This window comes from Bacteroides sp. OM05-10AA (assembly GCF_003439055.1).
Lineage (GTDB): Bacteria > Bacteroidota > Bacteroidia > Bacteroidales > Bacteroidaceae > Bacteroides > Bacteroides intestinigallinarum.
Genome location: NZ_QSUR01000011.1, coordinates 110,059 through 167,729, shown reverse-complemented (window position 1 = coordinate 167,729; position 57,671 = coordinate 110,059). Strand labels below are relative to the sequence as shown.

The 57,671-nt window shown below is 42.0% G+C and carries 51 protein-coding genes, 1 pseudogene and 1 riboswitch (1 of these 53 running past the window's edge); of the genes and pseudogenes, 25 read left to right on the top strand and 27 right to left on the bottom strand.

Translation table 11 applies throughout. From position 1 onward, the window contains the following. The 5 genes from thrA to DXB58_RS11125 all read left to right on the top strand — a co-directional run. Nucleotides 1–233: the 3' portion of a bifunctional aspartate kinase/homoserine dehydrogenase I gene (thrA, locus tag DXB58_RS11145; RefSeq protein ID WP_122136755.1), read on the top strand. The gene continues 2,203 nt to the left of window position 1, outside the view; only the last 233 of its 2,436 coding nucleotides appear in the window; its start codon lies off the left edge, out of view; the stop codon is at nt 231–233. Between the two features lie 99 nt (nt 234–332). Next, the gene (locus DXB58_RS11140) at nt 333–1,541 is read left to right on the top strand and encodes a cofactor-independent phosphoglycerate mutase (protein WP_122136754.1); all 1,209 of its coding nucleotides are present in this window, start codon (nt 333–335) and stop codon (nt 1,539–1,541) included. Nucleotides 1,542–1,554: 13 nt separating this feature from the next. Then, a complete protein-coding gene (gene thrC / locus DXB58_RS11135) occupies nt 1,555–2,856 on the top strand; it encodes a threonine synthase (protein WP_122136753.1) in 1,302 nt (433 codons plus the stop codon). Nucleotides 2,857–3,772: 916 nt separating this feature from the next. Continuing rightward, nucleotides 3,773–4,990, top strand: a complete 1,218-nt coding sequence (locus DXB58_RS11130) for an OmpA family protein (RefSeq protein WP_233527278.1) — start codon at nt 3,773–3,775, stop codon at nt 4,988–4,990. A 14-nt stretch (nt 4,991–5,004) separates the two neighbouring features. Then, the gene (locus tag DXB58_RS11125; protein WP_122136752.1) at nt 5,005–6,177 is read left to right on the top strand and encodes a hypothetical protein; all 1,173 of its coding nucleotides are present in this window, start codon (nt 5,005–5,007) and stop codon (nt 6,175–6,177) included. Between the two features lie 99 nt (nt 6,178–6,276). On the opposite strand, the gene DXB58_RS11120 is transcribed toward DXB58_RS11125, so the two are convergent. From DXB58_RS11120 to DXB58_RS11110, 3 genes are read right to left on the bottom strand one after another with little or no spacing between them, the layout of a single operon-like run. Further along, nucleotides 6,277–6,903, bottom strand: a complete 627-nt coding sequence (locus tag DXB58_RS11120) for a thiamine diphosphokinase (RefSeq protein ID WP_122136751.1) — start codon at nt 6,901–6,903, stop codon at nt 6,277–6,279. Continuing rightward, the gene (gene pnuC, locus DXB58_RS11115) at nt 6,900–7,511 is read right to left on the bottom strand and encodes a nicotinamide riboside transporter PnuC (RefSeq protein ID WP_122136750.1); all 612 of its coding nucleotides are present in this window, start codon (nt 7,509–7,511) and stop codon (nt 6,900–6,902) included. Before pnuC ends, DXB58_RS11120 begins: the two co-directional genes overlap by 4 nt. A gap of 12 nt (nt 7,512–7,523) precedes the next feature. Continuing rightward, a complete protein-coding gene (locus tag DXB58_RS11110; protein WP_122136749.1) occupies nt 7,524–9,773 on the bottom strand; it encodes a TonB-dependent receptor in 2,250 nt (749 codons plus the stop codon). Nucleotide 9,774: 1 nt separating this feature from the next. Further along, nucleotides 9,775–9,871: riboswitch (TPP riboswitch) on the bottom strand. A gap of 129 nt (nt 9,872–10,000) precedes the next feature. Between DXB58_RS11110 and DXB58_RS11105 the strand changes: the two genes are divergently transcribed. After that, nucleotides 10,001–10,909: a mechanosensitive ion channel family protein gene (locus DXB58_RS11105; RefSeq protein WP_122136748.1), complete on the top strand. Its 909-nt coding sequence runs from the start codon at nt 10,001–10,003 to the stop codon at nt 10,907–10,909. 102 nt (nt 10,910–11,011) lie between these two features. Here the strand turns inward: DXB58_RS11105 and DXB58_RS11100 are convergent, their stop codons facing one another. Both DXB58_RS11100 and DXB58_RS11095 read right to left on the bottom strand, forming a co-directional pair. After that, nucleotides 11,012–11,251, bottom strand: a complete 240-nt coding sequence (locus tag DXB58_RS11100) for a hypothetical protein (RefSeq protein ID WP_004306417.1) — start codon at nt 11,249–11,251, stop codon at nt 11,012–11,014. A gap of 68 nt (nt 11,252–11,319) precedes the next feature. Beyond that, complete coding sequence (locus tag DXB58_RS11095) at nt 11,320–12,606, bottom strand: O-acetylhomoserine aminocarboxypropyltransferase/cysteine synthase family protein (protein WP_004299135.1); 1,287 nt, start codon at nt 12,604–12,606, stop codon at nt 11,320–11,322. Between the two features lie 178 nt (nt 12,607–12,784). Here DXB58_RS11095 and DXB58_RS11090 point away from each other — a divergent pair, with 178 nt between their 5' ends. The 7 genes and pseudogenes from DXB58_RS11090 to DXB58_RS28435 all read left to right on the top strand — a co-directional run bounded on the left by DXB58_RS11090 (nt 12,785) and on the right by DXB58_RS28435 (nt 18,337). Further along, nucleotides 12,785–13,255, top strand: a complete 471-nt coding sequence (locus DXB58_RS11090) for an Lrp/AsnC family transcriptional regulator (protein WP_004299136.1) — start codon at nt 12,785–12,787, stop codon at nt 13,253–13,255. Between the two features lie 71 nt (nt 13,256–13,326). Continuing rightward, a complete protein-coding gene (locus DXB58_RS11085) occupies nt 13,327–13,953 on the top strand; it encodes a CatB-related O-acetyltransferase (RefSeq protein ID WP_004306418.1) in 627 nt (208 codons plus the stop codon). Nucleotides 13,954–13,966: 13 nt separating this feature from the next. Continuing rightward, a complete protein-coding gene (locus DXB58_RS11080; RefSeq protein WP_122136747.1) occupies nt 13,967–14,497 on the top strand; it encodes a GNAT family N-acetyltransferase in 531 nt (176 codons plus the stop codon). A gap of 80 nt (nt 14,498–14,577) precedes the next feature. Next, entirely contained in the window at nt 14,578–15,312 is a 735-nt protein-coding gene (locus tag DXB58_RS11075; protein ID WP_122136746.1) for an alpha/beta hydrolase, read from the top strand. Nucleotides 15,313–15,405: 93 nt separating this feature from the next. Next, nucleotides 15,406–16,779 (top strand): MATE family efflux transporter, encoded by a 1,374-nt coding sequence (locus tag DXB58_RS11070; protein ID WP_122136745.1) that lies wholly within the window; start codon nt 15,406–15,408, stop codon nt 16,777–16,779. A gap of 138 nt (nt 16,780–16,917) precedes the next feature. Beyond that, nucleotides 16,918–17,874 carry a GNAT family N-acetyltransferase gene (locus DXB58_RS11065; RefSeq protein ID WP_122136744.1) on the top strand — a complete coding sequence of 319 codons (957 nt, stop codon included), beginning with the start codon at nt 16,918–16,920 and terminating at the stop codon, nt 17,872–17,874. A 2-nt stretch (nt 17,875–17,876) separates the two neighbouring features. Then, a pseudogene (locus DXB58_RS28435) lies at nt 17,877–18,337 on the top strand (DUF3795 domain-containing protein). A 20-nt stretch (nt 18,338–18,357) separates the two neighbouring features. On the opposite strand, the gene DXB58_RS11055 reads toward DXB58_RS28435, so the two are convergent. Beyond that, nucleotides 18,358–18,576 (bottom strand): hypothetical protein, encoded by a 219-nt coding sequence (locus DXB58_RS11055; protein WP_008999031.1) that lies wholly within the window; start codon nt 18,574–18,576, stop codon nt 18,358–18,360. A 249-nt stretch (nt 18,577–18,825) separates the two neighbouring features. Here DXB58_RS11055 and DXB58_RS11045 point away from each other — a divergent pair, with 249 nt between their 5' ends. Continuing rightward, nucleotides 18,826–20,022: a PLP-dependent aminotransferase family protein gene (locus tag DXB58_RS11045; RefSeq protein WP_122136743.1), complete on the top strand. Its 1,197-nt coding sequence runs from the start codon at nt 18,826–18,828 to the stop codon at nt 20,020–20,022. Here the strand turns inward: DXB58_RS11045 and DXB58_RS11040 are convergent. The 4 genes from DXB58_RS11040 to DXB58_RS11025 all read right to left on the bottom strand — a co-directional run bounded on the left by DXB58_RS11040 (nt 20,014) and on the right by DXB58_RS11025 (nt 23,762). Beyond that, on the bottom strand, nt 20,014–21,426 hold the full coding sequence (locus DXB58_RS11040) for a PLP-dependent aminotransferase family protein (RefSeq protein ID WP_122136742.1): 1,413 nt from the start codon (nt 21,424–21,426) through the stop codon (nt 20,014–20,016). The genes DXB58_RS11045 and DXB58_RS11040 overlap by 9 nt on opposite strands. A gap of 290 nt (nt 21,427–21,716) precedes the next feature. Continuing rightward, a complete protein-coding gene (locus DXB58_RS11035; RefSeq protein WP_122136741.1) occupies nt 21,717–22,187 on the bottom strand; it encodes a GyrI-like domain-containing protein in 471 nt (156 codons plus the stop codon). Nucleotides 22,188–22,218: 31 nt separating this feature from the next. Continuing rightward, the gene (locus DXB58_RS11030; RefSeq protein WP_122136740.1) at nt 22,219–23,349 is read right to left on the bottom strand and encodes a GyrI-like domain-containing protein; all 1,131 of its coding nucleotides are present in this window, start codon (nt 23,347–23,349) and stop codon (nt 22,219–22,221) included. Next, a complete protein-coding gene (locus DXB58_RS11025) occupies nt 23,346–23,762 on the bottom strand; it encodes a DUF3788 domain-containing protein (RefSeq protein WP_122136739.1) in 417 nt (138 codons plus the stop codon). The genes DXB58_RS11030 and DXB58_RS11025 overlap by 4 nt, the downstream gene beginning before the upstream one ends. 196 nt (nt 23,763–23,958) lie before the next feature. Here DXB58_RS11025 and DXB58_RS11020 point away from each other — a divergent pair, with 196 nt between their 5' ends. Next, a complete protein-coding gene (locus DXB58_RS11020) occupies nt 23,959–24,579 on the top strand; it encodes a hypothetical protein (protein WP_122136738.1) in 621 nt (206 codons plus the stop codon). Nucleotides 24,580–24,610: 31 nt separating this feature from the next. On the opposite strand, the gene DXB58_RS11015 is transcribed toward DXB58_RS11020, so the two are convergent. Together DXB58_RS11015 and DXB58_RS11010 are read right to left on the bottom strand one after the other, a co-directional pair. Beyond that, nucleotides 24,611–25,318, bottom strand: coding sequence for a LytTR family DNA-binding domain-containing protein (locus tag DXB58_RS11015; RefSeq protein WP_122136737.1), 708 nt, complete (start codon nt 25,316–25,318; stop codon nt 24,611–24,613). After that, complete coding sequence (locus DXB58_RS11010; RefSeq protein WP_122136736.1) at nt 25,315–26,322, bottom strand: sensor histidine kinase; 1,008 nt, start codon at nt 26,320–26,322, stop codon at nt 25,315–25,317. The genes DXB58_RS11015 and DXB58_RS11010 overlap by 4 nt, the downstream gene beginning before the upstream one ends. Before the next feature lie 230 nt (nt 26,323–26,552). On the opposite strand from DXB58_RS11010, the gene DXB58_RS11005 reads away from it, so the two are divergent. Genes DXB58_RS11005 through DXB58_RS10995 form a run of 3 tightly spaced genes read left to right on the top strand, consistent with a single transcriptional unit; the run spans nt 26,553 to nt 32,183 of the window. After that, nucleotides 26,553–27,656 (top strand): efflux RND transporter periplasmic adaptor subunit, encoded by a 1,104-nt coding sequence (locus DXB58_RS11005; protein WP_008999022.1) that lies wholly within the window; start codon nt 26,553–26,555, stop codon nt 27,654–27,656. Nucleotides 27,657–27,665: 9 nt separating this feature from the next. Further along, nucleotides 27,666–30,809 (top strand): efflux RND transporter permease subunit, encoded by a 3,144-nt coding sequence (locus DXB58_RS11000; RefSeq protein ID WP_122136735.1) that lies wholly within the window; start codon nt 27,666–27,668, stop codon nt 30,807–30,809. Between the two features lie 12 nt (nt 30,810–30,821). Beyond that, nucleotides 30,822–32,183, top strand: a complete 1,362-nt coding sequence (locus DXB58_RS10995; protein ID WP_117936251.1) for an efflux transporter outer membrane subunit — start codon at nt 30,822–30,824, stop codon at nt 32,181–32,183. Between the two features lie 43 nt (nt 32,184–32,226). Here DXB58_RS10995 and DXB58_RS10990 read toward each other — a convergent pair whose 3' ends face one another. From DXB58_RS10990 to DXB58_RS10975, 4 genes are all read right to left on the bottom strand, one after another. Then, nucleotides 32,227–33,072: a hypothetical protein gene (locus DXB58_RS10990; RefSeq protein ID WP_122136734.1), complete on the bottom strand. Its 846-nt coding sequence runs from the start codon at nt 33,070–33,072 to the stop codon at nt 32,227–32,229. Nucleotides 33,073–33,161: 89 nt separating this feature from the next. Beyond that, nucleotides 33,162–33,656, bottom strand: a complete 495-nt coding sequence (locus DXB58_RS10985) for a hypothetical protein (protein ID WP_008999018.1) — start codon at nt 33,654–33,656, stop codon at nt 33,162–33,164. 156 nt (nt 33,657–33,812) lie between these two features. Beyond that, complete coding sequence (locus DXB58_RS10980; protein WP_117936247.1) at nt 33,813–34,658, bottom strand: DUF1080 domain-containing protein; 846 nt, start codon at nt 34,656–34,658, stop codon at nt 33,813–33,815. Between the two features lie 35 nt (nt 34,659–34,693). Beyond that, the gene (locus DXB58_RS10975; protein ID WP_122136733.1) at nt 34,694–37,108 is read right to left on the bottom strand and encodes a TonB-dependent receptor domain-containing protein; all 2,415 of its coding nucleotides are present in this window, start codon (nt 37,106–37,108) and stop codon (nt 34,694–34,696) included. 151 nt (nt 37,109–37,259) lie between these two features. On the opposite strand from DXB58_RS10975, the gene DXB58_RS10970 reads away from it, so the two are divergent. Beyond that, a complete protein-coding gene (locus tag DXB58_RS10970; RefSeq protein WP_122136732.1) occupies nt 37,260–41,303 on the top strand; it encodes a hybrid sensor histidine kinase/response regulator transcription factor in 4,044 nt (1,347 codons plus the stop codon). Between the two features lie 21 nt (nt 41,304–41,324). Here DXB58_RS10970 and DXB58_RS10965 read toward each other — a convergent pair whose 3' ends face one another. Both DXB58_RS10965 and DXB58_RS10960 read right to left on the bottom strand, forming a co-directional pair. After that, complete coding sequence (locus DXB58_RS10965; RefSeq protein WP_122136731.1) at nt 41,325–43,454, bottom strand: cation:proton antiporter; 2,130 nt, start codon at nt 43,452–43,454, stop codon at nt 41,325–41,327. A gap of 84 nt (nt 43,455–43,538) precedes the next feature. Next, nucleotides 43,539–44,747, bottom strand: coding sequence for an MFS transporter (locus tag DXB58_RS10960; protein ID WP_008999014.1), 1,209 nt, complete (start codon nt 44,745–44,747; stop codon nt 43,539–43,541). 432 nt (nt 44,748–45,179) lie between these two features. Here DXB58_RS10960 and DXB58_RS10955 point away from each other — a divergent pair, with 432 nt between their 5' ends. Genes DXB58_RS10955 through DXB58_RS10945 form a run of 3 tightly spaced genes read left to right on the top strand, consistent with a single transcriptional unit; the run spans nt 45,180 to nt 50,631 of the window. Then, on the top strand, nt 45,180–46,289 hold the full coding sequence (locus DXB58_RS10955) for an efflux RND transporter periplasmic adaptor subunit (RefSeq protein WP_199487944.1): 1,110 nt from the start codon (nt 45,180–45,182) through the stop codon (nt 46,287–46,289). Between the two features lie 6 nt (nt 46,290–46,295). Next, entirely contained in the window at nt 46,296–49,403 is a 3,108-nt protein-coding gene (locus tag DXB58_RS10950; RefSeq protein WP_122136729.1) for an efflux RND transporter permease subunit, read from the top strand. Next, nucleotides 49,381–50,631: a TolC family protein gene (locus DXB58_RS10945; protein ID WP_122136728.1), complete on the top strand. Its 1,251-nt coding sequence runs from the start codon at nt 49,381–49,383 to the stop codon at nt 50,629–50,631. The genes DXB58_RS10950 and DXB58_RS10945 overlap by 23 nt, the downstream gene beginning before the upstream one ends. Nucleotides 50,632–50,693: 62 nt before the next feature. Here the strand turns inward: DXB58_RS10945 and DXB58_RS10940 are convergent, their stop codons facing one another. Together DXB58_RS10940 and DXB58_RS10935 are read right to left on the bottom strand one after the other, a co-directional pair. Beyond that, nucleotides 50,694–51,131 (bottom strand): GNAT family N-acetyltransferase, encoded by a 438-nt coding sequence (locus DXB58_RS10940; protein WP_122136727.1) that lies wholly within the window; start codon nt 51,129–51,131, stop codon nt 50,694–50,696. 46 nt (nt 51,132–51,177) lie between these two features. Beyond that, nucleotides 51,178–51,543: an MmcQ/YjbR family DNA-binding protein gene (locus DXB58_RS10935; RefSeq protein WP_122136726.1), complete on the bottom strand. Its 366-nt coding sequence runs from the start codon at nt 51,541–51,543 to the stop codon at nt 51,178–51,180. Nucleotides 51,544–51,870: 327 nt separating this feature from the next. Between DXB58_RS10935 and DXB58_RS10930 the strand changes: the two genes are divergently transcribed. After that, nucleotides 51,871–53,166: a site-specific integrase gene (locus tag DXB58_RS10930; RefSeq protein ID WP_117913039.1), complete on the top strand. Its 1,296-nt coding sequence runs from the start codon at nt 51,871–51,873 to the stop codon at nt 53,164–53,166. Nucleotides 53,167–53,258: 92 nt separating this feature from the next. Here DXB58_RS10930 and DXB58_RS10925 read toward each other — a convergent pair whose 3' ends face one another. From DXB58_RS10925 to DXB58_RS10915, 3 genes are read right to left on the bottom strand one after another with little or no spacing between them, the layout of a single operon-like run. Next, nucleotides 53,259–53,576, bottom strand: coding sequence for a helix-turn-helix domain-containing protein (locus tag DXB58_RS10925; RefSeq protein WP_117899962.1), 318 nt, complete (start codon nt 53,574–53,576; stop codon nt 53,259–53,261). Nucleotide 53,577: 1 nt separating this feature from the next. Continuing rightward, nucleotides 53,578–53,871 carry a helix-turn-helix domain-containing protein gene (locus DXB58_RS10920; protein ID WP_008629224.1) on the bottom strand — a complete coding sequence of 98 codons (294 nt, stop codon included), beginning with the start codon at nt 53,869–53,871 and terminating at the stop codon, nt 53,578–53,580. A 21-nt stretch (nt 53,872–53,892) separates the two neighbouring features. Then, a complete protein-coding gene (locus DXB58_RS10915; protein ID WP_057097689.1) occupies nt 53,893–54,102 on the bottom strand; it encodes a hypothetical protein in 210 nt (69 codons plus the stop codon). 11 nt (nt 54,103–54,113) lie between these two features. Between DXB58_RS10915 and DXB58_RS27930 the strand changes: the two genes are divergently transcribed. After that, complete coding sequence (locus DXB58_RS27930) at nt 54,114–54,470, top strand: hypothetical protein (protein ID WP_181983649.1); 357 nt, start codon at nt 54,114–54,116, stop codon at nt 54,468–54,470. Between the two features lie 228 nt (nt 54,471–54,698). Here DXB58_RS27930 and DXB58_RS10905 read toward each other — a convergent pair whose 3' ends face one another. Continuing rightward, the gene (locus DXB58_RS10905; protein WP_117543795.1) at nt 54,699–55,052 is read right to left on the bottom strand and encodes a helix-turn-helix domain-containing protein; all 354 of its coding nucleotides are present in this window, start codon (nt 55,050–55,052) and stop codon (nt 54,699–54,701) included. 124 nt (nt 55,053–55,176) lie between these two features. Between DXB58_RS10905 and DXB58_RS10900 the strand changes: the two genes are divergently transcribed. After that, complete coding sequence (locus DXB58_RS10900; RefSeq protein WP_117543797.1) at nt 55,177–55,971, top strand: EFR1 family ferrodoxin; 795 nt, start codon at nt 55,177–55,179, stop codon at nt 55,969–55,971. Here DXB58_RS10900 and DXB58_RS27925 read toward each other — a convergent pair. The 3 genes from DXB58_RS27925 to DXB58_RS10885 are packed head-to-tail and all read right to left on the bottom strand — an operon-like array spanning nt 55,929 to nt 57,445. After that, nucleotides 55,929–56,147, bottom strand: coding sequence for a hypothetical protein (locus DXB58_RS27925; protein ID WP_173023019.1), 219 nt, complete (start codon nt 56,145–56,147; stop codon nt 55,929–55,931). The two genes, DXB58_RS10900 and DXB58_RS27925, sit on opposite strands and share 43 nt — an antisense overlap. Before the next feature lie 17 nt (nt 56,148–56,164). Then, a complete protein-coding gene (locus tag DXB58_RS10890; protein WP_117971491.1) occupies nt 56,165–56,755 on the bottom strand; it encodes a DUF4948 family protein in 591 nt (196 codons plus the stop codon). A gap of 18 nt (nt 56,756–56,773) precedes the next feature. Then, nucleotides 56,774–57,445 carry a hypothetical protein gene (locus tag DXB58_RS10885; protein ID WP_117899965.1) on the bottom strand — a complete coding sequence of 224 codons (672 nt, stop codon included), beginning with the start codon at nt 57,443–57,445 and terminating at the stop codon, nt 56,774–56,776. Nucleotides 57,446–57,671 lie beyond the last annotated feature (226 nt).

Here is a 57,671-nt window from a genome sequence, read left to right as displayed (position 1 = left end):
AAAACAAACACTGGCGTTTCGTCGCCAAACTGGAGAATGGAAAAGCCTCCGTCGGCCTGCAGGAAGTAGGAGCTAACCATCCGTTCTACGGACTGGAGGGCAGCAACAATATTATCCTGCTCACTACGGAACGCTATAAAGAATATCCGATGATGATTCAAGGATACGGTGCCGGTGCCGGCGTAACGGCTGCCGGAGTATTTGCCGACATCATGAGTATCGCAAACGTTTAATAAATTAAAAATTGAGAATTAAAAATTGAGAAATACCATTCGGAAACGGATCTAAGGCTTTCTTTCATTTTTTAATTCTCAATTCTCAATTTTCAATTTATGAAGCATATTATCATATTGGGAGACGGAATGGCCGATTGGCCAGTGAAGTCATTAGGGGACAAGACGCTCCTGCAATATGCAAAGACGCCTTATATGGATAAGCTGGCTCGCATGGGACGTAACGGTCGCCTGATTACTGTGGCGGAAGGTTTTCATCCGGGTAGTGAAGTTGCCAATATGTCCGTGTTGGGATATAATTTGCCAAAGGTATATGAAGGTCGCGGACCGCTGGAAGCTGCCAGTATTGGTGTGGATCTGAAACCGGGCGAGATGGCGATGCGCTGTAATTTGATTTGTGTGGAAGGAGAAATTCTGAAGAATCACTCCTCCGGACATATATCTACGGAAGAAGCAGATGTATTGATTCAATATTTGCAAGAAAAACTGGGCAATGACCGCGTACGCTTTCATACAGGAGTTCAGTACCGCCATCTATTGGTTATCAAGGGAGGTAATAAAGAACTGGATTGTACACCTCCGCATGATGTACCTTTGAAACCTTTCCGTCCATTGATGGTGAAACCATTGGTTCCGGAAGCGCAAGAAACGGCAGATCTGATTAACGACCTGATTCTGAAATCGCAGGAATTGCTGAAAGAACATCCGTTGAATCTGAAGCGTATGGCAGAAGGTAAAGATCCTGCGAACAGTATTTGGCCCTGGAGCCCCGGTTACCGTCCGCAGATGCCTACTTTCTCCGAGACTTTCCCACAGGTAAAGAAAGGAGCAGTCATCTCGGCTGTCGATCTGATAAACGGAATCGGTTACTATGCTGATTTACGTCGCATCGCAGTAGAGGGAGCAACCGGACTTTATAATACGAACTACGAAAACAAAGTGGCCGCTGCCTTGGAAGCATTGAAGACGGATGATTTTGTTTATCTGCATATCGAAGCCAGTGATGAGGCCGGACATGAGGGAGACATCGACTTGAAACTTCTCACTATCGAGAATCTTGATAAACGTGCCGTAGGTCCTATTTATGAAGCAGTGAAAGATTGGGACGAACCGGTAGCCATTGCTGTATTGCCCGATCATCCTACTCCCTGTGAGCTTCGTACTCATACATCTGATCCCATTCCGTTTCTTATCTGGTATCCGGGTATCGAGCCGGACGAAGTGCAGACGTATGATGAAATAGCTGCTTGCAACGGTAGTTACGGACTTCTGAAAGAAGACGAGTTTATAAAAGAATTCATGAAATAAGTCACCACAGATTATGAAATATTATAGTACGAATAAACAAGCACCTGTTGCCTCACTGCAAGAAGCGGTGGTAAAAGGGCTTGCTGCCGACAAAGGGCTGTTTATGCCTATGTCTATCAAACCTCTTCCACAGGACTTTTACGATACGATTGATAGTTTATCCTTTCAGGAAATTGCTTATCGCGTAGCCGATGCTTTCTTCGGTGAGGATATTCCTGCCGATACGCTGAAACAGATTGTATATGATACATTAAGTTTCGATGTACCTTTGGTTAAGGTGGCGGATAACATCTATTCACTTGAACTTTTCCACGGGCCGACGTTAGCATTTAAAGATGTAGGCGGTCGTTTCATGGCGCGTCTTTTGGGATACTTCATTAAGAAAGAAGGACAAAAGAATGTCAATGTATTGGTAGCTACTTCCGGTGATACGGGAAGTGCTGTTGCCAACGGCTTTCTGGGTGTGGAAGGTATTCATGTGTATGTGCTTTATCCGAAAGGAAAAGTGAGCGAAATACAGGAGAAACAATTCACTACGCTCGGACAGAATATTACTGCGCTTGAAGTGGACGGAACATTTGATGATTGTCAGGCATTGGTGAAATCTGCTTTCATGGATAAAGAATTGAATGAACACCTTTCGTTGACTTCTGCCAACTCCATCAATGTAGCCCGTTTCCTGCCGCAGGCATTCTATTATTTCTATGCTTATGCACAATTGAAACGTGCCGGAAAAGCTGATAATGCTGTAATCTGTGTACCTAGTGGAAACTTCGGAAATATCACTGCCGGATTGTTTGGTAAGAAGATGGGTTTACCCGTGAAGCGTTTCATTGCTGCCAATAACCGCAACGATATTTTCTATCAATATCTGCAGACAGGTAAATATAATCCCCGTCCGTCTATCGCAACGATTGCTAATGCTATGGACGTAGGCGATCCGAGTAACTTTGCCCGCGTACTCGATTTATATAGCGGTTCACATGCTGATATCTCTGCCGAGATTTCAGGAACAACTTATACCGATGAGCAAATCCGCGAAACGGTGAAGGAAACCTGGAAAGAACATCATTATCTCCTTGATCCTCATGGTGCTTGTGGATATCGTGCGTTGGTAGAAGGCTTGAAAGAGGGAGAAACAGGTGTATTCCTTGAAACGGCTCATCCTGCCAAGTTCCTCGAAACAGTGGAAAGCATTATTGGAGAAGCGGTAGAAATCCCTGCCAAATTGCAGGAATTTATGAAAGGCGAGAAAAAGAGCCTTCAAATGACGAAAGACTTTGCTGATTTCAAGAGCTATCTCCTTTCATTGTAGTATCCACTTTTTATCACTTCAGAAGAGGTCTTGGATTGAATTTTCGGTTTTATCTATTGTTCTAAGCGTAGTGAGAAGTCTCTTTTCACAGTGTATAGCTACATTATACAAGGGAGAGGAGAATCCTCATTTCGTTTAAAATGATAGATACCTCATTTTATTCTCATTTGGCTTCTTTCTATACAGTTTTGAACTAAACATATGGATGCATCCAAAGCTATTTCTCTGTCATGTTACTAATTGGACTTTCTTCCTTGACTAATTAGATCTTCTCTATTGCCTACTATTACTTCGTATGACTACAGTTATTCGCAAAGGATACTATAGTCATACGAAATAAAATAGCCTAATGAAGTATATCTTAATATGCAAGCGGTGAAAAAAGAAATGCATATAGGAAATCATTGACTATGTATATACGATTTGATTCATTTCAGTACAGTTATGAATAAAGGTATTTTCGATTCAATTGTATAAGCATCACCCTATTCAGAGTGAGAGTATATTGATGTGTTAAATAGGATCGAGTTTTGAACTTTTATTTTCATATTATGTATTTCTTATAAATGTTGTTCTTGATAGGTGAGAAAACGGGAATTATTGGAAATGAGATATGGAGAATTGCTAAAAAGTGTGTATCTTTGCAAGCATTGTTGAAGGGAAGTGTCCCTGAACATTTTTTATAGTGATATTGTAAGAAGCGTTGTGCTTCATTCTTGTTAACGAAAACCTGAGAAATTTTCAAAATAACACAAGAATGGCATGAGCGGTTCTCGCGCTATAGGCGTGGGGCTGCTGTCCATTTTGTGTTATTGGGTTTTCTCAGGACCTTCGTTAACGGAATGGCACGCAGTTCCACGCTTCCGTTTTGTAAATTCTGCCTTAAGGGACTGCGGACAGAACAAACACATTTTTTATGAAAGCAAGGAGTTTATTATTTTTTTCCCTGTGCTGTTTTTGTTTTTTAGTGATGGCTCAATCGGGTGATAAATCTGAAAGAGTAAGATTGGGAGTAAAAGGAGGAATGCATTTTTCTAATATGCATTATTCTAATCTTGACCTGTACAGTCCGGACTGGGGATCTAATGGAGTTGGTGGGATATTTGCAGAGTTTGATTTGGGTAGGAGCCGAAAATTTTCTGTCCGTCCAGAAATTCTATTCCTATCGCGTGGAACCAAAATAGAAGATAGCAATATCTACTATAAACTGAAAACGAAATACACTGATTTCCGGTTGCCTCTTATCTTTAATTTTGCCAATCCATCCAAAGTGAGCCCTTATGTTTATGTAGCGCCTATATTGGGGATTGGCAGAGGAGGCGAAGTTAATTATACCGAATTCCATGATGGTGAGGCTTATGAATGGGAACCTCTGGATATAAACGACGCGAACTTCTCTAAAGTAAATTTTAGCGTGGCTGCAGGGTTGGGAATACGGATTCCTATTAAAGTTGCAGCAGGGAAAAAGATTCATTTGGCTTTGGAAGCGAATTATCAGTATGGCATCACTGACACTTACGGAAGTAAAGAAAAAGATGGGGAAGCTATCGCAGTCAATCGGGCAATATATGATATTACCGGTACACGGAAACATCAGGACATAGAAATTACGGCAGCCGTGTCCGTTCCTTTGAGTATATTTAAAAAGATGCCTAAAAAGGAAAGGCCCGTTCCCGTTGTTGAGAAACCGATTGTGGTAGAAGAAGAGGAAGTGCCTGTAATCATTGAGGAGAAAAAGCCGTGTTATACGTTGGAAGAGATTCTCGATTTAGTGGTAGCCCAGAAACCTATCGCCGGAAAGACAATCTGCGCAGTAGATGTTATCAATTTTGAATTTGGCAAGAGTGCAATAAACAAAAATTCATATGCTTACCTTGATAAGATAGCCATGTTGATGCAAAGAACAAATCTTAGTGTTGAAATTAAAGGACATACGGATAATGTGGGTAAAGAAGATTTCAATATGGAACTTTCCAGGAAAAGAGCGAAAGCTGTATACGATTATTTAATAAAGAAAGGGGTTGGTTCTTCCAAACTTTCCTATACTTATTATGGGATGACTAAACCGATAGCTTCTAATGACACGGAAGAAGGGAGATTGATAAACCGCAGAGTTGAATTTGAAATCAAATAAATGGAGGACAGAATATGAAAGTAACATATGTAATCGCACGAATGAAAATGTTTTTAGCAATAATGCTTTGTCTGTTTGCAATATCAAGTTGTATTTCTGATGGAGATGAGACAGTTGTTTTGGAAACCGGAAATGTGCAAGCGCGTAAAATGCTTTTTGGGGAATGGAAGTTGTCATCTAAAACAGTGGTCGATGAGGATGGGATAGAACAGTCCAAAGAGGATATTTCGGAAGAACCGAATCTTGAATTTACGGAGGATGGAAACTGCAAGTTGACATATCCTAATGGAAACAGTGTGAATCAGAAATGGGACTTATCTGGAGATTTTTATTCCATCTTTATATCCGATATCCGTTATGAAATCTACACGCTGGGAAAGAATATCCTTGTTTTGGTGATAAACTATGAAGACTATTATTTGAAGTTTGTCTATTACAAACTTTCCTCTCCGGAGCAAAATGATGGAGAGGAAGGTGAAATAGGTGGAACCGATGATAATAATCCTTATAAGCCCTATTCCGCTAGATTTAAAGTGACGAAAATAGTCGTTGACGATAAAGATACATATACCTTCGAATATGATGGCAGAGGACGTATCATGAGGTATAAGACTCCAAGCAAGACTTACACATTCACCTATGATGATACGACAGTTTATTTGCGACTTAATGGAAAGATTGTCAATACTGGATTTATTGGAACGAATGGGTATCTGACAAAGATGTGGAACGGGACGGATGCAAATGATGGATTGAGTACGTTCACTTATAATTCCAATAAGAAACTTTCTAAATTAGTATATCAGCGTGGATCGACGAATCAGAGTTGGACGCCAACATATGTAAGTGGTCATATAACCTCCTTATATGGTGATAATTCTCATACATTTAGTTATTTTAGCGATGATGATAATATCAGTTCAGTAGACTTGGATGGTTTTATATCCGGCATGTATCAATGGGAATGGTTCATGCATGATTCGGAAGTTATTTGGGGATTGTTTGACTTTTATGCTACAAGGGCTTTTGAGTTCTTGTCTACTGAAACAACTGCTCAATGGAATAACAAATATACTTATTATTGGGGTGAACGGGAGAATGAACCTAATTTAACAATAACCCAAGTGAGAAAGGGACTTAATTCTAATTTTACTAAGACTTATAAAATTTACTGGGAAGTAAAATAGCTGGTCTTATTTGTATTTTTGAACAAGAGGGTGAAGTATTGAATTTCGCTCTCTTGTTTTTCCATCCTGTCAAGTTATCTTTTAAACGTTTTATATGGCTTACATGGAAGTCAGGAATACTAAATACTCTCCCGTACAATGGATAGTAAACTTATTAGCTGTTGCTTCATTAAGCGTTCCTTGCCACCAATTAGTAAAATCACTAAGAGGATAAACTAATCCTTCTCCTTGCAATCCATTCGCTCCGAAATTGAAAATAGAAACTTGCTGTCCCGGATGAGAGACGAAAGTTTGCGTGTCTTTGGCGGGAATAAACATACCATAATCGGTAATGGTACGTACCTCGATACCGTCTTTCATGTAGTCGATCAGCAGACTGATGTTTCCTAACGTATGATCTTCCCGTTTGCCGGTGGCTCCGACGATGGCAATTCTCCGGAATCCTTTCTTTTGCAGGAAATGAACGGCTTTGGTTTGGTCGTTCGTTTCTTGGTCCGCTATCTGGTGTACAATAAGGGAGAATAGTTCTTTATATTCCGGTGAAAGAGAATCCCCGTCACCAATAATTGCATCAGGAGTATGCCCACGCAGGATATATTCATTGGCTGCCCCGTCACAACAAACTACAAATTCTGCATTTTCCAGCATTTGCAGGGGAAGAGGATGGCTGGGATATTCGCCATTGGCAAGTATCACGGCTTCGGGAGTATAGTGTTCGTATTTCATTGTATGCTCATTAATTTTTTCCACTTAAAGTAGCCAAAGATAGCTATAATGGAGTAAAGTCCGTACAAAGCGGAAGTAAAATAAAGGTCTTTGTAGATATAAAGTCCGCAGCAGACAATATCCACAAGAATCCAAGCAAACCATTGTTCGATGTATTTGCGTGCCAGCATCCACATGCCGACAATACTTAATGCGGTAGTAAAACTGTCCAGCCAGGGAACATTGCTATCCGTATATGCTATCAGTATCCATGCAATGCCGAGGAAAGAAACGACGAATACCAGAAAAAGAGGCAAGTAACATTTTCCCGGAGTATGTACGATAGGAAGACCTTTAGGGGGGGCACCGATTGAAGCATCTGCTGTCGTCAATTGGCCTTTCTTTTTTCTGTGTCCCCATATCCAGAAGAACCAGCCGTAGATGGCAGCTATCAAGTAGTAGATATTGATGCCAAAGTCAGCATACAATCCGGCTTTGTAATATACGAAGATGTAGATGGCAGGCATCACAATACCCGCTATCCAAAGGTAGATACTTGCCCGGTACTCTAACCAAAGGTAGACCAGCCCGACAATCGTACCGAATATTTCCAGAAAATTCAATTCCATAACTCTGTGTGATTAAAAGCGGAAAGAAACATGTCCCATAACGTTTGTTCCTGCTTGTGCAGCATATCCGGCATAGTTTCCCCGATTTTCCAGTGTATCGGTGTAGTCACTTGATGCCCAGCCGTTGTTTTCATATTTTTCATTAAACAAATTGTATACAGTAAATCCTACGGTGACTTCTTTCAGTACTTTCTTGGGACGGAAGCTGTACGCCAGATTGAGGTTGCTGACAAAATACTTATCAAGAGTCAGTTCTTCAACTTCTGCGTTTGTCATATACTGTTTGCTTACGAACTGTGATTGCAGGGCAGCTTCGAATCCCTTAGATTTGAATGAGAAACGATTGTTGAGTAAGAAGTCCGGTGAGAAAGCAATGTGAGTGTCTTTATGCTTTATCTGAATAGTTGGGAGAGAAGTAGAGCTACCGTCGTTATTATAGTGGTAGCCCGGCAGGCTCTCTACGAAATCCTGAATACGGTTTTTGCTCCATGTAGCGTTGATATCCCATTGAAACCATTTGCACGGTTTGATTCCCAGCATGATTTCGATTCCCATGCGATAACTGTCCGGCACGTTTTCGGTCAGTGCTTCACCTATATCGTTTAAGGCTCCGGTCAGAACCAGTTGGTCGGTATAGTCCATGTAGTAGAAGTTTGCACCTGCTGTCAGCCATTGGTTGGCAAAGGTATATCCTGCTTCATAGTCGAGCAGCTTTTCTGCTTTGGGGTACGAGTCCGGATCACCATTCGTATAATTGTTTCTTGTCGGCTCTTTTTGAGCAACCGAGAAAGAGGCATAGACACGATGGTTGGAAGTGATGTTCCAGTTTAATCCTACTTTCGGGTTAAAGAAATCGAACTTTTTATCTACTGCCAGTGGACGCAGGGCATTCTTGCTCCAGTCATATTTATCATTGTTTCCGTCGATGGTATAGTTGATGTGGCGATACTGGAGATCGGCATAAGCACTTAGTCCTTTAGTAAGATCGTAGTTCGCTTTCAGATAAATATTTCCATCGGTCTTCTTGGATTTATTGCGGTAATATTCATGGTCGGGAGATAGAGAACCTACATAGTTTTTCACCCAGGGAACTCTTCCGAAGTTATTGCCCCGGTATTGATTTAATCCGCCGCCCAGGGATGCACTTAACCTGTTGGCTGTGTAATTGAGAGAAAAAACACCGCCGCCGAATTTATTATCCATCTTCTTTTGACGGACTAAATCGCTTTTAGCTACTTCGGTTCCATCTATTGTAAATGGCTTTAATCCATATTCTATCAGGTATCTGCCGTCTTTGTACTCTTCGTAATAACCGTCACCTTTGGTATAATGTAAGGCAACGTTTAGGTTCCAAGCCGTTGAGAAAGTATGATTGAAGAGAAGTTGATAATTCTTTTGCAGGTAATTATCTGTTTGGTCGTCATAATAATGTTTTTTGCCGTTGGCATCGGTGTACATTTCCCCGCAAGGATTGTAACGTCTGCCGAATTCTTCCATTTGCTCTTTTGTTGCATATCCCCAAGCATGATATGTCTTTTCTTTTCCGGCAAATGCAATCAGTTTCACAGAGGTGTTTTCTGCAAAATAACCTCCTTGCAGGTAGTAAGAGTTCAAGTCCACCGAAGCACGGTCTATGTATCCGTCCGTACCGATATTGGAAAGGCGGGCGTCAAACGTCCAGTGGTTATTGAGTAAGCCGGTTCCCACTTTCACTGTTTCCTTGTGTGTATTGAACGAACCGTATGAACCATTGAATTCGGCGTATGGTTTCATAGATGCACCTTCGGTTTGCATATTGACACTGGCTCCGAAAGCACCTGCTCCGTTCGTCGATGTACCTGCTCCGCGTTGCACCTGCATATCTTTTACGGAAGAAGAAAAGTCGGGCATATTCACCCAGAACAGGTTATGGCTTTCGGCATCGTTCATCGGTATGCCATTTACTGTGATGTTGATTCGTGTGCCATCGGTTCCACGTACGCGAAGTGTCGTATAACCGATACCGGCTCCTGCATCCGATGTGGTCAATGTGGAAGGAGTCATACTTAGCAGATAGGGGATATCCTGTCCGAAGTTTACCTTTTTGAGTTCTGCTTTACCTATATTGGTGAATGCCACGGGAGTTTTGGCTGTGGCACGTGTGGATACTACCTGCACCTCTTGCAGGTTTACTACTCTCATACTGTCCTTTGCACTCGTCTGTGCATGAACAGTGATGCCTGCGCCCAATAAGGCGACGGCCATCCATACAATTCTTTTCATTTTTGCTTACTAATTAGTTCTCTACGCCGGCATTACCCGGATCAGATTCTATGGGTATGTTCTCAGCCCGTCATGTTAAGGCACCCCTACCAGTGAATCGGTTACAAAAATACAGCTTTTGCAGGAGGAAAGCAAAAAAAACTTTTAGATTCGCTAAAAACAATATAACTTTGTAGATTGTTGAAATAGCAAAACAGCAATTTATTCACTTAATATATATTTTAATTATGCTACTATTATTGCAAGCAACACAAGCTGCGGATTCTGTGCAAGTGGCCGCAGATAAATTAATGGAAGAAGCGATTGCCAATGCTGACGGATTGGATAAACTTTCGCTGATTACTCAACAACTGATAGACTTCGGTATTCGTGCCGGAGAACGTATACTGATTGCGGTCATCGTCTTTATTGTCGGACGTTTCCTTATCTCGTTGCTCAACAAGTTTATAAGACGTCTGTTGGATAAACGAAAGGTGGATGTTAGTATCAAAACTTTCGTTAGAAGTCTGGTAAATATTCTGTTGACAATCCTTTTAATTATTTCTGTTGTCGGCGCCTTGGGAGTTGAAACAACTTCGTTTGCGGCTTTATTGGCTTCTGCCGGTGTGGCTGTCGGTATGGCTTTGTCCGGCAATTTGCAGAACTTTGCCGGGGGATTGGTTATTCTTTTGTTCAAACCTTATAAGGTTGGTGACTGGATAGAAACACAGCAAGGTTCAGCCGGTACAGTAAAAGAGATCCAGATATTTCATACCATCCTTACTACTTCGGACAACAAATTGATTTATATTCCAAATGGTTCATTGAGCAGTGGAGTAGTGACCAACTACAGTCATCAGGAAACCCGCCGTGTAGAATGGATTATTGGTATAGATTATGGAGAAGATTTCAATAAGGTTCAGCAAATTGTTCGTGATATTCTGGCTGCCGATAAACGTATCTTGAATGAACCTGCTCCGTTTATAGCTCTTCATGCGCTGGATGCCAGCAGTGTGAATGTGGTGGTACGTGTATGGGTAAATAGCGGAGATTATTGGGGTGTTTATTTCGATACCAATAAAGCAATTTACGAAACCTTCAATGAAAAAGGTATCAACTTTCCTTTCCCACAGCTTACTGTGCATCAGGGAAATTGATTGTTATATTCTGATAATTCAAAAAATAAGGGAGTTGTACTTAACGTGCAACTCCCTTATTTTTGGGAAAACTTGTCTGGTGTGATTGAATAAATCTCTTTTTTATTTTATACCGAAATCTTCGGCTAGTTCATATCTATCTTCTTTGATTCCCAGTACATGATTAATTTTTCTCCTTTTCTCGAGATCTTTAAAGTAGTTTTCCACAACCTGATAGAGATCGAAGTTAGTGGTTGATCCTGCGGCTAAATCGAGTGATTCCACCATCTTTTCTACGGCTTGATGGATTTTCTCTGCGTCTATCAGATGCAGTTCGTTGCTGTGTATTAAATATTTTTCCATGACTGCAATGTTTTTAATGTTATATAGGTATAACATCTTGCAGTCATGGAAAGTTCAATGATTGAATGTTAGATTTTGGCAAGCGCCTGATCCAAATCCGCAATCAGGTCATCAATATGTTCCGTTCCAATTGATAAACGTACGGTGCCCGGATAAATCTCCTGTTCGGCGAGTTCCTGTGCATTGAGCTGTGAATGGGTAGTGCTTGCCGGGTGGATCACCAATGATTTCACATCGGCAACATTGGCAAGCAGGGAGAAAATCTCCAGACTGTCGATGAAGCGGTGTGCTTCTTCTTGTCCGCCTTTTACCTCGAAAGTAAAAATGGAACCGGCACCATTCGGGAAGTAACGTTGATACAGTGCATGGTCAGGATGATTGGATAATGATGGATGGTTCACTTTCTTCACTTTCGGGTGATTGTTTAAGAAATTCACTACCTTCAATGCATTTTCTACATGGCGTTCTACGCGCAAGGAAAGAGTTTCCAAACCTTGCAACAGGATAAAAGCGTTGAATGGACTGATGGTGGCACCTGTGTCGCGCAGCAGAATAGCCCGGATACGGATGGCATAGGCAGCCGGACCGGCTGCATCAACGAAGCGTACGCCATGATAGCATGGATCAGGTTCGGTTAGTTGTGGAAATTTGCCGGAAGCTACCCAGTCGAATTTTCCCGAATCTACAATAACTCCTCCTAATGAAGAACCGTGTCCGCCAATGAATTTTGTTGCAGAATGTACTACGATATCTGCTCCGTGTTCGATGGGGCGGATTAAATACGGAGTACCGAACGTGTTATCAATAATCAAAGGAATTTTGTGGCGGTGAGCTATTTCAGCTACTGCCTCTATATCAATGATATTTGAGTTCGGATTTCCCAGCGTCTCGATAAATACGGCTTTCGTATTTTCCTGAATGGCTTTTTCAAAGTTCGATAAATCACTTGGATCAACGAATGTTGTTGTGATGCCATAGCTGGGTAAGGTATGAGCCAGTAAGTTATAACTTCCTCCATAAATAGTTTTGGCTGCTACAATATGGTCGCCTGCGCGAGTGATGTTCTCGAAAGCATAAGTGATAGCAGCGGCACCCGAAGCAACTGCCAGCCCTGCTACTCCTCCTTCAAGAGCGGCTACGCGTTGTTCAAAAACTCCTTGAGTGGAGTTGGTCAGGCGGCCGTAGATGTTTCCCGGGTCCTGCAGGCCGAAACGTGCGGCTGCGTGAGCGGAATTGTGAAATACATAAGAGGTAGTCTGATAAATAGGTACTGCACGGGCATCTGTTGCCGGATCTGCTTGTTCTTGTCCTACATGAACTTGTAAAGTCTCGAAATGTAAATTCTTTGTTGCCATAATCGTATGTTTTTTAAGTTTTATATTTTTTCTTTATTTTCTTGCAAAGTTATGGGATGTAGATATATCGAACAATATATGGCTTAAATATAGAAAATAATGCTATTTTTGTGCCGTTATATGGAATAATGTATCTGCGTTATTCCTAAAAATCACCTTTTAGAAGAATATTTTTCTTATGGATACTTTTGATAAACTGGATAGAGTCGATTTGCAAATACTCCGTACTTTGCAAGAAAACGCCCGATTGACAACTAAAGAGCTGGCTGCACGGGTGAGCCTTTCTTCAACTCCTGTTTTTGAACGTCTTAAACGGTTGGAGAGTGGAGGATATATAAAGAAGTATATTGCCGTGTTGGATGCGGAAAAGCTGAATCAGGGATTTGTCGTATTCTGCAGTGTGAAGCTTAGACGTCTGAACAGGGATATAGCAGCCGAGTTTACACGGATCATACAGGATATTCCTGAAGTAACCGAATGTTATAACATATCAGGAAGTTATGATTACCTGTTGAAGATTCATGCTCCCAATATGAAATACTATCAGGAGTTTATTCTGAATGTGTTGGGGACGATTGATAGCTTGGGATCACTGGAAAGCACGTTTGTGATGGCCGAAGTGAAGCATCAATATGGGATACATATTTAGTTCGTTGTGTGATAGTCTGAAATTTATCTTGTATATTTGCTATGTAATATAAATCCTCTTCTGCTGACACAATGAATTCAAAAACATATCCTCGCACCAATGATTTCCAGACTGTTTATCTGAATACAGTGATTAAGAATCCTGCCATTATGGTAGGTGATTATACAATATATAATGACTTTGTAAATGATCCTGTTCTTTTTGAGAAGAACAATGTATTATATCATTATCCGATTAATAAAGACCGATTGATAATTGGCAAATTCTGTTCCATTGCTTGTGGAGCCAAATTTCTTTTCAACAGCGCAAACCACACATTGGGCTCTTTATCCAATTATACGTTTCCTATCTTTTTTGAGGAATGGAATTTAGATAAAGGAGATGTAACCTCTGCCTGGGATAATAAAGGGGATATAGTAATAGGTAATGATGTCTGGATTGGATATGAAGCTGTTATCATGGCGGGAGTTCATATCGGAGATGGAGCGGTCATTGCGTCGCGGGCAGTGGTTACTAAAGATGTTCCTCCCTATACGATAGTAGGTGGGACACCAGCCAAAGAAATCCGGAAGCGTTTTGATGAGAATACGATTGTCCAATTGCAGAAATTGCAATGGTGGGATTGGAGTATTGAGAAGATATCCGAATGTATACCTTATATTACAGGTGGAAAGATTGAAGAACTGATAAAAAGATAAACAGTGTGTATATATGAAATTTATAATAGAGCCCGGAACTTCTGCTGATATAGATGAACTGGAAAAGCTGTATGATGAACTGAATGATTATCTGGCTGTTACGACTAATTATCCCGGGTGGATAAAAGATGTTTATCCTGTTCGGGAAGATGCGGTTGCCGGTGTAAATGATGAAACGCTTTACGTAGCAAGATATGATGGAAGAATTGTCGGTTCAGTCATTTTAAATCATCAACCGGAAAAGGCTTATGAGAATGTCAAATGGAAAATAGAACTGGACTATAGTAATATCTTTGTGATACATACTTTTGTTGTACATCCTTCTTTTTTGAAAATAGGAGTAGGGCATGCATTAATGGATTATTCATTGGAATTGGCTCAAAGTTCGGGGATAAAGTCTGTGCGGTTAGATGTTTACGAGAAAAATCTTCCGGCTATTTCATTGTACGAAAAGTGTGGGTTCGAATACATTGATACCGTAGATTTAGGATTGGGTCATTACGGTTTAGAGTGGTTCAAACTTTATGAGAAAATCATTTTATAATCCCTTCCTTACATTATGCATTCATTGTTATAATTCAGTTGCTCTTAGATTTATAGAATAATAAATATCACATCATAGACATGAAGAAACTAATTATTGTATTTGTTCTTTTATTATCAGCACTCTCTTGTTTCTCACAAATAGAGTTTTTGACTTGTCTTTTTGATGCTTCAAGAAACAGAGTGATACCGCTAGCCGTCTATCAGCCGCACAAAGTGAATTCGAAAACAAAAGTCATTATATTTAGCCACGGCTACGATGGAAATAAAAATAATAAGTCCAATCAGACTTATGCCTATCTAACACGATTCCTTTCCCAGAAAGGCTTTTACGTGATAAGCATACAACATGAATTGGCAGATGATCCTCTTTTGGCCATGGAAGGTAATTTCATGGAAACACGCATGCCAAATTGGGAAAGGGGAGTGGCAAATATTCTTTTTACTATTCAGGAATTTAAGAAATTGAAGCCACAATTAAATTGGAATGACCTTATATTGATAGGACATTCCAATGGTGGAGATATGACCATGTTATTTGCTACCCGATATCCGCAGTTGATAAGTAAAGCTATATCTATGGATCATCGCAGAATGATAATGCCCAGAACACAGAAACCTCGACTCTATACGTTAAGAGGATGCGATTATGATGCAGACTCTGGAGTGTTACCTACTGAAAAGGAGCAGGAACAATTCCGGATGAAGGTTGTAAAATTAGATGGAGTAACACATAGCAATATGGGAGAGAATGGAACGGAAGAACAACACAACCTTATCAATCAGTATATCTATGGATTTCTTACACGGAGATAACTGATGTATTATATTTATTTTATCCAATGGTTTTAAATCGGAAGCCTGTTTTTCTTATAACTTTGCAACTGATTTTAGAAAAAGAAGTTTGGGATGATAAATAAATATGAAGAACGACTGGGGACAGAGCGCATGTTACCGCTTGTTTTTAAGATGGCACTTCCGGCTGTGGCAGCGCAATTTGTTAATTTGCTTTATAGCATGGTCGACCGTATTTATATTGGTCATATCCCTGGGATTGGTACGGATGCATTGGCGGGTGTAGGAGTAACGACTTCTCTTGTTATACTGATTTCTTCTTTTTCAGCGATAGTAGGAGGTGGTGGTGCGCCGTTAGCGGCTATCGCACTCGGACAGGGGGATCGTTCACGTGCCGGAAAAATTCTGGGTAATGGTTTTATCCTGCTGATACTATTCACCTTGTTTACTTCTCTCATCGCATATACCTTTATGGAGCCGATTCTACTTTTTACAGGAGCTTCAGAAAATACATTGGAGTATGCAGTCGACTATCTTTCTATCTATTTATTAGGAACTATCTTCGTAGAAATATCCACAGGATTAAATTCTTTTATCAATGCACAAGGGCGTCCTGCTATCGCTATGTACTCGGTATTAATAGGAGCGCTGTTGAATATCGTCCTCGACCCGATTTTCATTTTTTGGCTCGATATGGGAGTAAAAGGTGCAGCTCTGGCTACAGTGCTTTCACAGGCATGTAGTGCAGTGTGGGTTTTAACTTTCCTTTTCTCCCGACACGCCTCTCTCCCTTTGGAAAAACGTTATATGGCGTTGAACCGGAAAATAATACTTTCTATATTTGCTTTGGGCGTATCACCGTTTATTATGGCAAGTACCGAAAGCCTGGTTGGCTTTGTTCTGAACAGCAGCCTGAAAGATTTTGGAGATATTTATGTCAGCGCATTGACCATCTTGCAAAGTGCGATGCAATTCGCAAGTGTCCCATTAACCGGATTTGCGCAAGGGTTTGTTCCTATTGTGAGTTATAATTATGGGCACGGCGATAAACAACGTGTCAAAGACTGTTTCCGTGTCGCATTGATAACCATGTTCTCATTCAACTTACTGCTGATGCTATTTATGATTCTTTTCCCCTCAACAGTAGCTTCCGCCTTTACGAGTGATGAAAGACTGATAGAAACAGTCCGCTGGACAATGCCTGTTTTCTTGGGTGGTATGACTATTTTCGGATTGCAACGAGCCTGCCAAAATATGTTTGTAGCCTTGGGACAAGCAAAAATTTCTATTTTCATAGCCTTGCTGCGCAAAGCAATTCTGCTGATCCCATTGGCATTGATATTGCCACACTTTATGGGAGTAGCCGGTGTATATGCGGCTGAAGCAATATCCGATGCGACAGCGGCAATTTGTTGTACTTTGTTGTTCTTCTGGCAGTTCCCTAAAATTTTGGGAAAAATCCAGGGGAGCACTCTGCAGGTGAACTGATTTTCCTGTTATTAAACCATAAATGAAACTGATTGTGTAACTGCTTACATATTTTTGCGAAAAATGTTTGTTCATATTATAAAAAGCTAATATATTTGCGTAATCAATTACGTATTTAGTAACGCAACTAATAAAAACATGGACTTTTTTAATCAGACAGGCAAATTAGCCATCGGTAGCAGATTACGCATGTTGACCGATAAAATAACAGTAGATGCGGCCGCCATCTATAAAATGTTTGGAATAGACCTCAAACCGAAATGGTTTCCAGTATTTTTTGTATTATCACGTGGGGAGGCAAAAACCATTACGTCCATAGCCAAAGAGATTGGTCATTCTCATCCTTCCGTGAGTAATATTATTAAAGAAATGGTAGCTAAAGGATTAGTGAAAGAGACAAAGGACAAATCCGACGGGAGAAGAAACATGGTCATGTTATCTGCCAAAGGAAAAAGAATGTCCGACTCTTTTTCGGAACAGTGCATAGATGTTACGGCAGCTATTGAGCAAATCACGCAGCAAACCCGGAATGATCTTTGGAAAGCTATCGAAGAATGGGAGAATCTTTTGTTGGATAAATCTCTGTTGGAGCGGGTGAAGGAAGCGAAAAAGGAACGAGAGAGTAAGGACATCAAAATAGTTCCTTATGAACCTTGCTATCAATCTGCCTTCCGGACCCTTAACGAAGAGTGGATAACTGCTTTCTTTCGGATGGAAGAGGCCGATTACAAGGCTTTAGACCATCCACAGGAATATATTCTGGATAAGGGAGGAGCTATCTTAGTGGCTCTTTATAAAGATGAACCTGTCGGTGTATGTGCTTTGTGCAAGATGGATCATCCGTTGTATGATTATGAGTTAGCCAAGTTGGCTGTTAGCCCCAAGGTTCAAGGAAAAGGTATCGGAGTACTACTTTGTGAAGCTGTTGTAAATAAGGCGAAGGAGCTTGGTGGTAAAAGAATCTTTATAGAGAGCAATACCCGTTTGAAATCGGCTATCCATATTTATCATAAGTTGGGCTTCAAGGAACTTCCCGAATATCACACGACTTATGAAAGAGGAGACATACAGATGGAATTAATGATTGAAGAGTGAAAATGAAAAAGGTGGATGGTGAATTTATTAAGGGGCGGATTGCCCCTTGTGGACTGCATTGCGGAAAGTGCTTTGCTTTTGCCAATGGAGATATTTCTTATCACAGCGGTGAACTCAAGAAGGTATTAGGCAATTTTGATGTCTATGCACAACGTTTTGTAGAGATGCTTGATGAGCCTGTATTTGCAAAATATCCCGATTTTAAAGAGTTTTTGAATCATTTATCTATGGCGACTTGTCAGGGGTGCAGAAAAGAAAAATGCAAGTTGTTCAAAACCTGAATGTTCGTATATGCAGTGAAGAGAAGCAAGTGGATTATTGCTTCCAGTGTAGCCATTTCCCTTGTGAGAATACTGGCTTTGATGAACATTTATATAAGAGATTTGTAGCCATCAACAGACGGATGCAAGAGATTGGAATAGAAAAATATTATGAAGAAGTAAAGGATTTACCTCGTTATTAGTTTATGGCTTTCTCTCTGCTTCATTCCAGTTCCTGCGCATAAATGTTGATGGCGCGTAATGCCTTTGATATTTCAGTCGGGGTGATTCCCTGACATTCTATTCTCAATACTTTTTCCCAGTCCTCCATATCTACATTCCATTTGTAGATTTGGGGACATAGGGTGAAAAGCGCTGCGATATGTTTGATATCCCGTACATTCTTTACCGAGGTGCGAAAAATTAGTATTTGCTCTTCCATAGTTACTATCGATTACTTTTGTTTTCTGTGCAAAGGTAAGTTTAAACAGGGTTCTGTATAGGATTATTCGACGAATGCCCTGATTCCTCATGACGAAATAAGTAATATGGGAGATTAACTTCATATAGCTATCCTTTGAAAACTCCCTCATCTGTACCTGTCAATATATAAAAAAGTGTATCTGTTCTCGTCTTTCTTTTTTGCTTTACTTTGCAGTGTTGTTTTAATCTCCTAATATACTTAAAGGTTATGAAGTTGAATTTTGCTAAAAGAATGTCTTATATAAAGGCTTCGGAAATAAGAGAGATATTAAAAGTGACTGAACAGGAAGATGTGATTTCGTTTGCCGGTGGTCTGCCTGCTCCGGAACTTTTCCCAATAGATGAAATCAATGAGATCAATCAGATTGTATTGAAAGAAGCAGGTGCAAAAGCACTTCAATATACCACAACGGAAGGTTATGCTCCTTTGCGGGAATGGATTGCCAACCGGATGAACGGGCGTTTGGGTACTGCTTTCGATAAAGACAATATTTTGATAACTCATGGTTCGCAACAAGGATTAGACTTGTCTGGAAAAGTCTTTTTGGACGAAGGAGATGTCGTGCTTTGTGAAAGCCCGACCTATTTGGCTGCGATTAGCGCATTCAAAGCGTATGGGTGTAGCTTCATTGAAATTCCCACGGATGAGGAAGGGATGATGATGGACGTTTTGGAAGATGTTTTGAGCAACACTCCGCATATAAAACTGATATATGCCATACCGACCTTTCAGAATCCTACAGGAAAAACGTGGAGTCTGGAAAGACGCAGGAAATTGGCTGAATTATCTGCCAAATACAGTGTTGCAGTTATTGAGGATAATCCGTATGGCGAGTTAAGGTTTGAGGGAGAACCTTTGCCCTCTATAAAGTCTTTTGATGAGGCTGGAAATATCTTGTGTACAGGTAGTTTTTCGAAAATATTCTGTCCCGGCTTTCGGATTGGCTGGATTGCGGGGGATAAAGATATTATCCGCAAATATGTATTAGTCAAGCAAGGTACGGATTTACAATGTAACACTATTGCCCAGATGACCATTGCCGAATATCTGAAGCGGTATGATATTGATAAACATATTGCAAAAATAGTCGAAGTATATAGAAAGCGCAGGAATGTTGCGATTGAAAGTATAGAACGTTATTTTCCGGATACAATAAAGTTCACTCGGCCCGAAGGCGGACTATTTACCTGGATAGAACTTCCTGTGGGGATTTCAGCACGCGAAGTTTTAGTCAGAAGTCTGGAGAAAAAGATTGCTTTTGTTCCGGGAGGTTCTTTTTATCCGAATGGCAACAAGGAAAATACGCTTAGAATAAACTACTCTAATATGCCTGAAGAAAAAATAGAGAAAGGGCTGAAGACTCTCGGAGAGGTGGTAAAGGAGTATATCCGCCAATCAGAATGATTCTTTGATAATGTTTCCTAAAACCTGCAAGCGTTCTTCGATAAAAGGACTCCATTGCTGGCCGAAACTCAAACGCATACAGTTTCTGTACTGGTCGTGCAGTGTAAACATGCGTCCGGGAGCAATGCTGATCTTGTGTTGCATGGCTTTGTAATATAATTCTGTGGTATCAATCTTTTTGTTTAGTTCCACCCAAAGCATGAAACCTCCCTGCGGAGTTATGATTTTAGTGTCTTCGGGGAAATAGTCGGTAATAGATTGTGCCAGATGAAGACTGTTGGAATGTAATTCATGGCGCAACCTGCGCAAATGATTCTCATACCTGCCGTTTTCCATAAAGTTGGCAATGGCCTCCTGATTGAGGGTAGGAGTGGATATTAAATGAATATGTTTTTGGCGAATAACAGCATCCTTAAATTTACCGGGGGCAATCCAGCCTACCCGGTAACCGGGAGCTAATGTCTTTGACACAGAGCCACACCATAACACAAGTCCCTTTTCATCGAAAGCTTTGCATGGCTTAGGGCGTGAATGTCCGAAGAATACATCACCGTATAAATCATCTTCAATCAGAGGAATATTGTATTCAGTCAACATCTGCACTACCTCTTTTTTATGCTCATCGGGCATACAACTTCCCAGTGGATTACTGAAATTACTGATAAGCAGGCATAGATTAATCTGCGGTAATACTTTTCTTAAAGCATCGGGCTCAATACCTGTTACAGGGTTGGTGGGCAGTTCCAACACCCGGAGTCCCATGCTGTTGGCCAACTGCAATATGCCGAAATAAACAGGACTTTCAACAGCTATCGTATCTCCTTTTCGGGCAATAACAGATAATGCTAAAGAGATAGAATTGGTCACTCCCGTGGTAGTGACAATATCATCTTCAGTCAGATTTCCATTCCAGCTATATGCAAAACGGGCAATATAGTTTCTTAACCGAATATTTCCCTGCGGGTCTTCATACCTGGTACCGTTTCCCGGAAGTGAATACATTGCCTTGATTAATTCCTTATTGAGCTTTGCAATAGGCAATAGAACGTCTTCCGGTATTCCCAGTGAGAAACGGGTAATGGACGAATCTTCGATGGAATGATATACTTCCATGATTAAGTCGGCCTCTTCCTTTCCTAAAGATTGAGTTGCAGGTTGTGTTGTTGCCGGAGCAGACAAATTTAATGGTTTATAATTGACAATGTACCCTGATTTGGGGCGGGAGATGATAAATCCTTCCTTTTCCAGTTCATAATATACCTGGATTGCCGTGTTTAAACTCACGCCATATTCATTGCTGATAGTACGTAAAGAAGGTAATTTCTCGCCTGCTTTCCATATACCTGTTTTTATTTGCCAAGCGATAGTGCCGGCTATCTTTTGATATAGGATTTCTCTTTTCATGTTTATTCTGTATCCGGCAAAGATACAAAAATGATGTCTGCATCTGTTGTGTTTGATCTATTTTGTGGGGTACTTCAGGGTATAAGAACTAATTTTTCGCTATGCTATTTTTAGTTGTTCTCCTTGAATACAATATCTTTTTCGTTGCCTAATGAGTTTTCGTTTGACTTAAGTCAAACGAAAGAATAACTTAAGTCAAACGTTAGTTTGACTTAAGTTGAACGAAAACTGGAATGTATATTCGATAGTTATTGATAGTAAGGAAAGAAATAACTAGATGAAGTAAATATTCATAATAGTGGCATTTCTATTCTCGTCACCTGTTCTTCTTCGGGTACGTTGGGATTGCTGTAATAATATTCTATGGATGTTCCCGAAGGTTTGTAACCGTTGCTTTTTATCCATTCCATCATTTCATTGTACAAGACAGCCAGTTCACTGTAAGTTCCTTTATGCAGACAGGAAACTATTTTTCTTTCCGGTATCGTAATAGATCGTATAGCCCCTTCACCCTGTAACTCTCTGGATGATTTTAGACCAATAATCATTTTTATATTGTGTTCAGTCAGACTCTCAAAGTCGGGATACTCAACGTAAGGAATATCAGTAGTGACTTCGCCTTGTGCCTTAAATAAAGAGTCTATTTTTACGAAGTTCTTCCCGATAGCCTCCGGCATTCCATTCATATCCGTGTGTACTTCAACAGCCAAAGCGGATTGTTCCGGTTGTTTCAATAGCATGATTTCTGAAATCTTTCCCATAATACATTGTTTTTAGAGTGTTGATAATTTCTTATTTCTTTGTGACCGGAATATAAATGTCGGTCATTAATTCTGTTCTAAGAGTAGAGTAGGGACGGTTCATATACATCTCAAAGCTAAAGGTACTTTGAGGGCGATATTTACTTTCCGGAAACCACTCTTCATAAATAGTCCGGTATAACTTATGCAACAAAGAGTAGTCTCCAATATGTCTGAATACAGCATAACGTCCACCGGGAACTTCCATCACTCCCGGTTGCGAATCATTTTCAGTGTCATCAATTGTCACCCCGAGATAGAAGCGGCATTTATTCATGGGAGTTATGGACGGGTCATCCATACTAAGGCTGACAAACTTATAATTCAACTTTTCTTCATTATGTTGCTTGGCGTAATTGGTCAGTCTGTTCCATATTAATTTGTATCGGAGCTCATCTTTGTATTTTTCACCAACTTCGATACAAAATACTTTCATTGGCAGAATCGACCGGATTTCAGGAGTGATAACCGCATGTTGCTCATCATACATCGACTTGTATTTCTCTCTATATTGAGAGCTCGATACGCCAAAATGTTTTTTGAAGGCTTTGGCTAGACTAAATTTGGTCTGATAGTTTGTCTGTTCCGAAATCTGATTTAATGTAAACTCGGTGGATACTAACAAATGTGCTATATGTTCGAGACGTAAACGCTGTATGTAGCTTCCGATATTTTCTCCGGCAACAGTTTGAAACACTCTTCTGAAGTGATATTTGGAAAGTCCGCTTATCGTGCTAAGCATGTCTGTATCCAAAGTATCGAATAAGTGATTATTGATATAAACGATTATATCCTGAATCTTCTGGTGATGGATATTACAGGTTTCCAGCTTCTGTTTCCACCGTTTCAGATGGGGTAACCGTTCGTTGAGGATGTGCCTAAGTTCCTCCGGCGAATAAGCAGTATCTGCATATTCATTGTACTTGTCAGTGTATTTTATCCAGATATTAATCATTTCCGACATCGGAATGTCGACGATATATTTTCCGTCTTTCAGACAGTAATAGCAATATTCATCACTTCGCGAACCGTCGGAGTTAGTACCCAGATATTTCTCTACATCAAAGCGGAGAGGCATCCCGCAACTTTGACAATACCTCTTATTTATTTCTGATTCAATCATCGGTTGGGTTTTCGTTTGATAGATAGGAGCCGCTCTATATCATTAAATAAAGAACTATCTTTTAATTCGAACATAAGCCACTTCCCATCATGGAAAGTGGTCGTCTCATCATATATCTTTTGAGCCGCATTGGAGAACATTTCTCGCATGGATTCGAATTTAGTGCGTTCATCTTTACCTAAAATAACCATGAACCCAATCGTTTGCTCTTTGGCGTATAGGGCACATAGAGTTTTTCCGCCTCTGCGATATTTGTATTCGTAGGTCCATTTTTTTCCTCCATGATTCCACATTTGTTCCATATTGTACTTCTGTTCGATAAGTTGGCGAAGTGAAGTCCATAGATCATAAAGTTCCTTACCTGTCAAGGCTTCCAGAGTTTCGGGAGTTGGGATTTGAAAAGTATCTTTCATGGCATTCCGTATTTACTTTTGATTATCTACATCACAAAGGTAGACTGAATTTCTAATAGATCGTTGTCCAATATAGGCATTTTAGGCAGTGCAACTGAACAAACTGTCCCGAAATTAATTTCTTTTGTAGAAGCGGGATATTGGTGTATAACTTTTATCTTTGCATTAATTTAAAACAAAGCAAAATTTAAAGAAAATGAAAACAATGCTATTAGCGGTAGGCACTCTGTGCCTCATGGCAGGTTGCTCGTCGAAAGTGAGCAGTTCTAAAGGAATTGTAAGTGATGCAACCATGAATACGGTAACGATTGTCACCGATAAGAATGATACTCTTTCATTCAGTACGATGGATGCGAATAAAGAAGAAGTCAACGGTTTACTTCTGAATGATACGCTAGAAGTGTTTTATACAGGAAAATATACACCGGGGATGCCGGCTACCAAATTAGTTCAGTATCCGCAATCTCCGCTTGTGGGAGGTGACCGGGATGAACATGGCTGTATCGGTTCTGCCGGATACGTATGGTGTGAAGTGCAAAAAGACTGTATCCGCTTGTTCGAGAAAGGGATTCGTACAGAAGCAGTGGATGGCAGCGACACTTCTGCTTTCATTGTTTTTAGTCCCGATTCTACACAGCTGGAACTTTTCTTTTCCAATAATCAGCCCAATGAAATATTGGAAAGACGTGGACTGCCTTCAGGAGGTTATGCATGGAACGTGGAGGACGATGATACGAAAAATGTACGATTGATAGATGGCTTGTGGACAATCAGTCAAAGAGATAAATTAATTTATAGCCAGAAGGCCGGGAGCTAATTTAAAAAGCTCCGGTATTCTGTATACTTGTTTATTGTGTCATATTCCTGGCCGTCAATGTAGCATAGACATTTTCTGCGTATTGTCTTCCTATGGGAATTACAATCCGGCATCCGGTCAGGTTTATTTCCCGTTTAGAAAATCGTTCCACTTTATTAATCGGAATGATATACGAGCGGTGCGTACGTAGAAAAGCCTTTTCGGGTAACATCTCCTGAATACTTTTCAGACTTGTGCGCGATAATATATAGTTGCCGTTTATACGGAATATTTTCGTATAATTTTCCATTGCTTCGATATAAAGAATATCGGAGACAGGAATAGATATATTATTGTATTCTTGTTTGATTATGATGTTTTCCGGCTGTTTGTTCTGGCGTGCTTCGATAAAGACAATCGCTTTCTCCACTGCCTTCTCAAATCGTTCGTAAGCGAAGGGTTTATGCAGGAAATCCACGGCATCGAGGTCGAAGCCGTCCAGTGCATACTGTGCATGGGCTGTCGTAAAGATGAGACAACTCTCAGGAGGAAGTGCATGGGCAATATCCAGTCCGCTGATGCTGTTCATTTCAATATCCAGAAAGACCAGATCAGGTTTGCACCGGGCTATTTCTTTCAGCCCGGTCAGCGGTTCGCTGAAAGTAGTAAGTTCCAGTCCGCCTTTTCGTTCGCAAAACTGGCTGATGATGAGCAATGCAATCGGTTCGTCGTCAATAGCGATACAAGTCAGCTTTTTCATCGTAGTTGAATGTTAAGATAGGTTTTGAAACATCCGTTTTCTTCTTTTGTAAGCAATACAAAGCGGTTGGGATAAAGAAGTTCCAGCCGTTTACGGCAATTGTCTATTCCGATGGCATGAGGATTTTGATGGTTCTCCTTCATAATCATATTCTCGGTTTCGAAGATAAGCTGCCCTTCCTTTACAATGATACGAATAAAAATTGTACAGTCCGTGTCGGACGAAACGCCGTATTTGAAACTGTTCTCGACAAAAGTAATGAGAATCATCGGAGGAATCTGTATCTGTTCGTCATCCATCTCGGTTTCAAATGCCACTTTCGTATGCTTGTTTAAACGCAAAGATTGCAAATCAACATATTGGCGTATATATTCTACTTCGTTGCTTATGGAAATTAGATCTGAAGTAGTCTGGGCATACATATATTTCAGGATATTGGAAAACTTGATAAAGGCGGATTCTGTTTTGTCCGACTTCGTAAGTACCAGTCCGTAGAGGGCGTTCAATGTATTGAAAAGGAAGTGCGGATTGATTTGCGCCTTGTAGAGAGCCAGTTCCGCCTTGTTCTTTTCCGCTTCAATCTCCTGTTTGGAAAGAATTTGCCGGAAAAGTTCAAAAATCAGTTCTATGGAAAGACTGAACCCCGTCACTACCAGGAAAAAGAACCACACAGTTTGCGCTCGCATGTGTTGCCGGGCTTTATGCATCATCGGGTCTATATTGTTGGGTTCCGGTGGGTATGGAAAGTGGGTTAGCAACCATGTGATAAAGATAAGCGATAACATGAGCAATAAGATATGTCCGAACTTCCGTTGCATGAAAAGCATCGGTAGTTTCACTTTACGGTAGATGAAGTACAGACCGTAGAGATAGACAATCAGGGTCAGCATAAAGACCGTGTGGTGTACAATCCATTTGTCTACCGGCACTAACATGATGATGGGCGGCATGATTACCAGACAGAAAAGCAAGTCGATGTAAACAGGTATATTAGTACGTTTCATATTCTTCTCATTGCTCGTTTAACTCCCGGAAGTATATTTTCTCACTTCTTTGCAAAGATAAAAGATTGTTCTGAAACCCCAAGCATTCCCTTTTGTCGTTCGTCATCATATTCTTGCCGTTCGTCACTACATTCTTATTTTATTGTTTGATAATTCTTAGATTTGGTCAGTCGTGTTTTTTATGGAATAATGGGTTATAAATCATTAACAATCATTTAAATATAGCTACAATGAAACAACTAATCATTTTTGCCTTAGTTTGTTTGCCTCTGTTATGCGCTTGTGGAGGTTCGCAACAGAAAGAGGCAGATGCCACGTACAAAACACTTACCGTAACACAAAGTAACCAGATTTTGAAATCCGATTATACAGCTACGCTACGAGGGCGGCAGTATGTTGAAATTCGTCCGCAGGTGAGTGGCATAATCACCGGGATATGTATCAATGAAGGAGATCCCGTTCATAAAGGACAGACACTTTTCATTATCGACCAGGTTCCTTATAAAGCAGCGTTGGAAACAGCAGTGGCTAATGTAAAAAGCGCGGAAGCCAAACTTGCCACTGCTAAATTGACAGCGGATAGCAAAGCTGAACTTTACAAAGAACAGATTGTGTCCGAGTTCGATTTGCAAACAGCCCGCAATGAACAAGCGGCAGCAGAAGCGGCATTGGCACAGGCTAAAGCACAGGAAGTGAATGCGCGCAATGACCTTTCTTATACCGAAGTGAAAAGTCCGGTGAACGGAGTAGCCAGCATGATTCCTTATCGGGTAGGGGCGTTGGTGAGCAGCAGTATCACCGAACCGTTAGTCACTGTTTCGGACGACAGCGAAGTATATGCCTATTTCTCCATGACGGAGAATCAGATACTCGACTTTGTGCAACAGTATGGCTCACTTAAAAAAGCGATAGAAAACATGGACGAAGTGGAACTGACTATGAGTAATGGAAAAACCTATTCTCATACCGGAAAGGTAGACGCTATCAGCGGTACGGTGGATGAAGGAACCGGTGCTGTTGGGTTGCGGGCTGTTTTTGCCAACCCCGACCAGTTCCTGCGTAACGGTGGAAGTGGTAAAGTAGTAGTTCCTACTATCAAAGAAGGATGTATCATCATTCCGCAAGCGGCTACTTACGAATTACAGAATCGCATATTTGTATATAAAGTAGTCGACGGCAAAGCGAAATCAACTCCGGTAGAAGTGTTCCGATTGAATAACGGTACTGAATATATCGTCGAAACAGGACTTGCGCCGGGTGATGTTATTATAGCCGAAGGTGCCGGACTGGTGCGTGAGGGAACAGTAATCAAGAGTGATCCGACTAAAGAATAAGATGCCGTTATGAAAATCAGAACATTTATAGACCGGCCTATTCTCGCAGGAGTAATTTCGGTTGTTTTTCTTATCATCGGATTGATAGGACTTTCGCAGCTTCCCGTTGAACAGTTTCCTGAAATTGCACCTCCTACCGTCAGCGTTTCCGCTACCTATACCGGTGCTAATGCGGAAACAGTACAGAAGAGTGTAGTCGTGCCATTGGAAGAAGCGCTCAATGGAGTAGAGAATATGATGTACATGACCTCTTCCTCTACCAATAACGGTTCAGCGAGAATAACCATTTACTTCCGTCAGGGGACTGACCCCGATATGGCGACAGTTAACGTGCAGAACCGTATTGCTACGGCACAGGGATTATTACCGGCAGAAGTCACCCGCAGCGGTATCACTGTCCGCAAGCGCCAGACAAGTAATATCAAAGCATTGGCATTGTATAGCCCCGATAACACGTTCGATGAAAGTTTTCTGAATAACTATCTGAAGATCAATATCGAACCCCGTCTTTCACGTATTGCCGGTGTGGGTGAGGTGAATGTGATGGGAGCCGACTATTCGTTGCGTATCTGGCTCGATCCGGCTAAGATGGCCAAGTATGGACTGGTTCCGTCCGACATCACGACGGTACTTGACGAACAGAATCTGGAAGCCCCTACGGGAACGCTTGGCGCCGAATCGAAGAATACTTTTCAGTATGTACTGAAATATCGCGGACGTTATGAAGAAGAAAAGGATTATGGCAATCTGGTGATCCGTTCGCAGGCAGGAGGAGAGGTGCTACGACTGAAAGATGTGGCACGTATCGAATTAGGTGCCAGCTCTTATACATACATCGGTGAAGTGAATGGGCATCCCGGTTCCAACTGTATGATTGCGCAGACTTCCGGTTCGAATGCCAATGAGATTATTAAGGAAATAGATAAGGTGACAGCAGAAATTGCTCAAGGATTGCCTAAAGGGATGGAGCTGGTAGACCTGATGAGTTCGAAAGAGTTCTTGGATGCATCCATTAAGAATGTGATAAAAACCTTGATTGAAGCCATTCTGTTAGTGGTACTTGTGGTTTACGTTTTCCTGCAAAGTTTGCGGTCTACGTTTATTCCGGCCATTTCTATCATCGTTTCCCTTGTGGGTACTTTTGCTTTTCTCTATGCCGCAGGTTTCAGTCTGAATATGTTGACATTGTTTGCACTGGTGTTGGTTATCGGAACGGTGGTGGATGATGCTATTGTTGTGGTGGAGGCGGTGCAGGCAAAGTTCGACGAGGGATATAAATCTGCTTACCGGGCCACCATTGATGCTATGGGTGGCATCACTTCGGCACTGGTAACTACCACCTTTGTCTTCATGGCGGTATTTATTCCCGTATGTTTTATGGGAGGAACTACCGGAACGTTCTACACCCAGTTTGGACTGACCATGGCTGTTGCCGTAGCAATATCTCTAATTAACGCATTAACTTTAAGTCCCGCTCTCTGTGCACTGATAATGACACCACACATGGAGGCTGCGAAAGGGGAGAAGTTGAGTTTCTCATCCCGTTTCCACATGGCATTTGATAGTGCTTTTCATCGGTTGGTTCTGAAATATAAGAGTGGTGTATTTTTCATGTTGAAACGTAAATGGCTGGCGGGAGCATTGCTGTTAGTCGCTTGTGCGGGATTGTTCCTTCTGATGAAAACCACCAAGACCGGATTGGTTCCTCAAGAGGATATGGGAACTATCTTTGTAGACGTGCGTACTTCACCCGGAAACAGTCTGGAAGAAACCAAGATCGTAATGGATGAAATAGATAAGCGTATCCATGACATACCACAAATCAGAATGTTCTCTAAAGTGACGGGTAACGGTATGATAAGTGGTCAGGGAGCATCAAACGGTATGTTTATCGTTCGTCTGAAACCGTGGGATGAACGTACGGAAAAGGAAGACGGTATCAATGCTGTTATTAACGAGATTTACCGGCGTACGGATGATATTTCTTCTGCACAGATTATGGCCTTTGCACAACCGATGATTCCCGGGTATGGGGTAAGTAGTGGTTTTGAGATTTATATCCAGGACCAGAAAGGCGGTTCGATAGAAGATCTGCTGAAATACACCCGTCAGATGATTGACGCGTTGAATGCCCGGCCTGAAATCGGACGTGCCTCTACTTCGTTCGATACAAAATACCCTCAATATCTGGTAGAAGTGGATGCCGCCCTTTGTAAGCGGAATGGAGTGTCACCTTCAGATGTATTGAGTACTTTGTCCGGCTATATCGGTGGTAACTATGCATCCAATATGAACCGTTTCTCCAAACTTTACCGTGTAATGGTACAGGCTTCACCGGAATTCCGTCTGGATACCGAAGCATTGAATAATATGTTTGTCCGCAATTCCAACGGAGAGATGTCTCCTGTCAGTCAGTATCTCACTTTGACACGAGTCTACGGTGCAGAGTCACTGACGCGTTTCAATCTGTTCTCTGCCATCTCCGTCAATGGTGCTCCGGCAGATGGTTACAGTTCCGGACAAGCTATTCAGGTGGTACGTGAGGTTGCGGAACAGGTATTACCGGCAGGTTATGGCTTTGAGTTCGGCGGTATGTCACGTGAAGAATCCTCCACAGGGAATACCACAACACTGGTATTTATCATCTGTGTAGTTTTTATCTATCTTATTCTTTGTGCGCTCTACGAAAGTTTGTTCATTCCGATTGCGGTGATTCTTTCTGTACCATTCGGACTTGCCGGAAGTTTCCTTTTTGCCAAGATGTTCGGGCTGGAGAATAATATCTATTTACAGACAGGTTTGATTATGCTAATCGGCTTGTTGTCGAAGACAGCTATTCTGCTTACGGAATATGCTTCCGAACGCCGTCGTCAGGGAATGACAATCACACAAGCGGCTGTTTCGGCTGCGCAAGTCCGTCTGCGTCCAATCCTGATGACTTCTCTTACGATGATATTTGGTATGTTACCGATGATGTTTGCATCGGGAGTAGGAGCGAACGGTAATATTTCCATCGGTGTAGGAACCGTAGGTGGAATGTTGATCGGTACGGTTGCTCTGTTGTTTATCGTACCTGTATTGTTTATCGTATTCCAGTATCTTCAGGAAAAACTGATGCCGGCACGTAAACCGGCAGAGTTGGAGAATCTTTAATTGTTGAAGTGTATGAAAAAGATAATAATATGTTTATTCCTGTCGGCCGGATTGAGCGGTTGTCATGTGTACCGGACTTATGAACGTCCGGATATGACGGTCACCGACAGTCTTTACCGGCAGCCGGTGGTTGCAGCGGATACCGTTTCCATTGCTTCCCTTTCGTGGAAGGAGTTATTTACTGACCCGCAACTGCAGCAACTGATTGAAACGGGTATTGCGAATAATACCGATTTGAATATCGCCCGTTTGAAAGTGAAAGAAGCGGAAGCATTACTGCTTTCTTCCAAGTTGGCTTATCTGCCTTCTGTATCGCTCACTCCGCAAGGAACATTGAGTGGCGTGGATGGTTCGAAAACTTCCAAGACCTATGATATGGCAGCATCGGCAGACTGGGAACTGGATATTTTCGGAAAGTTGACCAATGCCAAACGAGGAGCCAAAGCCGCCCTCGAACAGAGTGAAGCCTATAGGCAAGCGGTACAGACACAACTGGTAGCAACGATTGCCAATAGTTACTACACCTTATTGATGCTTGATAAGCAACTGGATATCACCCGTCGCACGGCTGAAACATGGGATGAGAACCTGCGTGCAATGAAAGCATTGAAAAGAGCCGGACAAACGACGGAAATGGCTGTTGCCCAAACAGAAGCGAGCAAGCTATCGGTAGATGCCTCCGTACTTTCTATTGAACAGCAAATCAGTGAAATGGAGAATTCTCTTTCCGCCCTGTTGGGTATGGCTCCGCAGCTGATAACACGTTCTACACTTGACAACCAGCGTTTCCCGGAATCCCTTTCAACCGGAGTGCCGTTGCAACTGTTGCACCGTCGTCCGGATATTCGTCAAAAGGAAGCTGAACTGGCTGGGGCTTTTTATGCAACGAATCAGGCACGTTCTGCTTTTTATCCCTCTATCACGTTGAGTGGTTCCGCAGGATGGACAAACTCGGCAGGTGGCGCTATAACCAATCCCGGACAGTGGTTGCTTTCCGCTGTCGGCTCATTGGTTCAGCCACTTTTCAATCGCGGGCAGAATATTGCTAATCTGAAAATAGCGAAAGCACAACAGGAAGAGGCGTTACTCACCTTCCGCCAAAGTTTGCTTGATGCAGGAACGGAAGTAAACGATGCGTTGGTGCAATGGCAGAAGGCGCAAGGCCGTTTGGCACTCTCCAAACAGCAGGTCACTTCGCTTCAGTCCGCGGTGCGTAGTTCCGAACTGTTGATGCGGCACAGTTCGCAAAACTACCTGGAAGTACTTACTGCCCGTCAGACTCTGTTGCAGGCGGAATTATCCGTCGCTTCCAATCGTTTTGATGAAATACAGGGAGTTATTAATCTTTATCATGCATTGGGAGGAGGATACTGATTGATAGTAGATGGATTAAAATAAAATTGTTAATAAGTTGATATCAAAGATGCTGAATATATAAACTCCCATCATAATCTTTGTATTTAGCATCTTTGTATATATCAACCAGTTGATTACTGTAATCAAGGATTATATCTGTGGAGGTTTGGGATAAATTGGTCGCCAGAATACCACTTCCCAAAATGCCGGGATTACATAATACACTGTCTTTCCTTATTGAATTCATGGTAAGCTCTACACCTGTGTAATCTTTGATGCCGGCCTTTTCCAGACTGGATGTAATATAGTTGTCCAAAGATGCTTTATCATCTCCGGTCATGAATCCATACCATAATAAACACTTCATTCCTAATAGAGTAGCCTGTATCAGGACATCAAGATAGGTTACTCCAGAATCTCCTTTCTTGTCTATTTCGTAAGGATCGATATGGATGAAAGAGGATGTGGGAAGTGAGGGCAATAGCTCTATGGTACCTCTTGAAGAGTCGGCATGATATATCTCTACAAATGGACTTAATCCGATTTGTTGGGCATAGGTACCCACATTCTCCAGTGCACTCTTTTCTAAATCAAAGAATACAAACCTTTTTGCTTGCTTCCCTAATACATTCATAGCCAAGGCAGGTGAACCTAAATAATTCCCTTTTGCCATCTCTCCGCTTTCCAGTTGGTAATATACAGAATCTTTTAGAGATGGGACCTCGTCTGCTTTCTCCAGGAAATGATAGATGCCATATTGTTGCTCCGGGGTTTGTGTCATCGGATAGATGGCACATGCCGAATTGGTCTCTACATATACTTGCGGAGTTTCATTCTTGAGTACTTTACAGAGTATCAGATGTTTCAAGACATCGGGTTGTTTTGCGAAATGAGTGTAAGTTGCCATGTGTGAGTGTATTAATTATGCAAATGTAAACAAATACATTCTATTTATAAACAAAAAAGCACTTTTCAGTTCAAGTCTTATGCTGTATACTAGAATGTATGTATATGTTCACCCGATGCAGTGATAATTAATCCTCCGCTATTACTTACTATTATTTCATGTTTCCCCTCTGGAGTGACTAAGATTGAGCCCATCTGTACGAAGTGTTTTCCGTCTGTTGAAACCCGGACCTTGGAACTTGTCTCCTTTTCAGAAGATTTGTCTTCCTTCTTTTCTTTGCTCGTCTTGTTTTCGTCACGGCAATTATCATATCTGTCCAGATAACTCTCCATCTCTACCACCTTATTATCCACAAACCTGATTCTTACAACTCTGGCTGGAGGATATTCGGAAGAACGAAACTCAAGTATTTCGCTTTTATCATCAAAACTTCGATAAATGGGTTCACCCAAAATAGCTATCACATCTTTAGGAAACATTCCCCGTTCTATACGATTCAAGTTATTATAACTGATTGCAGACGTATAGCAACTACTGAATAGTATTGTCAGCAGCAAAAGCAAAAAGGTTGGATTCTTTTTCATATTAAGTATAGTTTATGTGTTTTCTTGATGTTACAAATGTAAAGTAAGAAAACTTCCTATACGAGTGATTCTCCCTAATTACATATAGGGATTTTCCTAACTTTTCTAATGCTTCCCGCATTAAAAATGCCTTTATTGCATACTTCTTTTGCTAATCTAATTTCTTTTTATCTTGATATTACGAAACCATACGTCATGACCATGATCCTGCAATCCGATATATCCCTCTTTCGCTTTTTCTTCTCTGTTGTTCAGTAACTCAAAAGCCAACGGCCATTTGGTTTCACTGAATTTACTGTTTTGGAGCCTTTCTTTCCATTCGGGTGTCCAAAGCTGACATTCCATGACTTTGGTCCCATTTAATTCATGGATGACGTGCCCCTGCCTGACTCTAATTTTTGTTTTATTCCACTTTCCAAAAGGCTTGGCTATCTGCGGAATGGCGGGGATAATGTCATAAAGTGAACCGGATATCCGGCTATTGACCTTTCCCAATTTGGCATCCGGATTATGTTCGTCGTCCAGTATCTGATATTCAAGTGCGGATATATAAATCGGCTCTAACCGATTTTTCCCGTTCATGTCTCTTGTTGTTATTTCACGTGTGAGGTAAAAAATGCCGGAGTTACCTCCTTTGGAAATCTTCCACTCCAGTTCCAATTCAAAATCTTTGAAAGGAGAAGCGAAAATAAGATCTCCTCCCTCTCCGGCTGCTGAACTGTTAAGATGGAGCACACCGTTTTCTACAGACCACTTCTCCGGTAAATGGTCTTTTCCATAGCCGCGCCACCCTTTTAGAGAACTGCCATCAAATAAATGAATGAAACCTTCCTGATCTGCGGGAAAGTCGGAAAGATTGATAATTGCTTTCTTTATATCTTCAAATTCCGGTCCTATTTTATTGGAGGCTTCGGGTTGGTTCCTTGATGAGGATCTGTTATGACAGGATATCCCTGTGAATAAAGCCAGGACCAGGAGGGATAATTTATATAGTTGTTTCATAATTAAACAGTTTAATGGCTGTAAATATAGCTTTTTTAGTGATTGACTCCTTCAAATAAGTCCCGGTTATCCCGTGAATTTTGTGAACTCCGTTTGAAATGATTAAAGGTGTAGCTAATAGATAGAGTGATAACCGGGAATTTCGGTCGTATATGTGTGACCGATTCCAGATTGGGAGTGGTGATGTCATTCTTATAACGGGCGGAATTAAATATATCCCGGAAGGACAAGGTGGACTGCAGATTAGAGCCAAACCATTGCTGGCGAATAGCCAGATTGACGAACCAGAAAGAGTCCGAGCGGCCTTGTGTTGTTACTGAAGGACCTACAAAGTTTCCATCCAGCTGAATACGGGTATTTTTGCAAATACGGAGAAGATTATTCACGGTAATATCATAATTAGTGCTGGTTTCTTCTTTTCCTCCGGAATTGATATTGTTTACTACCTTATAATAGTACACATTTCCGTTTACGTTCAGGTTCCACCATTTATTTACGATGAATTGTCCGCTCAATTCCATGCCTAAAGCGTGATCGTTTCCTACATTGGCCATCGAATCTAATGTAACTCCTGCTTCGTAGGGCACTCGCAAGCGTTCAATCTTATCTTTGCGCGACCGGTAAAACAGACTGGATTGTAATACTTGTTCACCGATATTCTTTTTGTAATTCAGTTCGTAGGAATGTATATATTCGGGACGTATGTCGGGATTTCCTATTTCGGCAGTATAATAATCGCGGTAAGTGATATAAGGTTCCATGTAAAAGAGTTCCGGGCGATTGGTACGATACGAGTAGGCAAATGTCAGTTTTTGTTCGTGAGGTAATGTATAACCGACGTGTATGGAGGGGAATACTTCGAAACGGTTTACCGTGCGATTGGCTCCTTCAATAGAACTTCGCAATACTTGATGGGTATGTTCTCCTCTTAGACCTGCCTGTATGTCGAACGCTTTGTAACTATCGCTTCCCATCAGATAAACCGAATGGATTCCGCGTTGGAAATAAAATGTGTTGTAGATGTCTTCACGCCAGTAGAACTCTTCTTTCGCCGGATTCCAGAATTGCATGCTGTAATCACCATCCTCCAGGTAAGAGTGAAATTGATAACCACTTTCCAAAAGTCCGGTTTTGCTATAAGGGTAATTGTAAACAAGATCACATTGTATGGTCCGGCGTATTTCATCTTCCCAGGCACGATGGCCTTGTTGACGTTGCCCTTGCTTGTCGAAAAGGTCACTCTGGAAATATTCGAGAGGATCTTGTTCAAAGCCTGCCATGAAACTTCCGGTGAGCGTATGTCCGTTGTTGTTGAACTTATGCGAAAATCCGGCTTTTCCGATATTAACTGTTGAATGTAGGTCGAAATCATCCCGGCTATTGTTATTGTGTGGAGTAGATGTACCATTGGCATCCGTATGTGTTTCTGTATAATCCAAGTCTCCTTCCCGGGTGAACTTATCATAAACGATTTGCAGTTCAGCATTGATTGATGTCCGGGGAGAGAAAGAATAATCAATGCCTCCCCGTAAACCATAGTGATAATTTTTTCCTTTTCTGGGACCGATGGATGTGGAAGTGGTGGTTATGTGATCGACAATGGTTGTTTTTCTCTGTTCGAAGTCGCTCTCGCGTATGGGCTGGTTCCAGTGTCCGGCAAGATGCCATTGCAATTTGTTGTGTTGCTGGGATAATAGGAAGTCGACGCCGTTGGAAAGAGCTGTGCTGCCATATACATTTATCATGCCATTGATACCCTGTTGCTTGTTTTTCTTGGTGATGATATTAATCATGCCGACTTCTCCGTCTGTGTTGTAACGTGCAGAAGGAGTCGTTATAATTTCGATGTTTTCTATTTGTCCGGCGGGTATCTGTTGTAGTGCCTGGCTTCCTGAATAGAAACTCGGTTTTCCGTCGATATATACTTTGAAACCACTGCTTCCCCTGAATGTTACTTCTCCGTCTGCATCCACCCGGATGGCAGGAGTGTTTTCCAGAATATCGACTGCTGTTCCGCCGCTGCTCATCAGTGCATTGGATGCATCAATGATCTTTTTATCTAATTTGTAAACGACCTGTCTTTTAGTTCCTTCTACCACCACTTCGGTGATGCCGATCTCTAAAGGTTGTAATTCTATGATTCCCAAATCCAGTGCAGGAGCGGAAGAGGAACGGATGATGATTGAATCTTGGGTGTAAACATCATATCCGAGAAGTCTTACCATTAAAGAATACTTTCCGGCTCCGATGTCGGGTAACAGGAAATGCCCATTGGATTCTGTGAGAACATGGGATACCGTGACTGTTCCTTCTTTCAACAATATGACGTCGGCAAATTCTATCGGGTTTCCCGTTCCTTTTTCGCGAATGTTTCCTTTGATTTGTGAAGCCGTTGCCATAAAAGAATGGAAACAGAACATAAAGAAGATGAGAGTGAATGTACTTTTCATGATAAATGTTTTAAATGTGATGAGGCAAAGGTATTCAGACACTTTATATCCGGAGAATAGCACCTTTAAAATATGATACCTGTGTCACACAGAGAGATACATTTGTCACTGTGAGACATAACTATGAGGAGAAATAAGTCTATATTTGTCCATGATTTCATTATGCGGTATAGATAACAGAGAGAAAACGATTGCTTGTTTGCTACTTTCTCTATTTCTTTTGCAGGTTGCCGTATCTGCAAAAGCTTTCAACCTGCGGAAGATTAATAATTCGGAGAATCTTTCCAGTGGTATCATTTCTTCTATCCATCAGGATGAGAAAGGATTGATTTGGATCGGTACAAACCGGGGACTCGATATGTATGACGGCAAACGTGTGATGAAATATGGTCCGGAACATAACGAGAATTTCTTCACAGGCAGCAACATTCATAAAATCATGCAAGTGAATGATAGCCTGTTATGGCTCCAAACCTATCATGGGTTACATAAAATAAATCTTGAATCGTCAGCAATAGAATCTTTTGATATGTTCAACCGGATTTCTTTTTTGAACAAGGATTGCTATGGCAATATCTATCTGATACAGGGGAATTATTGCATTTATTATAAGTTGAAGGATCAGGAATGTTTCGAACAGGTATTTGTTCCCGGTTTAAGAGCGAATGATATTGTCGCCTTTTTTACTGACAATGCAGGAAAGTTGTGGATATTCCAGAAGAATGGTGTCGCTCTTTGTTTTTCTATACAGATTAGTCGGCAGGGGACGATAAAACTGGAACCTTCCGCCGGATATAAGCATTCGGCAGGCATTAGGTATGGAATAAGTGATGATAGTTCTGTTTTTTATTTTGTGGATGATACATATACACTGTATGAGTTTGACACATCGGCTCAAAAACTGTTTCTCGTTTGCGACTTAATAAAACATATAGCTGGAAAAGACGAAATCAGTTCATTAATCAAGTTCCATCATGATTATTTTATAGGATTTAAGACGAAAGGGTTGTCTTTATTAAGGAAGAATGACCGGGGGTATGTTCTTGAGGAAGTGAATGTGCCGGGAGGAATCAGTTGCATCTATAAGGATAAATATCAGGATTTGGTATGGATTGGTACTTTAGGGCATGGCATATATCTTTATTCAAATGATATGTATTCCATTCAATCTTTTCACTTGAGTGACTTTATACCTGATTTACATCAGTCTGTAAGTGCTTTATGGGTAGATAAAAAGAATACATTATGGTTAGGTACCAGAGGAGAAGGAATTCTACAGATAGATAATTTTCAGGTGGATAAGAAAGTAGAAGACCATGAACTGAAATTGTTAACTGCCGGTAATAGTCAGTTGCGGGATAATGTTATTCTTTCTTTGGACGAAAGCAGGCAGAGGAATCTTTGGATTGGGAGTGAAAAAGGGCTTACCTATTTTGATAGTGAGAGGAATCGTGTTTTTCCTGTTCCCTTGTCGAGCGGTGGGAAAGAGATTGAATTTATATCGGACATTTATGAAAAGGATTCGCTATTGTGGGTTTCTACGATGGGGGTGGGAATTATAAAGGCGCATATTGAATGGCGGAATGGTACACCTTTACTTACGGTTATCAAGCAGTTCTCTGTGAAAGATGGGGATAGGTTCGCGAATTGTTTTCAGGATATTTATCCGGAGGGGGATTCCGTATTATGGTGCATGAATAGGGGGGAAGGTGTTTATAAATTACATATAAAAACTTCGAAATTAAAGAATATCCGTTTGGAAGGATATGCAATCAATGAAACCAATGTGATGCAGAAAGATTATCATGGGAATTATCTGCTTGGAACTAATTTGGGTCTTGTGAAATATAATCCTACGGGTTATAAGGTATTGAATGAAGCGGGTGATCTTTTTGCCAATAGTGTATATGGCATTCTTTTTGATTCTTATTCTGACTATTGGTTGAGTACCAATCGCGGATTGATTTCATACAATACGGATACAGAGTCTATCAGGAGCTATGACCACCATGACGGACTTTCGATACTGGAATTTAATGAAGGAGCTTCTTTCAGAGATGCAAAGAATGGGATTCTTTATTTTGGAGGCACCAATGGTTTCGTTACCGTTGAGAGGAATTACTTTGATGAGGGACAACATTATATGCCGCTAATCTATTTTAAGGCAATAACTATACGGGAACAGCAGTATCCGGTAGAGAAATTTCTTTCTCAAGAAGGAAATAATACTTTTCTGGAATTATCCCATGAACAGAATTTTTTCACTCTTTCTTTTGCAGCTATCGATCATTTGAATGGGAATAGTCATTCTTACTATTACAAGTTGGACGGTGAGGGGAAGGGATGGACATACAATGGAAACTCCAACGTCATATCATTTGCTGACCTCCATCCCGGTAATTACAGACTGTATGTGAAGTATTATAATAAGGCATTGAGGAAAGAAAGTTATATCTGTAAAATGGATATCAAAGTACTTCCGCCCTGGTATGCATCTCATTGGGCTTATGGTGCCTATCTTTTGTTTGCATTGGCTGGCATATTGTTCATAGTCAGGATGTGGATGGCTCATCAGGAAAAAAATAAGAGGGAGCAGTTACAGAAGATAGAACAAAAGCATAAAGAGGAGATATATGAATCTAAACTTCAGTTCTTTACTAATATATCCCATGAGTTCTGCACACCGCTAACGCTTATTTACGGACCGTGCAACCGGCTTATGGAGCAAAAAGGGCTTACCGAATCTGCTAAAAGATATACATCTGTAATCAGGCAAAATGCTGAAAGGTTGAACTCTCTGATTCAGGATTTGATTGAGTTTAACAGAATAGAATCCGGATACAAAAAGCCGGTCATCGTCCCTGTGGATATAACGGCTATAGCCAATAAACTGGTGGAGTCATTTACGGACATGGCAGAATCACATAAGATTTTCTTAGAAAAAGATATCTCTCCTTTTCTAAAGTGGAACTCGGACAAGGATTTTATAGTGACGATTCTTTCTAATCTCCTGTCGAATGCTTTCAAATATGCAGGGAATGAGAAGATAGTAAGAATAAAGATTGGAATGGATCAGGACAACTTGTGGATCATCGTTTCCAATACAGGGAAAGGAATAGCCGAAAAAGATATTTCAACTTTGTTTGACCGTTATCGTATCTTGCAGCATTTTGAAAAGAACGATCACTTTTGGTCGCGAAACGGATTGGGTCTTGCCATTTCTCATAATATGGTTCATCTGTTGGGTGGCAGTATCAAAGTGGAAAGTGTTCCGGATGATTGGACACACTTCCGGGTACAGTTACCATCTCTTGAATCGTGTGTAATGGCAGCTGATGAAGGAGAACCGATCTCCTTGCCCGACTACAGATTAGATTATCATTCTGCTTTGTCAATTCCTCCAAACAATATGGATGAATTAAAACCGACTATTCTCATAGTGGATGATGAAATAGAGATCCAATGGCTGATCGTTGACATATTTAAGGATGATTATAATGTGTTGACGGCAACCAATTCTGTGGAAGCATTGAAAATATTGAAAGACGTCTATCCGGACATTATCATTAGTGATGTGGTTATGCCAGGCGTAGATGGATTGGCCTTTTCACGGGAAGTGAAGTCGGATGAGGCTATAGCTCATATTCCTTTTATATTCTTGTCCGCAAAGCGGGATGTCGGAATACAAACAGAAGGACTGGACGCAGGTGCGGAAATTTATATAACTAAACCTTTCGACGTCGATTATTTAAAATCTTCTGTTCGACGTTTGTTAGAGAGAAAAGAGAGCCTGAAAGAATATTTCTCATCTCCTTTAAGCTCATATACCTTGAAAGATGGTAAACTGTCTCATAAAGAGCATCGGAAATTCGTGAATGAGATTCTACGGATTATCAATAAAAATATTAGTAATAAGGAATTGACGGCTCATACGATTGCAGAGAAAATGAACATCGGTATTCGCTCTTTCTATCGTAAATTGGAAGAAATTGAAGGTGTGACTCTAACTGATTTAATCTGTGATTGCCGGTTGGCAAAAGCGACGGATTTATTGCTGAAAACGAAACTCACTATTGATGAGGTTGTTTTTCAATCCGGTTTTACCAACCGTTCCACTTTTTATAGGGCGTTCTCGAAAAAGTATAATTGTACTCCGACAGAATACAGAAGGGAGCATGCGCAGGTGGTGATTTAAAATACAGGTTTATACTAAATATCAGTCTTTCTTAAACCACCTGTAAAACCATTTGCCCACCTTCTCATAATGCCGGGTTTCGGTATCAGTGTATAGTTTAGAGAAGAACGACGTATCTAATGGTTCTCCCGATTGGTTAGGATATAATACGATTAAGCTATTGTTGGAGAAGTATTTACTAAGCTGTCTCGGTAGTTTCTCAAAAGAACTGTCGTAAGAGAGAGTCCCCGGTCGTGCACTGATAATAACTAATAAATGGTCGTAGCTTACTTGTCCCGTCAGCACCAGCAAGTCATTCCAGTCTTCCAAAAGGGAGAAATCGGTAAGTGTCTGCTTATGCCGTTTCTTTATCCACGCTTGTAGGCGTATGGTTGTTTTTTCATTGGCAAAGAAATGTACCCGGCATCCGAGGGTACTTCCCATTCGACAGAAATGCTCCATCCAATGAGGAAAACCGGATTCGTATTCGGCTTTAGGAGGGACGGCAATGACAATTCGTTTGATTGTATGGACTGGTATTAGAAACTTAGAGATAATTATCTCACAGTTTAATCCATTCAATAAGTGTTCGGCAAGTATTCCAAAGTATGAGTCTGTGATATTTTTCTTACGATGCAGACCGGTGATAATACTTGTGATCTCATTTTCCTTGACTGAATGTATAATGCCGGAAGCTATATTCAAATCATACCGTGTGACTTTCTTTAGTGGTACATTTGCTTCTGTTGCTGTCGTTTCCGCTTTTTCCAGGTAATATTTGCTTCGAAGTCGTAGATTATCGGAATTATTATTGTCGTTGATTACATTGAGGGCTAGTAGATTATCTTTCAATTTAGAATCACGTATGATTAGAGACAGATTCACCATGTCCTCGATAGTGTCCGGGTTGGCTATGGATACTAAAATCTTCTCTGTTTCTTTTGAAGATTCATTTTCCGATAGTGAGTCATCCATTGCCACCTTTCTGGCTGCCCGTTCGGTAATCAGTGAGCTCACTACGCAAGTGACCAGGATAAGCAAGACTGTGCCGTTCAGTACATCGTCATTCAGCAAGCGATCGCCGGTGGGCAGAATAATGTTATATCCAACCAATACGGCTGCCAATGTGGCTGCTGCCTGTGCGTTACTTAAACCATACATCAGATTTCGTTCAAGAACAGACATCTTGTATATCTTTTGTGTCAGCCAGCAAGCAATCCATTTGCCTGTCAGTGCCATGGTTATCATTACGGCAGCAACTTTTAAAGCATCCCCATGTCCGAAAATAACCCGTAGGTTGATTAACATTCCTACTCCGATAAGGAAATAAGGAATGAAGAGGGCATTACCGACGAACTCTAAATGATCCATCAATGGAGAAACGTGCGGAATGAGCCGGTTGAGTACCAATCCGGCGAGGAAAGCTCCCAAAATACCTTCCATACCTACGAGTTCCATCAGTCCTGCTCCTAAAAAGACCATTGCAAGCACAAAAATGAACTGCATCACGTTGTCATTGTATCGGTGGAAGAACCAGCGACCGATGCGTGGGAAGAAATAGATGATAAGTGCTCCTAGAAAGATTACTTTTACTACTAGCCAAATCCAGAATAAACCACCGGTTTCTCCTTTGAATAATCCGCCTATAACGGCTAGTACCAACAGTGTGAGCGTATCCGTCACCGCCGTTCCTCCTACAGCAATACTTACACTACGATGGCGTGATATACCGAAGCGGGTGACGATGGGATAGGCAACGAGTGTGTGGGAGGCATACATACTGGCTAGCAGTACAGAAGTGATTACGCCGTATTTCAGATAAGATACATTTGCCACGAACCCAATCCCGATGGGAATGATGAAAGCCAGTAATCCCAACACTAATGCTTTGTTTCTCGTCTCTTTGAAGTCTCCCATGTTCATTTCCAGACCAGCCAGAAACATGATGTAATAGAGCCCGACTTTGCCGAATAACTGAAAACTGCTATCGCATGCCAGGATATTAAATCCATGTTCGCCAATAGCCAATCCTGCCAGGATCATACCGATAATATGAGGGATGCGCAGCTTATTCAATAATATTGGAGCAAACAATATAATTAGGAGTACAAGGAGAAATATCCATGTAGGGTCGGTGATAGGGAATGTTAAATCAAGGCCAATCCAATCCATAATTTGACAAGTTCGTGATATTTGTTCCGCAAAATAACCTAAAAAAATGCTTCTAAAAAAGGATTAGTTAATAAAATTAGTCATTTATTTTTTCTCCAGATTCATGATTGATGGAATGAAGAATGCAAGTGTCCCTGTTATCACAATTGCAATACCGCATATAACAAAGACATTGGCTATGCCGATAGCGTCTGCTATAAATCCGGTTGCCAGTAATCCTAAAATGGAGGGTAACAAACTGATACTGTCGAACAAAGAGAATACGCGTCCCAAGAAAGACACTTCAATCTGTGTTTGCAACAAAGCTGTAAACGGACCGGAATAAAACGGCATGGAAATCCCTTGTACTATTGCAAATATAGCATAGATAATGAATGCTGAAGGAGGAAGGATTCCGGAAACGAAAATAGAAACTCCAATTATGATGTAGGATATGTTTATCATAACGACCTTTCGGATGCGAGGATTCCATATTCCCAGCAAAATGCCGCCGACTAATGCTCCCGAGCCGAAAAGAAGTTCTATCAGACTGACTTGGTAAGCTGTTCCGGAGAAGTTTTTCAGAGTCATCAACGGTATCAAGGCAACAACAGGCATGATAAAGAAAGTGATGAGTACTTCAGTGACCATCACCCATTTCAAACCACAATTGCTACAGATTGCCTGAAAACCTTCCTTCATATCCCGGAGTACATTATTGGTTGTTTCAGTTTCTGTTTTTTCCGGATTAGGGATAAATACAAACATGAGTGTCGTACAGGCTATGGCTGCTCCGGCAACGTCGAGCAACATAACTACACTCATATTCGTACTGACAATCAGCGCAGCACCTAGCACAGGACCGCAGATATTACATAAGGCCTGTATTGTCTGATTAATACTGGCAATACGCGTCAGTTCTTTTTCAGGAGCAAGCAGCGGTATGGATGATTTCATGGCAGGTGCGTGGAAAGCGCTTCCGACAGAACGGAGCATAAGCAGCAGATAAATCTGCCAGATTTCGATAACGTCCAGATAGAATAATAACGCAATAATGCCCGAACAGAGTGCAACGAAACTGTCGGCCAATATCATAGTCCATTTCCGACTCCACCGATCGACGAAAACGCCTGCAAAGGGACCTAATACTACTTGGGGTAAAAGTGCGGCGATAGTAGCAAATGAAAGCACCTCTGCCGAACCAGTCTCAAGACTGATCCACAGAACAATGGCAAACTGGGCAATAGAACTGCTAAGAATAGAAAATAACTGTCCGGACCATATAATGATAAATTTCTTTTTCCAATTATTCATAATACTTTATTGATTACGGATGATGATAAGGGGATTGCCTGTCTGTATATAAAGAGGGCAAATACCATTATGACTAAATAATAAACAAATGATTGAGAGAAATTGCTTTGATTTTTGTTGTTTTCCTGTAATGGAGGAAAGAAATAAAAAAACGGAAGCCCAGCTAAGAGAGCTCCAAATGAGGTACGGATAAAATGAATTGATAAATAACTTTCATATTCTCAAGTTCGGTTTTTGATTCGGCAAATGTAGACAAAAAATGCCGTTCTCATGCAAAACGAGTTCATAAAAAAAGAAAATTCGTCTTGAAATGGCTTCTGTAAGACTCTAATAAAATTCTAATAGCGTTCTAACAAATCTCTAACAGGCTTCCGGAATACCTCCACTTACCTTTGCATCCGAAAAAGAATGCTAACTATATTTTTATGGATGATGATGAAAAAGAAAAATTTGCAAATACTTTTAATTTGCGGTGTATTGCTAGTTACCGCATGCAAGAGTAAATCAAAGGAAGAACAACAGAGTGGTTATCGTATGGAAGGTGACACAGTACAGATCACAGACCGTTTTTTATCTGAAAAGATAAAAGTGACTGTGGCCAGACTTGAACCTTATTCCAAAGAAGTGATTACTTCCGGTGTGGTACGTCCTATTCCTACCCGTTATGCCTGCATTGCTTCCCCTTTTGCAGGAAGAGTTACAAAATCGTATATACAAATCGGACAACAGGTGAACCGGGGAACCCCTTTGTTTGAAATCAGCTCACCGGATTTTACTACGGCACAAAAAGAATACTTCCAGGCATTGTCGTCACGTGAGCTGGCTAAGAAAGATTTAAAGCGCAAAGAAGACCTGATAAAGAACGGGGTTAGTTCACAGAAAGAGCTGGAAGAAGCGCAAAATGCTTTGCTTATTGCCGACAAAGAGTTTGAAAATGCGTCTGCTGCATTGGAAGTATATCAGGTAGAGCAGCTGGAGAATATGTTACTGGGGCAGCCTCTTGTGGTACGTTCGCCTATTTCGGGCGAAATTATAGAGAATAATATTGTGACCGGACAATACCTGAAAGATGATACCGAACCTGTTGCGATAGTGGCAGACCTGTCTGAAGTATGGATTGCCGCCCAAGTGAAAGAAAAGGATATTCGATTTATCAATGCAGGCAGTAGTCTGGATATAGAAGTGTCTGCATTACCGGGTATGGTGATTAAAGGTAACGTTTATCATGTAGAAGAGGCGGTTGACGAAGATACAAGGTCTATCAAAGTACTTTCGGTTTGTGATAATTCGAAGAAACATTTGAAATTGGGTATGTATACTACCGTCCATTTTCTTAGTGCTCCTATTGAACAGATTCAGATTTCGGAGAGCGCATTGTTGCAGGGAGAGAAAGACAGTTATGTGTATGTGCAGGTTACTCCAGATATCTTTGTAAGAACACCGGTGAAGGTAGAAGCGACCAAAGATGGATTTGCTGTGATAAATGATGGATTGTATCCGGGAGATAAGGTCATCAGTGAAGGAGGATATTATTTAAAATAGGAGATTATGAAGAAGGATTTGATGCTTTCAATTATACAGAAAAGATGGATCATGCTTTGTCTGTTTGTGATGATGTGTGTTTTCGGATATTACTCATGGACGCAACTTTCAATAGAAGCCTATCCTGATATTGCAGATGTCACATCGCAGGTTGTTACCCAAGTGCCGGGACTGGCTGCCGAAGAAGTGGAACAACAGATCACTATTCCTTTGGAACGTGCCATCAACGGTTTGCCCGGCATGCATGTTATGCGTAGCAAAAGTACGTTCGGACTCTCTATGATTACGATTGTATTCAAGGATGGGACAGAAGATTATTGGAGCCGTCAACGGGTACAGGAAAGATTGAATGAAGTGGAACTACCTTATGGGGCAGTCCCCGGACTCGATCCGCTGACATCACCTGTGGGAGAGGTTTACCGTTACATTATAGAAAGTGACCAACATTCACTTCGTGAACTGACCGACCTCCAGAATTGGGTGGTTATTCCCCGTATCAAAGAAGTTTCAGGAGTGGCGGATGTAACAAATTTCGGAGGTATCACCACCCAGTTTCAAGTAGAAATAGATCCTTATAAACTGGAACAATATCACTTATCCCTTAGTCAGGTTATTGAGGCTATTGAAAATAATAATGCCAGTGTGGGAGGCAGCATATTGAATAGAGGAGATCTGGGGTATGTGGTACGTGGTATAGGATTGATAGAGAATCTGGACGATTTGGGGCATATTGTAGTCACTACAACCTCCGGGGTTCCTGTCTTTTTAAATGATATCGGTTCTTTGAAATACGGTAATCTGGAGAGGAAAGGTGTGTTGGGATATACCGATCGTACCCGTGATTATTCGGAAAGTTTGGAAGGGATTGTGCTTCTTCTGAAACATGAAAATCCGTCTAAGGTATTGGATGGCATTCATGCGGCAGTGGATGAATTGAATCATGAAATTTTGCCGGAGGGGGTGCGTATACATACTTTTCTGGATCGTACCAGCCTGGTGAACACAACTTTGGATACTGTTTCCCATACGCTCTTAATGGGGATGGCATTGGTTGTTATTGTGCTTATTCTGTTCTTGGGCAACTGGCGTGGAGCATTACTGGTTTCAATCACCATTCCGGCATCCTTGCTTATCGCTTTTATCCTGATGCATCTTACGGATATCCCTGCCAATCTTCTGTCACTCGGAGCCATAGATTTTGGAATCATTGTAGATGGTGCCATTGTTATGCTGGAAACTATTCTCAAGAAACGTGAGGATTATCCCGAACAGTACATCGAAGAACAAAGTATCGCACAACGAGCCAAAGAGGTAGGACGCCCGATTCTTTTCTCCACCATAGTCATTATTACAGCCTACTTGCCATTATTCGCTTTCGAACGTGTGGAACGTAAACTGTTTACTCCTATGGCATTTACGATGAGTTATGCAATGATCGGAGCACTTTTGGTTGCTCTTCTGCTGATTCCGGGACTGGCTTATGCTATTTACCGTAAGCTGCGCAAGGTCTATAAGAATAAATGGCTGGAAAAATTGAAGGAGAAATATACTGGCGCAATAGAGAAACTCATTCAGAAACCAGTAAAGACCATACTCTTTTCATGTTTGATTCTGATTGCGGGTATCGTGTTAAGTGGTGTTGTAGGGAAAGACTTCCTTCCTGAATTGGATGAGGGTTCGATCTGGTTGCAGGTGAATCTTCCTCCCGGCATTTCTGTTGAGAAATCGAGAGAGATGTCCGATACACTTCGTTCCCGTACGATGAAGTATCCCGAAGTAACTTATATCATGGTTCAGGCAGGGAGAAATGACGATGGTACAGATCCGTTCACCCCTTCGCATTTTGAGGTATCTATCGGGATAAAGCCTTATGATGAATGGCCGAAGGGAAAGACCAAGCAAGATTTGATTCATGAACTGGAAGAAGAATATAAGACGCTACCCGGTTTTAGGGTCGGATTCAGCCAACCGATGATAGACGGGGTGATGGATAAAATAGCCGGTGCGCATAGTGAATTGGTTGTAAAGGTGTATGGTGAGGATTTTCGGGAAACACGTCGTATTGCGGAAGAAATCACCCGGGCGCTGGGAACGGTGAAAGGTGCCGTTGATCTGGATATTGACCAGGAACCTCCATTACCTCAACTGCAAATCATTATGAATCGGGATGCGATTGCCCGATATGGGCTGAACGTGTCTGATGTGGCTGATTTGATAGAGGTGGCAATCGGAGGGAAAGCTATTGCACAGCTTTATCAGGGAGACCGTCAGTATGACATTACCTGTAAATATAAAGAAGAAATGCGGGATACACCCGAAAAGATAGCCGGATTGATGCTGACCTCTTCTACTGGAGCTAAAATACCCCTTTCGCAGGTAGCCGAAGTGAAGTTGAGTGTTGGAGAAAGTACGATCACGCGTGAAATGAACAGACGTCACCTGACGGTAAAGTTGAATCTGCGTGGACGCGATTTGGCTTCTTTCTTAAAAGAAGCGCAGAATGTGATCGATGCGAAAGTGAACTATGATAAAAGCAAATATACAGTCAAGTGGGGAGGGGCTTTCGAAAACCAACACAGGGCCTATACCCGTCTTTCTGTCATTCTTCCGTTGACGCTGATGTGTATGTTTATTTTGCTTTATGCTACGTTTGGAAAATTCCGGCAAGCCGCTCTGGTATTGTCCATCGTGCCGTTGGCGCTCTTTGGCGGAATGCTTGCGCTCAATGTACGCGGTATGACATTGAATGTATCGTCTGCCGTGGGCTTTATTGCCATGTTCGGACTTTCCATTCAAAACGGAATTATCATGGTATCTCAGATAAATAACTTGCGTAAAGGAGGAATGGAACTTCGGAAGTCTGTTATCGAAGGGGCACGTCAACGGTTTCGTCCTATCCTGATGACCTCGGTCACTACGGTACTCGGACTGTTTCCCGCTTCTCTGGCAACCGGAATCGGCAGTGATGTGCAACGTCCTCTGGCAACGGTTATTGTGTATGGATTGATATTCTCAGCACTCATTTCTATGTTTGTGCTTCCGGTTTTCTACTATCTGATTGAGAATAACGTTTTAAATAAAAAGAAGAATGATGAGAAGGAATATACACTTTAATATCTTGCTCCTTTTATTGCTTGTGGAAGTAATATCTGTTCGTGCAGTGGCGCAAATTCCAGACAGGACTCTCTATCAGAGTATCTCTCTCGATGAGTATCTGAAACGGGTGGGGGAAGGTAATCTAAACTATCTGGCAGAAAAATTGAATGTAAGTATAGCTGATGCGGAGATGATTGCGCAAAAAGTGCTTCCTGATCCGGAAGTGGGATTTGAAGCCGGTCATGAGACTTTTTCATTAGGGCTTTCCTATTCACTGGAATTAGGAAACAAACGAGGGGCACGGATAAAGTTGGCACGTAGTCAGATGGAGCTTGAAAAACTAATCCTGGAACAGTCATTTCAGAATTTGAGGGCTGAAGCTGCCAGTCTTTTTTTGGAGGCAATTCTTCAAAGAGAGTTGCTTGAAGTACAGCAAAGTTCTTACCAGTATATGTTGCAATTGAGTCAATCAGATAGTTTACGTTATGTAGCGGGAGAGATTACAGAGAATGATGCCCGGCAATCAAAGTTGGAAGCTGTCACTTTGCTCAATGCGGTTTATAGTCAGGAAGCTGCCTATCAGTCGGCATTGGTCGTGCTGAATAGACAGATGGGAATGGCTGCGGACACTCTTTATATTCCGTTGGGTAATTGGGATGAATTAAACCGTGAGTTTTATCTTTCGGAGTTGATTAAAGCAGGTCTGGATAATCGCATAGATTTGTTTACGGCTCAAAAAAACACGGAAATTACTTCCCGTGCATATAAACTGACGAGGGCAGAACGTCGCCCGGATATTGGTCTGTCCGTTTCTTATGAAAAAGACTGGAATCGTTTTTTTCCATCGGCTCGTTCTGCTACGGTAGGAGTGTCTATTCCTTTAGCCTTTTCGAATATCAATAAAGGGACCGTTAAGGCTGCTAAATTTCGTATTTCCCAGTCCGAAATTCAGGAGAAAGATATAGAGCAACAAATACAGGCAGAGATTATGCAGGCATGGTTCAATTATGAAGCTGAGAAAAAGAAAGTGGTTCAATTTAAGTCGGGAATGCTTGGAGATGCTCAGAAAGTAATGGATGGGATGGTATATAAATACAAACGTGGTGAAACCAACATTTTGGATGTATTAGTCGCCCAACGTACCTATAATGAAGTGCAGCAAGAATATCTTGAAACAATGAAAGGATATGCTGTCTCGTTGGTAGAGCTTGAAAAAGCTTGTGGTATTTGGGATATACGTTTTTAGTAAGGGGGAAATTTTTATCCGGTTCTACGTCCGGCAATGACAGTAGAACCGGATAAAAATTTTTAGAATACTAAATCGCAATTCTGATCTACGTGATTGATTTCAGCACCCTGTTTTTGATAAAAATCAATGGCGGGTTTATTCCATTCTGATACTTGCCAACGAAGTTTATGGCATCCTGTATCTTTCGCATATTCTATAATCTGATGTATTAACATAGAACCTACCCCTTGCCCTCTGAAGTCAGGCTCTACATATAAATCGTCCATATATAATGCTTTGCCCGTCCAGGTATAATAACAAAAGAAATAGGTGACATACCCAATAATTTTGTTATCAGATGTTTCAGCGATAAAACAGTTGAAAAAGTCTTTCTCAGCTATCATTCTATCCACTGTATTTGTCATTTTCTCGGGTAATTTCTCAAATTCTGCAAATTCTTTGAATAAAGCATGGATTGATTCGAAATCTGAAACTTGGGCTTCTCGTATATTTATCATTATTCATTTAATTGACTTGAACTTCTATATTTTTTGTTTCTCCATTTTAAAGCATGGTTCTATATTCTTCCTGTTTTTTCTTGGGCAACTTTTTTATGACTTCTTCTACCGAATGGCTAATCAGCTCTTTGATAAGTTTGTCGGGTACATCTCCCTCTAAATATACGGTTATCCAATGTTTCTTATCAGAAAATGGTCCCCAAAAGATATCTCCATACTGTTCTATTAATTCCTCTGCCTTGTCAGGAGCACATTTCATATCTGCCCAGAAATTTCCGTTCTTTGGTCGTAATGTAGCAAAAGTGAACATTTTATCCATGACCTTAAAAACCAGAATATTTTCACCAAACGGCATACATTCTGTTGCTCCTTTAACAGACAGACAATAGTCTCTATACTCCTCTATATTCATGATTTCTCTCTTTGTTCTTTTTCAAATGGCAAATATATCATTTTCAGTTTGTTTTTGAATAAAAAATCGGCATAAGGCGCAAAGAAAAGCAAAGTTCTACATAAATAAATGCAGGTCAGCATCTTGTATGCAGAGCGGGTGGAAACGGACTTCGGCATAAAATGCCTGAAAACACCCCTTTCGGACAAAGTTCGACTACTAAACAGCTACCGGTTCCGAAACGGGGTATATACGGCATAACAAGTTCTGTTTCATCGCTTTGCCTTGTTTTGCATAGCTCTTGGTAAGAAATAAGTAACTACCTTTAGAAACGAAAATTTTAGAGTTATGGAAACAAAGAGAAGTACGTTTGCGACCTCGTTCTACATCAAGAGATCCGCAGTGAGAAACCGGGACGGGAAAGCCCCCATCATGGTGAAAATCTCCGTTGACGGGGATGACAAGGCAGTGGGAACCAAGCTGTTCGTCACTCCCGACCTCTGGGAGAACGGCAAGGCGAAAGGCAAGTCCGCCGAGGCAAACGAGATAAACGGGCAACTGAAGGAGGTTTCCGCCCGGCTCACCAACCACTACCACCGCATCCTCCGGGAAGAGGATTTCGTCACCGCCGAGAAGCTGCGCAACGCCTTCCTCGGTGTCGGCGTGATGGAGAACTGCATACTGAAAGACTTCGGGAACATGAACCGGGAGTTCGGGGCGATGGTGGAGAAAGGGCAGCGAGCCAAGTCCACCTACAACAAGTATCTGGCTGTTTACAACCATTTCAAGACCTTCCTTTGGGAGAAGAAGAAGCGTACCGACATGGCTTACAAAGAGCTGACCAAGGAGATCATCGCCGACTTCGACAAGTACCTGCGGGTGGAGAAGGGATTGAGCGCCAACACCCTCTGGATATACACCATGCCCCTGCTCAGCCTGACCGACAAGGCGTGGCGGCGGGGCATCGTCCGCACCGACCCCTTCGGCGAGTACAGCCTTGAGATGCAGGAGACCGACCGGGGCTATCTCACGGAGGAGGAGCTGCGCACCTTGGCTAACGCCGTGTTCGTCAAGAAACAGACCAGCCTCGTGCGGGACATGTTCCTCTTCGGGTGTTTCACCGGGCTTAGCTACATTGACATAAAGACGCTCACCCATGACAAGATACAGCGCATGGACTTCGACGGCGAGGAATGGATCATCACCCGGCGCACCAAGACCCGTGTGTCGAGCAACGTCCCCCTCATGGAGATTGCCAAGGAGCTGATAGAACGTTACAAAGGGCTTGCCGGAGGCGACCTCGTGTTTCCCATGCCCAGCAACAGCGTGTGCAACAGGCACCTCAAACAGATAGCCAAAGCCTGCGGCATCCACAAGGAGATCGGCTTCCACCTAAGCCGCCACACCTTCGCCACGACCGTCTATCTCTGCAACGGCGGCACCATCGAGGCGCTTTCCAAGATACTCGGGCACAAGCACATTTCCACGACCCAGATCTACGCCGAGGTGACCAACAGGATGGTAAGCTCCGATTTCCGGGCGATCTCCGGCAACCTCGCCGCCATGCAGCGGAGCGTGCTGGAGAAGAAGGACAGGAAACAGGACGGGAAGCGGGTGCGCCGCTCCCTCCGGGAAACGGCTTGATGCCTTCCCCGGCGCAAAATGCGGCAAAGGCAGGAACTTCCGATGCGGTGTCCCTGCCTTCGCTGCATTTCCCGATGCACACCCCCGTGCGTTTATGTTGGACTTTTCCCCCGTTTGCGCTTTGGGCGCATGTCCACGTAGTTCTCCTCCAGCATACGCAGCAAATCCGACTGGCGGTAGAGCGTCTTGCCCGGCAGCGATATGTACGGGATCAGCCGTTGCGTGCGGTAGTCCTGCAACGTCCTCGGCGTGATGTGCAGCAGCCTGCACACGTCCTCGCCCGTGAGATAGACCTCGCCGTTCATCGCCGGGCGGAAGTGCGCCGTTACCGTGTCGAGGTACCTTATGCCTTCCTCCAACGCCTCGAAGTACGCCCGTACCTCTTCCGTGTCCCTTGTGATCACTTCCATCTCACTCGTCCTCCGTCATTTCCCGGCTCATGGCTTCCACGAACGCTTCCACGTCCTCCGTCCGGTAGTAAATCTTGTGGTTGATCTGGCTGTACGGCAGCAGCCCCCGGTCACGGTAGGTCTGCAACGTCCGCTTGCTGATGCCCAGTTTCTCGCACACGTCCGCCCCGTCCATCCAGTTCATCTTTTCGGGCGGGCGGTAGCGGGCGCAAAGCTCCCTCACGTGCTGCGAGAAGCTGCCGAACCGTTCCTTCATCTCCTCGAAGGTCTTTCTCTCGATGCTTACTATTTCCATTGTCCCGATACGTTTTTATTGTTATACTTCCCTGCAAATATACCGGTCTGTATATGTCCGTGTATCAAAACCGTACCGCTTGTCCTCGTTTTGCTTCACGTTTGTAGCCTTGTCACGTTCCGGGCGGTGAAAAGCAGGGAGAAGCTCTACATATCCGCACGCCCTTCCGCATATTTCCCGTCTCTTCCGCTTGCCGTGTGCCGGACATTTCGCATATTTGTAACCGACCAAACATCATCACTATGGACGAGGCTGTCTTTATCGCGCAATACACCTTCCTTGCCACTCCTGCGGTCATCGAGGAGGAGAGCCGCATCTTGGGCAAGATCGCACGCCGCCTGCGCTGCGAGTACGTCATCCGTTTCGAGGACGACGGCAAGTTCTATTTCCTGCTGGAGACCCATTCCGGCTACGAGGAGCATTTCGCCCGGTGCGGCTGGTACATCGTCAGCCAGACCGACTTCAACAGCCGCCTGACCATCGGCATGGGCTTGTACGAGAGCGGGAACTTGGCGGGCTTCATGTACAGGCTCGATTCCGGCAGCTGTATCCGGGCGATTCAGGAGAACAGGCATCGTGCCGCTTGGATTATAAATTAAGCGTTATTTATTCCTAAATATCAGCACTTTCTGGAATTTTGGCTTTGCATCCGTCACGCTTTTAGTCCTTAAAAGCTGTCTGCTGTTGTCCGGTGTCTGTCTGCCAACATCTTGGGTTCAGATGTCCGCATTATTTTTGGATTATGCAAATCGTTGAAAATAAACATTCTAAGGTTATTGCAAGGTGCAAGCTATATATAAATATATACTTGTACCTTGCACTAAATTTCAATACTTATTTTTCCGTCTATTTTCCATTATCGTTTCAAAATTTTCTTGCCCCCATTGTTTCAACTGCTCTAAATAAGGGATTAAAGTTTCTCCAAATTCAGATACATAATATTCCACTTTGGGTGGAACTGTGGGATATATTTTTCTATTTACCAATCCGTCCGTTACCAATGACCGCAAAACAGTAGATAGCATCTTTTCCGATATAGGGGGGATTGTTTTGTATAGTTCATTGAAACGTATTACTTCATTCTCATGTAGCTTCAATAAGACAACTAAAGCCCATTTGTCACCCAGCCATTCCAGTATAGGGGAAGCAGAACAATAATCGTAATCTAACTTTTTTCTCATTTTTCTTTTATCCAACAAATTGATATACAGGAAAACTAACCTAAATGTAAGTTGCTGATAACCAAGATAGTTCTTCTTTTTTTTAAAGAGACCTATTAACTTTGCTGTCGCAAAAATAAATGTTATGGACTATAAAAGCAAAACGGCAAACGACAAAGAAATATCCATCTATTATTTCTCCGCCACAGGCAACAGCCTGAAATTGTCGCAGGATATTGCGGCGGCTTTTGGAGGAGCCGGGCTGTTCAGAATGACACCGTCAACTGGAATCACCGCATCGGACTCCCGAATCGTAGGTTTTATATTCCCCGTATATATGGGCGGACTGCCCGGCATTGTCCGCCGGTTCTTGGAAAGTTATCCGTTCAGGAAAGGCGTGTACTATTTCTCCATAGGCACATATTACACGTACAAGGGCTGTGCGGTGTCCGTTGTGGACAAAATCATGTCCGGCAAAGGCGTGCGTCTGGACTATGGCTACAACCTGCCCACCGTAGGGAACTGCCTGAAGGAATACGAGGTATCTTCAGTAAGGAGGACGAAGATACTGGAACGGGCGGAGCTTTACACTTCACGAATAATCGACGACTTGAAAAAAGGCAAACGGAAAAAGCCTTTCCCGTATTGCAGGTTATCGGATCTGTTGCACAAAGGGCTGTTCAATGCCTTTTTCAGTCGCTCGCACTTGAACTTCTCCTTGGAAAATGGTTGTATGGGATGTGGTGTCTGCGAACGTGTATGTCCCGTGAACAATATTACGCTGAAAAACGGAGTGCCCCGGTGGGGAACCGGTTGCGAGGCTTGCCATGCTTGCGTACACTGGTGTCCCCGGAATGTCATTCAGATCGGGAAGTCCAAAGGGCGGCTGCAATACCATCATCCAGCTGTAAAAAGAACGATGCTGTACCGTGTGGAATGACGGGTTCCTATGCTGCGTATCCAGAGATTCCGGTCTGTTTCCCGTTTGTAGGATTCCACCGGAACCAGCCCGTTCTTGCGTTGTTCATGCCGACAGGTCATAGAAACGATATGGATGACCTTACGCATCCTTGTCATCATCTGGAAGAATCGGCGCATGTATTGGAATATCCTCATGCGTCCCTCTTTGCAGGTTATCGTGAATGGTCTAACTCAATGTACCAGCCTTCCCTGACGGGCTTGTACAGCGTGGTGTCGTTGTACGTCCTGCGATAGATCTCGTTCAGGTCGCCGTGTTCGGTGATACGGATGTTCCGGCGGCTTTCCAATCCGGGATCGTAAATGAAACTCTTGGACGTTCCCGCATCCACGATGCCGTGGGAATAGTACGGCATAACGAGGCTCACATATACCGAATCCGCCGTTTCCCATTCCCTGCGGTCAACAAGGACAAGACCGCATCCAATCTCTGACAACAAGGAATCGAGCTGTATTCGGTCTGGCTTCAGCAGCCCATATACCGGGAGGTCTTCTTCGTCATTCGTTTCATGGGATGTATCGCTTTGCTCTGTTGAATCAAGTATAATGACCTCTTCCGGAGAAAGCGGCGGGTAGTGGAAACTGCCTTCTGAACTCTCTGCCATGATTTCGTACACCTTGCGGAACGCCGCCTCGTGCGTGGCGAAGTGGCGTATCATTTCCTCGTCGCTCGGTGGCATGGGCGGCTCTCCGCAACTTGCGGCAAACAGGCTTGCTAAAAGCAGGATTGTGATGGGTATTTTCATTTTTGCTCCCAATGTTTTTCAAATTACTGATATATATCTGACAGCAATGCCTTTGAGTTCTTCTACACTGACTTTTCGGCATGCTTCTAAATTCAATCTCTCTAAATTATACAAACTTGCGATTGTTGGTTTTAGGTTTGTGAGAGCCGTACACCTTTGTAGAAAAAGAGTTTTTAGATTGACACACTTTTCCAAACCTTCGATCGAAGTAAATGAACCTCCGATAATACGCAAATACTGTAAACTAATGGTCTTTTCTAAAAATGAAAGGTTGTCTGTCCTAACTTTGCTTAGCTGAAGCCAATTTAATTGATGCAGCATTTCCCAACCACTGATTTTTGCATCATAACTGATATTGACTTTCTCTAATACTGGAAAAAGAGATAAATCCAAGTCAAAATTATTATCTACTCCCCAACGGAAATCTTTCAGTTTTGAAAGATGATATAATCCAGTAATGTTCGACCTTTTAGAAAGAGAAACGATCCAATGAAATGTTTGTATAAAATCCCGCCCATTTAGAAAATCAAAGTTTACAACTCTTTTTATATCATTCTTTTCAGAGCGGACTAAAACATCTTTGATATTATGTCTTTGGGCATAATCAAGACCTTCTTCTAAAGAATCAAAATCTATCGTTATGCCTTTAAAATAAGAAAACTCACTATAATCTACTTTGTATTTTTCCATAAATGCAATTCTTTTCAAAAATAGGTAGTGATTTGCTTTTTCGCTGTAATCTTCGCTTCAAGCCTTGATATGCAGCTATTTTTTCCGTTCAATTACAAATATATATCATAAGGACGAAACTTCGGAATATTCGGTCTTCCTTTTTTCAAGGTATGCTTAAAAGCAGTTTTTGCGGATGGTTGTTTGGGCGTTCCCCTTCGGGTCGGGCTTTCCGCTGCAAGTCCTC

Bases quoted from the DNA above. Each gene is read 5' to 3' on its own strand.
- DXB58_RS11140 (WP_122136754.1), top strand. From the start codon at position 333: ATGAAGCATATTATCATATTGGGAGACGGAATGGCCGATTGGCCAGTG.
- thrC (WP_122136753.1), top strand. From the start codon at position 1,555: ATGAAATATTATAGTACGAATAAACAAGCACCTGTTGCCTCACTGCAA.
- DXB58_RS11130 (WP_233527278.1), top strand. From the start codon at position 3,773: ATGAAAGCAAGGAGTTTATTATTTTTTTCCCTGTGCTGTTTTTGTTTT.
- DXB58_RS11125 (WP_122136752.1), top strand. From the start codon at position 5,005: ATGAAAGTAACATATGTAATCGCACGAATGAAAATGTTTTTAGCAATA.
- DXB58_RS11120 (WP_122136751.1), bottom strand. From the start codon at position 6,903: ATGAAATACGAACACTATACTCCCGAAGCCGTGATACTTGCCAATGGC.
- pnuC (WP_122136750.1), bottom strand. From the start codon at position 7,511: ATGGAATTGAATTTTCTGGAAATATTCGGTACGATTGTCGGGCTGGTC.
- DXB58_RS11110 (WP_122136749.1), bottom strand. From the start codon at position 9,773: ATGAAAAGAATTGTATGGATGGCCGTCGCCTTATTGGGCGCAGGCATC.
- DXB58_RS11105 (WP_122136748.1), top strand. From the start codon at position 10,001: ATGCTACTATTATTGCAAGCAACACAAGCTGCGGATTCTGTGCAAGTG.
- DXB58_RS11100 (WP_004306417.1), bottom strand. From the start codon at position 11,251: ATGGAAAAATATTTAATACACAGCAACGAACTGCATCTGATAGACGCA.
- DXB58_RS11095 (WP_004299135.1), bottom strand. From the start codon at position 12,606: ATGGCAACAAAGAATTTACATTTCGAGACTTTACAAGTTCATGTAGGA.
- DXB58_RS11090 (WP_004299136.1), top strand. From the start codon at position 12,785: ATGGATACTTTTGATAAACTGGATAGAGTCGATTTGCAAATACTCCGT.
- DXB58_RS11085 (WP_004306418.1), top strand. From the start codon at position 13,327: ATGAATTCAAAAACATATCCTCGCACCAATGATTTCCAGACTGTTTAT.
- DXB58_RS11080 (WP_122136747.1), top strand. From the start codon at position 13,967: ATGAAATTTATAATAGAGCCCGGAACTTCTGCTGATATAGATGAACTG.
- DXB58_RS11075 (WP_122136746.1), top strand. From the start codon at position 14,578: ATGAAGAAACTAATTATTGTATTTGTTCTTTTATTATCAGCACTCTCT.
- DXB58_RS11070 (WP_122136745.1), top strand. From the start codon at position 15,406: ATGATAAATAAATATGAAGAACGACTGGGGACAGAGCGCATGTTACCG.
- DXB58_RS11065 (WP_122136744.1), top strand. From the start codon at position 16,918: ATGGACTTTTTTAATCAGACAGGCAAATTAGCCATCGGTAGCAGATTA.
- DXB58_RS11055 (WP_008999031.1), bottom strand. From the start codon at position 18,576: ATGGAAGAGCAAATACTAATTTTTCGCACCTCGGTAAAGAATGTACGG.
- DXB58_RS11045 (WP_122136743.1), top strand. From the start codon at position 18,826: ATGAAGTTGAATTTTGCTAAAAGAATGTCTTATATAAAGGCTTCGGAA.
- DXB58_RS11040 (WP_122136742.1), bottom strand. From the start codon at position 21,426: ATGAAAAGAGAAATCCTATATCAAAAGATAGCCGGCACTATCGCTTGG.
- DXB58_RS11035 (WP_122136741.1), bottom strand. From the start codon at position 22,187: ATGGGAAAGATTTCAGAAATCATGCTATTGAAACAACCGGAACAATCC.
- DXB58_RS11030 (WP_122136740.1), bottom strand. From the start codon at position 23,349: ATGATTGAATCAGAAATAAATAAGAGGTATTGTCAAAGTTGCGGGATG.
- DXB58_RS11025 (WP_122136739.1), bottom strand. From the start codon at position 23,762: ATGAAAGATACTTTTCAAATCCCAACTCCCGAAACTCTGGAAGCCTTG.
- DXB58_RS11020 (WP_122136738.1), top strand. From the start codon at position 23,959: ATGAAAACAATGCTATTAGCGGTAGGCACTCTGTGCCTCATGGCAGGT.
- DXB58_RS11015 (WP_122136737.1), bottom strand. From the start codon at position 25,318: ATGAAAAAGCTGACTTGTATCGCTATTGACGACGAACCGATTGCATTG.
- DXB58_RS11010 (WP_122136736.1), bottom strand. From the start codon at position 26,322: ATGAAACGTACTAATATACCTGTTTACATCGACTTGCTTTTCTGTCTG.
- DXB58_RS11005 (WP_008999022.1), top strand. From the start codon at position 26,553: ATGAAACAACTAATCATTTTTGCCTTAGTTTGTTTGCCTCTGTTATGC.
- DXB58_RS11000 (WP_122136735.1), top strand. From the start codon at position 27,666: ATGAAAATCAGAACATTTATAGACCGGCCTATTCTCGCAGGAGTAATT.
- DXB58_RS10995 (WP_117936251.1), top strand. From the start codon at position 30,822: ATGAAAAAGATAATAATATGTTTATTCCTGTCGGCCGGATTGAGCGGT.
- DXB58_RS10990 (WP_122136734.1), bottom strand. From the start codon at position 33,072: ATGGCAACTTACACTCATTTCGCAAAACAACCCGATGTCTTGAAACAT.
- DXB58_RS10985 (WP_008999018.1), bottom strand. From the start codon at position 33,656: ATGAAAAAGAATCCAACCTTTTTGCTTTTGCTGCTGACAATACTATTC.
- DXB58_RS10980 (WP_117936247.1), bottom strand. From the start codon at position 34,658: ATGAAACAACTATATAAATTATCCCTCCTGGTCCTGGCTTTATTCACA.
- DXB58_RS10975 (WP_122136733.1), bottom strand. From the start codon at position 37,108: ATGAAAAGTACATTCACTCTCATCTTCTTTATGTTCTGTTTCCATTCT.
- DXB58_RS10970 (WP_122136732.1), top strand. From the start codon at position 37,260: ATGATTTCATTATGCGGTATAGATAACAGAGAGAAAACGATTGCTTGT.
- DXB58_RS10965 (WP_122136731.1), bottom strand. From the start codon at position 43,454: ATGGATTGGATTGGCCTTGATTTAACATTCCCTATCACCGACCCTACA.
- DXB58_RS10960 (WP_008999014.1), bottom strand. From the start codon at position 44,747: ATGAATAATTGGAAAAAGAAATTTATCATTATATGGTCCGGACAGTTA.
- DXB58_RS10955 (WP_199487944.1), top strand. From the start codon at position 45,180: ATGATGAAAAAGAAAAATTTGCAAATACTTTTAATTTGCGGTGTATTG.
- DXB58_RS10950 (WP_122136729.1), top strand. From the start codon at position 46,296: ATGAAGAAGGATTTGATGCTTTCAATTATACAGAAAAGATGGATCATG.
- DXB58_RS10945 (WP_122136728.1), top strand. From the start codon at position 49,381: ATGAGAAGGAATATACACTTTAATATCTTGCTCCTTTTATTGCTTGTG.
- DXB58_RS10940 (WP_122136727.1), bottom strand. From the start codon at position 51,131: ATGATAAATATACGAGAAGCCCAAGTTTCAGATTTCGAATCAATCCAT.
- DXB58_RS10935 (WP_122136726.1), bottom strand. From the start codon at position 51,543: ATGAATATAGAGGAGTATAGAGACTATTGTCTGTCTGTTAAAGGAGCA.
- DXB58_RS10930 (WP_117913039.1), top strand. From the start codon at position 51,871: ATGGAAACAAAGAGAAGTACGTTTGCGACCTCGTTCTACATCAAGAGA.
- DXB58_RS10925 (WP_117899962.1), bottom strand. From the start codon at position 53,576: ATGGAAGTGATCACAAGGGACACGGAAGAGGTACGGGCGTACTTCGAG.
- DXB58_RS10920 (WP_008629224.1), bottom strand. From the start codon at position 53,871: ATGGAAATAGTAAGCATCGAGAGAAAGACCTTCGAGGAGATGAAGGAA.
- DXB58_RS27930 (WP_181983649.1), top strand. From the start codon at position 54,114: ATGGACGAGGCTGTCTTTATCGCGCAATACACCTTCCTTGCCACTCCT.
- DXB58_RS10905 (WP_117543795.1), bottom strand. From the start codon at position 55,052: ATGAGAAAAAAGTTAGATTACGATTATTGTTCTGCTTCCCCTATACTG.
- DXB58_RS10900 (WP_117543797.1), top strand. From the start codon at position 55,177: ATGGACTATAAAAGCAAAACGGCAAACGACAAAGAAATATCCATCTAT.
- DXB58_RS27925 (WP_173023019.1), bottom strand. From the start codon at position 56,147: ATGAGGATATTCCAATACATGCGCCGATTCTTCCAGATGATGACAAGG.
- DXB58_RS10890 (WP_117971491.1), bottom strand. From the start codon at position 56,755: ATGAAAATACCCATCACAATCCTGCTTTTAGCAAGCCTGTTTGCCGCA.
- DXB58_RS10885 (WP_117899965.1), bottom strand. From the start codon at position 57,445: ATGGAAAAATACAAAGTAGATTATAGTGAGTTTTCTTATTTTAAAGGC.